General features: G+C 63.4%; 45 protein-coding genes, 1 tRNA gene and 1 pseudogene (1 of these 47 running past the window's edge). 24 read left to right on the top strand and 23 right to left on the bottom strand.

The window, feature by feature from the left end; genetic code table 11:
• The 3 genes in view from xseA to OHD58_RS20135 are tightly spaced (at most 50 nt apart) and all read left to right on the top strand, a layout consistent with a single transcriptional unit that may run on beyond the window.
• A protein-coding gene (xseA, locus tag OHD58_RS20145) for an exodeoxyribonuclease VII large subunit (RefSeq protein ID WP_263805165.1) crosses the window boundary here: on the top strand, positions 1-1,608 show its 3' portion. 27 nt of this gene lie to the left of the window's left edge; the window shows 1,608 of its 1,635 coding nt (coding positions 28-1,635); its start codon lies off the left edge, out of view; its stop codon occupies positions 1,606-1,608.
• Positions 1,609-1,618: 10 nt separating this feature from the next.
• Positions 1,619-2,746: a P1 family peptidase gene (locus tag OHD58_RS20140; RefSeq protein ID WP_263805164.1), complete on the top strand. Its 1,128-nt coding sequence runs from the start codon at positions 1,619-1,621 to the stop codon at positions 2,744-2,746.
• 50 nt (positions 2,747-2,796) lie between these two features.
• On the top strand, positions 2,797-3,816 hold the full coding sequence (locus OHD58_RS20135) for an alpha/beta hydrolase (protein WP_263805163.1): 1,020 nt from the start codon (positions 2,797-2,799) through the stop codon (positions 3,814-3,816).
• Positions 3,817-3,872: 56 nt separating this feature from the next.
• Here the strand turns inward: OHD58_RS20135 and OHD58_RS20130 are convergent.
• Positions 3,873-3,949: transfer RNA gene (locus OHD58_RS20130), tRNA-His, on the bottom strand.
• A gap of 258 nt (positions 3,950-4,207) precedes the next feature.
• A complete protein-coding gene (locus OHD58_RS20125) occupies positions 4,208-4,672 on the bottom strand; it encodes a phasin (protein WP_263805161.1) in 465 nt (154 codons plus the stop codon).
• A gap of 255 nt (positions 4,673-4,927) precedes the next feature.
• On the opposite strand from OHD58_RS20125, the gene OHD58_RS20120 reads away from it, so the two are divergent.
• The 3 genes from OHD58_RS20120 to OHD58_RS20110 all read left to right on the top strand — a co-directional run bounded on the left by OHD58_RS20120 (position 4,928) and on the right by OHD58_RS20110 (position 11,506).
• Entirely contained in the window at positions 4,928-8,419 is a 3,492-nt protein-coding gene (locus tag OHD58_RS20120; RefSeq protein WP_263805159.1) for a PAS domain S-box protein, read from the top strand.
• A 286-nt stretch (positions 8,420-8,705) separates the two neighbouring features.
• Positions 8,706-9,746, top strand: a complete 1,041-nt coding sequence (locus tag OHD58_RS20115) for a Fe(3+) ABC transporter substrate-binding protein (RefSeq protein WP_263805158.1) — start codon at positions 8,706-8,708, stop codon at positions 9,744-9,746.
• 68 nt (positions 9,747-9,814) lie between these two features.
• Positions 9,815-11,506 carry an ABC transporter permease gene (locus OHD58_RS20110; RefSeq protein WP_263805157.1) on the top strand — a complete coding sequence of 564 codons (1,692 nt, stop codon included), beginning with the start codon at positions 9,815-9,817 and terminating at the stop codon, positions 11,504-11,506.
• A gap of 248 nt (positions 11,507-11,754) precedes the next feature.
• Here OHD58_RS20110 and OHD58_RS20105 read toward each other — a convergent pair whose 3' ends face one another.
• The gene (locus tag OHD58_RS20105) at positions 11,755-13,713 is read right to left on the bottom strand and encodes an acetoacetate--CoA ligase (RefSeq protein WP_263805155.1); all 1,959 of its coding nucleotides are present in this window, start codon (positions 13,711-13,713) and stop codon (positions 11,755-11,757) included.
• Between the two features lie 206 nt (positions 13,714-13,919).
• On the opposite strand from OHD58_RS20105, the gene OHD58_RS20100 reads away from it, so the two are divergent.
• Positions 13,920-15,785: an AsmA family protein gene (locus OHD58_RS20100; protein WP_263805154.1), complete on the top strand. Its 1,866-nt coding sequence runs from the start codon at positions 13,920-13,922 to the stop codon at positions 15,783-15,785.
• A 98-nt stretch (positions 15,786-15,883) separates the two neighbouring features.
• Here the strand turns inward: OHD58_RS20100 and OHD58_RS20095 are convergent, their stop codons facing one another.
• The 4 genes from OHD58_RS20095 to OHD58_RS20080 all read right to left on the bottom strand — a co-directional run bounded on the left by OHD58_RS20095 (position 15,884) and on the right by OHD58_RS20080 (position 19,999).
• Entirely contained in the window at positions 15,884-16,702 is an 819-nt protein-coding gene (locus OHD58_RS20095; RefSeq protein ID WP_263805152.1) for an ABC transporter permease, read from the bottom strand.
• Entirely contained in the window at positions 16,699-17,568 is an 870-nt protein-coding gene (locus OHD58_RS20090; protein WP_412177259.1) for an ABC transporter permease subunit, read from the bottom strand. The genes OHD58_RS20095 and OHD58_RS20090 overlap by 4 nt, the downstream gene beginning before the upstream one ends.
• Before the next feature lie 111 nt (positions 17,569-17,679).
• Positions 17,680-18,819, bottom strand: a complete 1,140-nt coding sequence (locus tag OHD58_RS20085) for an ABC transporter ATP-binding protein (protein WP_263805150.1) — start codon at positions 18,817-18,819, stop codon at positions 17,680-17,682.
• Between the two features lie 82 nt (positions 18,820-18,901).
• Positions 18,902-19,999 carry a polyamine ABC transporter substrate-binding protein gene (locus OHD58_RS20080; RefSeq protein WP_412177255.1) on the bottom strand — a complete coding sequence of 366 codons (1,098 nt, stop codon included), beginning with the start codon at positions 19,997-19,999 and terminating at the stop codon, positions 18,902-18,904.
• Between the two features lie 292 nt (positions 20,000-20,291).
• Here OHD58_RS20080 and OHD58_RS20075 point away from each other — a divergent pair, with 292 nt between their 5' ends.
• Positions 20,292-20,723, top strand: a complete 432-nt coding sequence (locus OHD58_RS20075; RefSeq protein ID WP_263805148.1) for a nuclear transport factor 2 family protein — start codon at positions 20,292-20,294, stop codon at positions 20,721-20,723.
• A 7-nt stretch (positions 20,724-20,730) separates the two neighbouring features.
• Here the strand turns inward: OHD58_RS20075 and OHD58_RS20070 are convergent, their stop codons facing one another.
• Positions 20,731-21,693 (bottom strand): DMT family transporter, encoded by a 963-nt coding sequence (locus OHD58_RS20070; protein WP_263805147.1) that lies wholly within the window; start codon positions 21,691-21,693, stop codon positions 20,731-20,733.
• A 218-nt stretch (positions 21,694-21,911) separates the two neighbouring features.
• On the opposite strand from OHD58_RS20070, the gene OHD58_RS20065 reads away from it, so the two are divergent.
• Positions 21,912-22,892, top strand: coding sequence for an NADPH:quinone reductase (locus OHD58_RS20065; protein WP_263805146.1), 981 nt, complete (start codon positions 21,912-21,914; stop codon positions 22,890-22,892).
• Here the strand turns inward: OHD58_RS20065 and OHD58_RS20060 are convergent.
• Entirely contained in the window at positions 22,882-23,058 is a 177-nt protein-coding gene (locus OHD58_RS20060; protein ID WP_263805145.1) for a hypothetical protein, read from the bottom strand. The genes OHD58_RS20065 and OHD58_RS20060 overlap by 11 nt on opposite strands.
• Before the next feature lie 92 nt (positions 23,059-23,150).
• On the opposite strand from OHD58_RS20060, the gene OHD58_RS20055 reads away from it, so the two are divergent.
• Positions 23,151-24,026 carry a LysR family transcriptional regulator gene (locus OHD58_RS20055; protein WP_263805144.1) on the top strand — a complete coding sequence of 292 codons (876 nt, stop codon included), beginning with the start codon at positions 23,151-23,153 and terminating at the stop codon, positions 24,024-24,026.
• A gap of 279 nt (positions 24,027-24,305) precedes the next feature.
• Here OHD58_RS20055 and OHD58_RS20050 read toward each other — a convergent pair whose 3' ends face one another.
• Both OHD58_RS20050 and OHD58_RS20045 read right to left on the bottom strand, forming a co-directional pair.
• Positions 24,306-25,223: a hypothetical protein gene (locus OHD58_RS20050; protein ID WP_263805143.1), complete on the bottom strand. Its 918-nt coding sequence runs from the start codon at positions 25,221-25,223 to the stop codon at positions 24,306-24,308.
• Positions 25,224-25,447: 224 nt separating this feature from the next.
• Positions 25,448-26,890: a helix-turn-helix domain-containing protein gene (locus tag OHD58_RS20045; protein ID WP_263805141.1), complete on the bottom strand. Its 1,443-nt coding sequence runs from the start codon at positions 26,888-26,890 to the stop codon at positions 25,448-25,450.
• A 251-nt stretch (positions 26,891-27,141) separates the two neighbouring features.
• On the opposite strand from OHD58_RS20045, the gene aceA reads away from it, so the two are divergent.
• The 5 genes from aceA (at position 27,142) to OHD58_RS20020 (ending at position 32,470) form a co-directional block, all read left to right on the top strand.
• Positions 27,142-28,431: an isocitrate lyase gene (gene aceA, locus OHD58_RS20040; RefSeq protein WP_263805140.1), complete on the top strand. Its 1,290-nt coding sequence runs from the start codon at positions 27,142-27,144 to the stop codon at positions 28,429-28,431.
• A gap of 70 nt (positions 28,432-28,501) precedes the next feature.
• Positions 28,502-28,735: a hypothetical protein gene (locus OHD58_RS20035; RefSeq protein ID WP_263805139.1), complete on the top strand. Its 234-nt coding sequence runs from the start codon at positions 28,502-28,504 to the stop codon at positions 28,733-28,735.
• 299 nt (positions 28,736-29,034) lie between these two features.
• Positions 29,035-29,433 (top strand): response regulator, encoded by a 399-nt coding sequence (locus tag OHD58_RS20030; protein ID WP_263805138.1) that lies wholly within the window; start codon positions 29,035-29,037, stop codon positions 29,431-29,433.
• Positions 29,434-29,542: 109 nt separating this feature from the next.
• Entirely contained in the window at positions 29,543-30,973 is a 1,431-nt protein-coding gene (locus OHD58_RS20025; RefSeq protein ID WP_263805137.1) for a glutamine synthetase family protein, read from the top strand.
• Between the two features lie 210 nt (positions 30,974-31,183).
• Positions 31,184-32,470 (top strand): NAD(P)/FAD-dependent oxidoreductase, encoded by a 1,287-nt coding sequence (locus OHD58_RS20020; RefSeq protein ID WP_263805135.1) that lies wholly within the window; start codon positions 31,184-31,186, stop codon positions 32,468-32,470.
• On the opposite strand, the pseudogene OHD58_RS20015 reads toward OHD58_RS20020, so the two are convergent.
• The 4 genes and pseudogenes from OHD58_RS20015 to OHD58_RS20000 all read right to left on the bottom strand — a co-directional run bounded on the left by OHD58_RS20015 (position 32,467) and on the right by OHD58_RS20000 (position 36,567).
• Positions 32,467-33,038, bottom strand: a pseudogene (locus tag OHD58_RS20015) (sugar O-acetyltransferase). The gene OHD58_RS20020 and the pseudogene OHD58_RS20015 overlap by 4 nt on opposite strands.
• A gap of 139 nt (positions 33,039-33,177) precedes the next feature.
• A complete protein-coding gene (locus OHD58_RS20010) occupies positions 33,178-34,146 on the bottom strand; it encodes an omptin family outer membrane protease (RefSeq protein WP_263805133.1) in 969 nt (322 codons plus the stop codon).
• A gap of 190 nt (positions 34,147-34,336) precedes the next feature.
• Positions 34,337-35,086, bottom strand: a complete 750-nt coding sequence (locus tag OHD58_RS20005) for an SDR family oxidoreductase (RefSeq protein WP_263805132.1) — start codon at positions 35,084-35,086, stop codon at positions 34,337-34,339.
• Between the two features lie 5 nt (positions 35,087-35,091).
• On the bottom strand, positions 35,092-36,567 hold the full coding sequence (locus tag OHD58_RS20000; RefSeq protein ID WP_263805131.1) for an aldehyde dehydrogenase family protein: 1,476 nt from the start codon (positions 36,565-36,567) through the stop codon (positions 35,092-35,094).
• A 212-nt stretch (positions 36,568-36,779) separates the two neighbouring features.
• Between OHD58_RS20000 and zwf the strand changes: the two genes are divergently transcribed.
• The 3 genes from zwf (at position 36,780) to edd (ending at position 40,844) form a co-directional block, all read left to right on the top strand.
• Positions 36,780-38,249 carry a glucose-6-phosphate dehydrogenase gene (zwf, locus tag OHD58_RS19995; protein ID WP_263805130.1) on the top strand — a complete coding sequence of 490 codons (1,470 nt, stop codon included), beginning with the start codon at positions 36,780-36,782 and terminating at the stop codon, positions 38,247-38,249.
• Between the two features lie 3 nt (positions 38,250-38,252).
• Positions 38,253-38,951, top strand: coding sequence for a 6-phosphogluconolactonase (gene pgl / locus OHD58_RS19990; protein ID WP_263805129.1), 699 nt, complete (start codon positions 38,253-38,255; stop codon positions 38,949-38,951).
• A gap of 66 nt (positions 38,952-39,017) precedes the next feature.
• The gene (edd, locus tag OHD58_RS19985) at positions 39,018-40,844 is read left to right on the top strand and encodes a phosphogluconate dehydratase (protein WP_263805128.1); all 1,827 of its coding nucleotides are present in this window, start codon (positions 39,018-39,020) and stop codon (positions 40,842-40,844) included.
• Positions 40,845-40,924: 80 nt separating this feature from the next.
• On the opposite strand, the gene OHD58_RS19980 is transcribed toward edd, so the two are convergent.
• The 3 genes from OHD58_RS19980 to OHD58_RS19970 form a co-directional block, all read right to left on the bottom strand.
• Positions 40,925-41,887 carry a GlxA family transcriptional regulator gene (locus OHD58_RS19980; protein WP_263805127.1) on the bottom strand — a complete coding sequence of 321 codons (963 nt, stop codon included), beginning with the start codon at positions 41,885-41,887 and terminating at the stop codon, positions 40,925-40,927.
• Between the two features lie 69 nt (positions 41,888-41,956).
• Positions 41,957-42,856: a bifunctional methylenetetrahydrofolate dehydrogenase/methenyltetrahydrofolate cyclohydrolase FolD gene (folD, locus tag OHD58_RS19975; RefSeq protein ID WP_263805126.1), complete on the bottom strand. Its 900-nt coding sequence runs from the start codon at positions 42,854-42,856 to the stop codon at positions 41,957-41,959.
• A gap of 116 nt (positions 42,857-42,972) precedes the next feature.
• The gene (locus OHD58_RS19970; protein WP_263805124.1) at positions 42,973-45,591 is read right to left on the bottom strand and encodes a GumC family protein; all 2,619 of its coding nucleotides are present in this window, start codon (positions 45,589-45,591) and stop codon (positions 42,973-42,975) included.
• Between the two features lie 167 nt (positions 45,592-45,758).
• Between OHD58_RS19970 and OHD58_RS19965 the strand changes: the two genes are divergently transcribed.
• Positions 45,759-47,054: a lipopolysaccharide biosynthesis protein gene (locus tag OHD58_RS19965; RefSeq protein WP_412177254.1), complete on the top strand. Its 1,296-nt coding sequence runs from the start codon at positions 45,759-45,761 to the stop codon at positions 47,052-47,054.
• A gap of 14 nt (positions 47,055-47,068) precedes the next feature.
• Here the strand turns inward: OHD58_RS19965 and OHD58_RS19960 are convergent, their stop codons facing one another.
• Genes OHD58_RS19960 through OHD58_RS19950 form a run of 3 tightly spaced genes read right to left on the bottom strand, consistent with a single transcriptional unit; the run spans position 47,069 to position 49,946 of the window.
• Complete coding sequence (locus OHD58_RS19960; protein WP_263805123.1) at positions 47,069-47,998, bottom strand: DUF6492 family protein; 930 nt, start codon at positions 47,996-47,998, stop codon at positions 47,069-47,071.
• Positions 47,995-48,774 carry a WecB/TagA/CpsF family glycosyltransferase gene (locus tag OHD58_RS19955; protein WP_263805122.1) on the bottom strand — a complete coding sequence of 260 codons (780 nt, stop codon included), beginning with the start codon at positions 48,772-48,774 and terminating at the stop codon, positions 47,995-47,997. The genes OHD58_RS19960 and OHD58_RS19955 overlap by 4 nt, the downstream gene beginning before the upstream one ends.
• Entirely contained in the window at positions 48,771-49,946 is a 1,176-nt protein-coding gene (locus OHD58_RS19950) for a glycosyltransferase (RefSeq protein ID WP_263805121.1), read from the bottom strand. The genes OHD58_RS19955 and OHD58_RS19950 overlap by 4 nt, the downstream gene beginning before the upstream one ends.
• Before the next feature lie 179 nt (positions 49,947-50,125).
• Here OHD58_RS19950 and OHD58_RS19945 point away from each other — a divergent pair, with 179 nt between their 5' ends.
• The 3 genes from OHD58_RS19945 (at position 50,126) to proC (ending at position 53,298) form a co-directional block, all read left to right on the top strand.
• Positions 50,126-51,124: a glycosyltransferase family 2 protein gene (locus OHD58_RS19945; protein ID WP_263805120.1), complete on the top strand. Its 999-nt coding sequence runs from the start codon at positions 50,126-50,128 to the stop codon at positions 51,122-51,124.
• Positions 51,093-52,403: an O-antigen ligase family protein gene (locus tag OHD58_RS19940; protein WP_263805119.1), complete on the top strand. Its 1,311-nt coding sequence runs from the start codon at positions 51,093-51,095 to the stop codon at positions 52,401-52,403. Before OHD58_RS19945 ends, OHD58_RS19940 begins: the two co-directional genes overlap by 32 nt.
• An 82-nt stretch (positions 52,404-52,485) precedes the next feature.
• Positions 52,486-53,298, top strand: coding sequence for a pyrroline-5-carboxylate reductase (gene proC, locus OHD58_RS19935; RefSeq protein WP_263805118.1), 813 nt, complete (start codon positions 52,486-52,488; stop codon positions 53,296-53,298).
• A 3-nt stretch (positions 53,299-53,301) separates the two neighbouring features.
• On the opposite strand, the gene OHD58_RS19930 is transcribed toward proC, so the two are convergent.
• The gene (locus OHD58_RS19930) at positions 53,302-54,618 is read right to left on the bottom strand and encodes an NAD(P)H-dependent oxidoreductase (protein WP_263805117.1); all 1,317 of its coding nucleotides are present in this window, start codon (positions 54,616-54,618) and stop codon (positions 53,302-53,304) included.
• Between the two features lie 209 nt (positions 54,619-54,827).
• Entirely contained in the window at positions 54,828-56,957 is a 2,130-nt protein-coding gene (locus OHD58_RS19925) for a mechanosensitive ion channel family protein (RefSeq protein ID WP_263805116.1), read from the bottom strand.
• A gap of 13 nt (positions 56,958-56,970) precedes the next feature.
• Here OHD58_RS19925 and OHD58_RS30780 point away from each other — a divergent pair, with 13 nt between their 5' ends.
• The gene (locus tag OHD58_RS30780) at positions 56,971-57,249 is read left to right on the top strand and encodes a TOBE domain-containing protein (protein WP_412177253.1); all 279 of its coding nucleotides are present in this window, start codon (positions 56,971-56,973) and stop codon (positions 57,247-57,249) included.
• A gap of 114 nt (positions 57,250-57,363) precedes the next feature.
• Positions 57,364-57,671: SDR family NAD(P)-dependent oxidoreductase (locus OHD58_RS19920; RefSeq protein WP_263805115.1), on the top strand; the 308-nt coding region annotated here is incomplete at its 3' end.

Here is a 57,671-nt window from a genome sequence, read left to right as displayed (position 1 = left end):
AAGACCAACGCCACCGAATACACGGTGAGCGAGATTTCCGGCGCGCTGAAGCGCACCGTCGAGGACGCCTTCGGCAATGTGCGGGTGCGCGGCGAGATTTCCGGCTACCGCGGCCCGCATTCCTCCGGCCATGCCTATTTCGCGCTGAAGGACGATCGCGCGCGGCTGGAAGCGGTGGTCTGGCGCACGACGATGAGCCGGCTCAAATTCCGTCCCGAGGAAGGGATGGAGGTGATCGCCACCGGCAAGCTGACCACCTATCCCGGCAAGTCGAACTATCAGATCGTCATCGACAGCCTGGAGCCGGCGGGTGCGGGGGCGTTGATGGCGCTGCTCGAGGAACGCAAGCGGCGGCTCGCCGCCGAGGGCCTGTTCGAGAAGGATCGCAAGCGGCCCCTGCCCCACATGCCGATGACGATCGGCGTCATCACTTCGCCAACGGGCGCCGTCATCCGCGATATCCTGCACCGCATCGCGGACCGCTTTCCGCTGCATGTGCTGGTCTGGCCGGTGCGCGTCCAAGGCGAGACGGCGGGTGCCGAAGTGGCGGCAGCGGTCAACGGGTTCAACGCGCTGTCGTTCGGCGATGCCATCAAGCGTCCCGACGTGCTGATCGTGGCGCGCGGCGGCGGCAGCCTGGAAGACCTCTGGGGCTTTAACGACGAAGGGCTGGCGCGTGCGGTCGCTGCGTCCAGAATCCCGGTGATTTCGGCGGTCGGCCACGAAACAGACTGGACGCTGATCGACCTCGTCGCCGATGTGCGCGCACCGACGCCCACGGGTGCGGCCGAGATCGCAGTGCCGGTGAAGGCCGAACTGGAGGCGACGCTGGCGAGCCTCGCGGCGCGGCTCAGGGCCTGCGTGACGCGTTCGATCGACCGACGCAAGCAGACCCTGCGCGCCGCGTCGCGCGCGCTGCCCACGGCCGACCAATTGCTGGCATTGCCGCGGCGGCATTTCGACGAAGTGACCGGCCGGCTTGGCCGCGGGCTCATCGTCAACACCGAACGCAAGCGGGCGCGCCTCGGCGGCATCAAGCTGTCGCCAGCGACGTTGTCGCGGCGCATCGACGAATGGCGCAAGCTGACCGACCGCGATGTACTGAGGGCGCAGGCGGCACTGCGCGGCATCGCCCGCGAGAGGCGGGTGAAATTCCTGCGGGCTTCCGAGCAATTGCCAAAATGCGCGAGCGCTTCGCTGGCGCTCAAAAAACGCCGCTTCGAAGCCGCCCAGGCGAGGATCACCATCAACCCACTGCTGCGCGCGGTATATTCGGCGCGCGACCGGCTTGTTCTTGCGTCGCGGCGCCACGAGCAAGTCGTCTCGCTTCAGTTGGACGGCCTGCGGACCCGTCTCACCCAGGCCGACCGCCTGCTGTCGACGCTGAAGCTCTCGGAGCAATCGATCCTCGAACGCGGCTACGCGCTGGTGCTCGATTCGTCGGGCGAACTGATCAAGCGCGCGGCCGAGGTGAAGCCGGGCGATGCGCTGCGCCTGCGCTTCGCCGACGGCAAGGCGACCGCTATCGCCACCAGCGGCGAAGGCCGGGCAAAGCCGCGGCCCGTGACAAAGGCCAAGGAGCCCGGTAGCCAGGGCTCACTGTTTTGAGGCCCCTGGAATGACCGTCGATCCGCATCACGAGAAGACGCCGGCGGGCAAGCCGCGCGCCAGGAGTTTCGGCATCGCATTCGACGGCGAACCCGGCCGGTTCAACGCGATCACCGACGTCGCCGGCGTTTCCGTCGGCTATGCGACGCTGATTGCCGGCGATGGCCCGCTGGTCGTCGGCCAGGGACCGGTTCGCACCGGGGTCACCGCGATCCTGCCCAGGCCGAAAGCCGAACTGGAGATTCCGGTCTTCGCCGGCATGTTCAGCCAGAACGGCAATGGCGAACTGACCGGATCGCATCTGATCGAGGAAGTGGGCGCCTTCAATTTTCCCGTAACGATCACCAATACACACTCCTGCGGCGTCACCCGGGATGCGACGCTGCGCTGGATGCACCAGCTTATGCCCGGCTCACTGGACAGCAGTTGGGGCCTGCCGGTGGCGGCGGAGACCTATGACGGCTTCCTGAACGACATCAACGGCCACCATGTCACCACCGAGCATGTCGCCGCCGCACTCGACGGCGCGGTGTCCGGACCGGTCGAGGAGGGCAGCGTCGGCGGCGGCACCGGCATGATCTCGTTCGGCTTCAAGGCCGGCTCGGGAACCGCGTCGCGGCTGGTCAAGTGGGAGGATCGAAAATTCACCGTAGGAGCCTTCGTGCAGGCCAATTTCGGCAAGCGCTGGAACATCACGATAAGGGGCAACCGATGCGGAAACGACCTCGTCGAACCGGCGGTGCGGGAAGGCACGCCGCGCATGGAAAAGGGCTCGATCATCGCGGTCATCGCCACCGATGCGCCATTCCTGCCGCATCAGCTGAAGCGGCTGGCGCGGCGGGTGCCGCTCGGCATCGCCATGACCGGCGGTTACGGCTACCACAGCTCCGGCGACATCTTCCTCGCCTTTTCCACAGCCAATCCACAGGCGGCGCAGGCGCCGCAGGGCGTGATGGCACGGGCCGAATTCGTGCCCGATGTCGACATCGACCGCTTCTTCGACGCCGTCATCCAGTCGATCGAGGAAGCAATCCTCAACGCGATCATCGCCAACGACGACATGACGGGGCGGGATGGAAATTTCGTGCCGGCGCTGCCGAAAAAGTGGCTGCAGGACACGTTTCCGCGCGGCGGCTGAGGGAGCGGAAGCCGGCGATTTGAGCTGGGTGAATCATCGGAGAGCAAAATATGCGACGGAACAAAACCGTTGGGCGCGGGCAGGTGCACCGCCTGACACTGGCCAGCGAAATGCTCAAAGGAAACCTGCAAGGAGATCCGACCGAGCGCGAGCTGCACGTCTATACACCAGCTGGCTACAGCAAGGGTTCGAAACTGCCCCTGCTGGTCGATCTCGCCGGGTTCACCGGCTCAGGCCTGTCGCATACGAATTGGCGCGCCTTCACGGAAAATGTGCCGGAGCGTCTGGACCGACTGATCGGCGAAGGCAAAATGGGACCAGTGGTGGTGGCTTTTCCCGACTGCTATTCGCGCCTGGGCGGAAACCAGTACATCAATTCGGCCGCCATCGGCCGTTACGAGGACTATCTGGTCGACGAAGTGGTGCCGTTCGTCGAAGACCGCTTCAATTGTGGCGGGGCTGGCAATCGGGGAATATTCGGCAAATCGTCCGGCGGTTACGGCGCCATAATACATGGCATGCGGCGATCCGATGTATGGGCGGCCCTAGCTTGCCATTCGGGCGACATGGCCTTCGAACTTTGCTATCTGCACGACACTGCGAAGGTTTTGAACGAACTTTCCAAGCATGATCGTTCGATCGAGAAATTCATGATCCATTTCGAAGGGTCGCAAAAACCCAGCGAAGACGAACAAGCCGTCATCAATTTGGTCGCGATGGCCGCGTCTTACGATCCCGATCCTTCAGTCTATTTGGGCATCCGCTTGCCATTCGATCTTTATACCGGCGAACTCATCCACGAGCGCTGGAGCAATTGGCTGACCCACGATCCAGCGTTGCTGGCGGAAAAGTACGCTGCCAATTTGCGTCGGCTCAAAGGCATCTATATCGATTGCGGGGATCGGGACCAATTCGCGCTGCACTATGGGTCACGCCGCCTGCATCGCGAATTGGACAGGCTGAAAATCGCACACACTTACGAGGAATTCCCCGACGACCACACCGCTGTCGGTTACCGCATGGACAGGTCCCTGCCGTTTCTCGAAGAGGCTTTGCGCACGTCGAGCTAGAGCATGCGGCGGTTGCGGGCAGCGGCAATTTGAAGGGTTCGGGCGCTTGGGACAACTGGTACGGTTGGGTGGGCTCGAACCACCGACCTCCGGATCCACAATCCGGCGCTCTAACCAACTGAGCTACAACCGCGCATGCCAGCGTCTGGCGAAGCGTCCTTTACGGACAAACCATGCGCATTTCAAGACCGATGGCGTGGAGGCGCGACAATCTGTTTCGCCGATGCTCCACAGGGACGCTGCAATACCCACCATGCGAGTGTCAAAGAAAAAGGCCGGGGGAGGATCCGGCCTTTTTCCATGCATGGCCAGCGGGAGGAGGTGCTGGCCTGTCCGTCAGGCGAAGGGAGGAGGGTTTCGCCTTCCGGGCATCACTTGTCGCCAGAACGAATCAGGCGACCTTGAGTTCCTTGAACGCCTTCTCGAAAGCGTCCTTGACCGGCTTCGACACATCGGTCGCGGCCTTGGTGGTCAGGCTCTGCAGTTCCTTGGTCTGCTCGACGGTCATTTCGACGCGCTTGCGCAGGAAGGCGGTCTGCAACTCGACGAGTTCCGACAGCGACTTGACGCCGACGAGGGCCTCGAGATGCGAGAAATTGGCTTCGGCATTGGCACGCAGGGCCGAAATCGTCTTGAGCGACAACTCGCTGCCAGCCGACTTGGCGGTCTCGAAGGTCGACTCGAGGGTCTTCTGGGTCTCCTCGGCACCGGCCTTCAGCTTGGCATAGGCTTCCTTCGACTGCTCGACGCCCTTTTCGGCAAAGGTGCGGAGCTGGTCGGTGGCCTTGCCGGTATCAAACGTCGGGAATTCAATATTCTCAATGGTTTCTGCGGTTTTCACGGCTGTCTTGGTCATTTCCCTATCCTTCTGATTGGCGATGGTTGTTTGCCCGCGCCCATTTATTCTGTATCCCGATATAGAGCATATTTTTGTGCGTTGCAATATTTTTGCTGCGTCGCACCAAATTTTCAGACACCGATTAACCACGCCCACCGAATTTCCGTTGGGCAAACACGCTGTTTTCTGGACCTTACGGCCCGCAGCTTTTATTAACGAAGCATTAAGCAAAGGCGCCAGCCGCAACGCGCAAGGGCAAGTCCGGTCAGCTATATGCCGTCAGCGACATATTCCTTCATCGACATCGTCGTTCTTGACGACGTGCGCGAGCGTTTCGCCGCCGGGGATTCGCTCGCCATCCTGTCGACCGACCTCGAGGAGGTGATCTGGGCCAACGGACCGGGCGCCGCGGTTTTCGGGTATCCCGACATCGAAGCTATCATCGGCGCTTCGACACGGCTCGGTCTGGTCGCCCGCCGCCAGATCATGGCGACGGCCGGCTATCCCGACATCGGCCGCGACAAGGGCCTTGCCGTCAGGCTGGCGACCGGGATGACCAGCCAGGCGGTATCGTTCCTCGCCAGCGCGATCACCTTGCCGGACGGCGAACAGGCGATCCTGCTGGCGGTGCCGGCGGGGCGAACCGCTTCGCACAGCGAACAGCAGCGCGCCGAGAGGACGATCGGCGGCCTCAACGAGCCCGGCCATTTCGCGGCTTTGGTCGATAGCGGCGGAACAATCGTCGCGGCGCCGCCGGGATTCAGCGAACTCGGCATCGCCGCCGAGACGCTCACCGGCCTTGTCGCCGAGGTGAAGAACGACGCCGACCGGCTGGTGAAGCGGCTGATCCCGGCAAGAAGCGGACGCCTGCCCGCCGGCTTCGCGCGGCTGACCGATGCGCCGGCCCTGCATCTGCTGGTGGTCATCGACGAGATCCAGGACGCCGTTCAAGACGAGGCCGGCGTCCAAGCAACGGTTTCTGAAAATACAGGATCACAGATCCCGGCATCCGAAACCATCGAGCCCGGATCGCGGAACGGAACCCGCGACGCGGCAGGAAACGACGACCGGCGCCCCGGCAACACCAGCGCGCCGGCCACCGGCGGCAAGCCGGCATGCCAGGATGAACGCTGGTATTTCAACACCGACAGGACGCCGCCCGCCGAGATTTCGCAGCCGCCGGTCACCCAGGACAACGGCGCTGCTCCCGCAGCCATTGCGCAGATGCCGGCGTTCGAACGCGAAACCACGCCGGTGCGTTTTGCCTGGCGCACCGACGCCGACGGAAACTTCAACGCCATCTCACCGGAATTCGCCCGCGCGGTCGGCGGTCCGGCGGCGGACATTGTGGGGCGCAAGTTCCGCGACATCGCGACGATCTTCGGATTCGATTCGGCCGGCGAAATCTCCGGCCTGCTCGACCGCCGCGACACCTGGTCGGGCCGCTCCGTGCTGTGGCCGGTCAGCGGCACAGACCTGCGCATACCCGTCGATCTCGCCGCGCTGCCGGTCTATGGCCGCGAGCGAAATTTCGAGGGTTTTCGCGGCTTCGGCGTCGCGCGCGGCGGCGATGCCGTGCCCGACCCGGAAGCACTCGGCCTGGCGCTGATGCCAACCCCGGCGCCGGAGACCGCGTCCGCCCCCGGCGCGACGGAGCCTGCGGCCTCGATCGGCAACGAGGCCGTCACGGAGCCGGCGGACAGGAAGCAGGTCGACCCGTTCAAGGGCGAGGTTCCAGCGCTGACCATCGTGCCCAAGCAAGAACGCCGCTTCAGCGACAAGGTCATCCGGCTCGCCGAACACCGTGCGCCGGCCAACGACAAGGGGCTGACATCGGTCGAGCGCAATGCGTTCCGCGAAATCGGCGACCGGTTGAAGAAGGAGAGCGCTCCAGCCGAGGAAGCACCGGCCACGGTGGATGCGGAAGACTCGACGCCAGCCGTCACCGCTGACGCAACGTCGCAGCCCGTTTCCGTCGGTCCGGTTGCGGTGGCGCCGCTTGAAGCCGGGAAGCCTGCCGCGGACGAGGCAGCCGTCGAAACGCCGGCCGCACGGGCGCCCGCGGACGAGATCGTCACGGAAGCTGCAACTGACGACGCCCATACAGCGCATCAAGTTCCAACCGGCGAACGGCAACAAGCCGAGCCTGACGCGGAAATCCCGGTTGCGGAAGGCAGCGAGCCAGCGGAACCTGCCGCTCCGGAACTCCGCACCAGCGGGTTCATGCCATCGGCGTTTCCGGCGGGCGGTACCACGGCTGGCGAACATGCCGCCGCCGATACCTCGATCCTGGCAAAACTGCCGGTGCCGGTGCTGATCCATTCGGGCGACGATTTGCATTACGCGAATGGCGAATTTCTGCAACTGACCGGCTACGCATCCATCGAGGATCTCTCGGAAAGCGGCGGCCTCGACACGCTTTTCGGCGAACCCTACGCGGAAGACGCGGACGCCGGCGAGCGCAAGATGCGGCTTTTGACGCGCGGCGGCGACGAGTTCCCGGTCGAGGCGCATCTGCAATCGGTGCCGTGGCACGGCGGCAAGGCGCTGCTCTTGGCCTTGAGCCGCAGCGAACCCGTTATAGCGACGCCGGAGCCTGTCGAGGAGGCTGCTGCTGCACAACCCCGCCTCGTGGAAGAAGCCGATCTGGAAAACCGTATCGCCGAAATGCGGGCGATCGTCGATACCGCGACCGACGGCGTCGTGCTGATCGCCAATGACGGCTCCATCCGATCGATCAGCCGGGCGGCAGAAGCGCTGTTCGGCTTCGACAATGACGATGTGATCGGCAAGCAATTCGTCTCGCTCTTTGCCATAGAGAGCCAGCGTTCCGCGCGTGACTACCTTGCCGGCCTTTCCGAAAATGGCGTCGCCAGCGTCCTGAACGACGGGCGCGAGGTGATCGGACGCGAGGCGGAGGGCCGCTTCATTCCGCTGTTCATGACCATTGGGCGCCTGCCCAACGACAGCGGCTTCTGCGCCGTCGTGCGCGACATCACGCAATGGAAGCGGGCCGAGGAAGAACTGACGCAGGCGCGCGCTCAAGCGGAGCGCACGTCATCGCAGAAGACCGATTTCCTCGCCCGGGTCAGCCACGAGATCCGGACGCCGCTCAACGCCATCATCGGCTTTTCGGAACTGATGATCGACGAAAAGTTCGGACCGATCGGCAACGACCGCTACCGCGACTATCTGCGCGACATCAACCGCTCGGGCAACCACGTCCTCGATCTCGTCAACGACCTGCTCGACATCTCCAAGATCGAAGCGGGCGAACAGGAGATGGCTTACGAGGCGGTGTCGCTGAACGACACGCTGTCGGAGACAGTCGCGATGATGCAGCCGCAAGCCAATCGCGAACGCGTCATCATCCGATCGAGTTTCGCCTCGCGGCTGCCGGAAGTGGTCGCCGACCTGCGCAGCGTGCGGCAGATCGCGCTCAACCTCCTCTCTAACGCGGTGCGCTACACGCAGGCCGGCGGCCAGGTGATCGTGTCCACCGCTTACGAACCTTCCGGCGACATCGTCATGCGGGTGCGCGATACGGGTATCGGCATGAGCCAGGCCGAGATCGAGCAGGCTCTGAAGCCGTTCAAGCAGATCAACGCGCTGAAGCGGGGGCGCGGCGACGGCACGGGCCTGGGGCTGCCGCTCACCAAGGCGATGGTCGAGGCGAACCGGGCGAAATTCTCGATCGCATCGACACCCGGCGAAGGCACACTGGTCGAGATCACTTTTCCATCGACACGCGTTCTGGCGGACTGAATTCAACCTGCCCTGGCAGCATTCCGCCTGCTCGTTGCGAACGAATGGGCGGTCAACCTTCTTTAGTCGAACAATTCAGCGTGATCGTCGGCCGCAAGACATATCCGGCAAATCCCAAACCATTGAAAGTGCCATGAAAAGTTCAACTTTAGAACGTTTCTAAACTATTGAAATTGTTTCATTTTAATCTTGACCGTGTTAGTCAAATTGACGATAGGGAGGCGTTCCGCGAGGAACTAACTTTGTATGAACGCCAACACATTCAATCCCTTGGCAGGAGAGACCGATGAAGATTGGAAACGCCTTTAAGGCTGGCGCCGGCTTTGCATTCGCCGCGCTTTTCGCAACCTCGGCGCTCGCCGACGGCACCGTCAATGTCTACACCTATCGTCAGCCGGAGCTGATCCAGCCGGTGCTCGACGCCTTTACCGCCGAAACCGGTATCAAGACGGAAGTGCTGTTCCTCGACAAAGGTCTGGAAGAGCGTGTTGCGGCGGAAGGCGCAAACTCGCCGGCCGACGTCATCATGACGGTCGACATCGCCCGCCTCACGGCCGCCAAGGAAAAGGGCATCACCCAGCCGCTCGTCGACGACACCGTCAACAAGCTGCTGCCTGCGGAATATCGCGATCCGGAAGGCCATTGGTTCGGAGTCACCAAGCGCGCGCGCGTCGTCTACACTTCGAAGGACCGCGTGAAAGACACCGCGATCACCTATGCCGACCTCGCCGACCCGAAATGGAAGGGCAAGATCTGCATCCGCTCGGGCCAGCACGACTACAATCTGGCGCTGTTTTCGGCTGCGATCGAGCATTGGGGGGCGGAAAAGACCGAAGAGTGGCTGAAGGGCCTCAAGGCCAATCTCGCCAAGAAGCCCGATGGCGGCGACCGTCCGCAGGCCGGCGCCATCGCGGCGGGCGAGTGCGATGTCGCACTCGGCAACACCTATTATGTCGGCCTGATGCGCACCAACGAGAAAGAGCCGAAGGAGAAGGAGTGGGGCAACGCCATCAACGTGATCTTCCCGACCTTCGAGAACGGCCTCACCCATGTGAACATATCGGGCATCGCGCTGGCCAAGAATGCGCCGAACCGCGACAATGCGGTGAAGCTCGTGCAGTTCCTGGCGAGCCACGAGGCACAGCAGGTCTATGCAGAAAAGAACTTCGAATATCCCGTCGAACCCGGCCTCGCGCCGTCTGACGTGGTGAAGGCATTCGGAGAACTCAAGTCCGATACGCTGCCGCTTGCCGACATCGCCAAGAACCGCAAGGCCGCTTCCGAAATGGTCGACCGTGTCGGTCTCGACGATGGTCCTTCGAGCTAAAATGGCCGAATAGAAAAAGAAAGGGCCGGGCCGAACACGCCCGGCCTTTCCGCGTCGCAGGACAGTCGATGGCAGTCATCCAGCAGGTCGAAGGGGTTGGCGCGTTGCGTGTGAAACGCAACTGGCATCCCTACGTGCAGGGGCTCGCCGTAACCCTGTCGGCGTTGGTGCTGCTGCCGATCGTGTCGCTGGCCATCGTGGCGCTTGGCGGCACCGGCGAGGACTGGCCGCACCTGGTGACGAACGTGCTGCCCGGCGCCAGCCGGACAACGCTCCTGCTTCTGGCGCTGGTGGCGGCGGCGACATCGATCATCGGCGTCATCGGCGCCTGGCTGGTGGTTGCTTTCGAGTTCCCGCTGCGCCGCGTCTTTTCATGGGCTCTGGTGCTGCCGCTCGCGGTGCCTCCCTATCTCGCCGCCTATGCATTCGGCGAGTTCTTTCATTTTTCCGGCCCGGTACAGACCCTAATCCGGACGGTTTTCGATTTCCAGACCATCCATGATTACTGGTTCCCTGACATCCGCTCGACGCCCGGGGCAGCCTTCGTGCTCGCCTCGGTACTCTACCCTTACGTCTATCTCACCACGCGCATCGTGTTCCTGATGCAGGGCCGCAACATCGCCGATGTCGCACGCACGCTGGGGGCAAGGCCGGCGAAGGTGTTCTGGAAGGTGCTGCTGCCGGTGGCGCGGCCGGCGATCATTGCCGGCGTCGCACTGGTGCTGATGGAGACGATCAACGATATCGGCGCTTCGGAATATCTCGGTGTGCGCACGCTCACCTTCTCCGTCTACACGACGTGGCTGGCGCGCGGCAGCCTCGAAGGCGGAGCCCAGATCGCTCTCCTGATGCTGGTGCTGGTCTTCCTGATCCTGCTCGCCGAACACTGGGCCCGCCGCAACCAGAGATTTTACACCAGCCGGGCAACCCACATGCGAGCCTATCCACCGCGCACGCGGCTTTCCGGCCTCGCAGGGCTCGGCGCAGCGTTCGCCGTGGCACTTCCGGTGCTGACCGGCTTCGGCATTCCGCTGCTGGTGTTCGGGCAATACGCTTCGCGGCGCCTCGACCAGTTTTTCTCGCCGGCGCTTGCCGACGCCTTCATCAACAGTCTCGTCACGGCCACGGCGACCGCCTTGATCACCATCGTGCTGGCGCTATTCCTGATCAATGCGGTCAGGCTGTCGCGGTCACGATCAATCATGGTGGCGGTCAGACTTGCGGCGGTGGGCTATGCACTGCCGGGTGGTGTGCTCGGGCTCGGGCTGCTTTTCGTGCTGGCCCATTTCGACAACACGCTCGACGGCTTCATGCGGGCGAATTTCGGAGTGTCGACCGGCCTTTTGCTGACCGGTTCGGCGGGCGCGGTCGTGCTTGCCTGCACGATCCGCTTCCTGGCGCTCGCCGAAGGCGCGATCCATTCCGGCATGGAAAAGCTGCCGCCGCATCTCGACGAGGCGGCGCGCAGTCTCGGCCAGACGCCGGCGCGGAGCGCTGCCCGGGTGTTGCTGCCGCTGTTGAGGCCGGCCATCTTCACCGCCGCGGTGCTGGTCTTCGTCGACACGATCAAGGAGCTTTCGGCAACCATCCTGCTTCGGCCCTTCGGCTTCAACACGCTGGCCACATACGTTTACGAGAACGCGTCGCGCGGCGTTCCGGAAGAAGGCGCGGTCGCGGCGATCGTCATCATCCTCACCGCGCTGGTGCCGGTCATCCTGCTTTCCGGCGCATTGATGCGCGACCGCGAAGCCCTGCTCTGATACATTTTCCAAGAAAAAAGGCGCCCATGAAGGGCGCCTGAGGTCGAAGCTGTTTACACGGGGACTTGAACTCTTCGAATGGGATTTTCGAAGTGGGATTTCTCCCTCAAGTTACGCACGACTATCGGCACCAACCCTTAACAAAACCTTACCGTATCGCGCGGAAATTTACCGAAGTGTATCACCCGTGAATTCTCGGTAAATTTTACGGTCATCTTTCGTTAAGCATGTCCTGTCGCTTGCGTATGCTAATCCTGAAGTTCCTTCAGGTCGCGGAAAAGCTCGAGCGCCTCGGGATTGGCCAGCGCCTCCTTGTTCTTCACCGCACGGCCATGGACGACGTCGCGCACCGCAAGTTCGGTGATCTTGCCGGACTTGGTGCGGGGAATATCGGTGACCGCGACGATCTTGGCCGGCACATGGCGCGGCGTGGCACCGTTGCGGATCTTGGCCTTGATCCTGTTCGTCAAGTCTTCGTCCAGCGTGGCGCCCGCCGCCAGGCGGACGAACAGCACGACCCGGACGTCGCGATCCCAGTCCTGGCCGATGCAGATCGCCTCGGCGACCTCCGGCAACTGCTCGACCTGGTTGTAGATTTCGGCGGTGCCGATGCGAACGCCGCCCGGATTGAGCGTAGCGTCGGAGCGGCCATAGATGATCATGCCGCCGTGCTCCGTCCATTCGGCGAAATCGCCATGGCACCAGATATTGTCGAAGCGGTCGAAATAGGCGGCGTGGTATTTTTCGCCGGACGGATCGTTCCAGAACATCACCGGCATCGACGGGAAGGCGCGCGTGCAGACGAGTTCGCCCTTCTCCCCGCGCACCGGGTGGCCGTCGTCGTCCCAGACATCGACGGCCATGCCGAGCCCCGGTACCTGGATCTCGCCGCTCCACACCGGCTGGATCGGTACGCCAAGCACGAAGCAGGCCGCGATATCGGTGCCGCCGGAGATCGAGGCGAGATGCGCGTCCTTCTTGATCGCTTCGTAGACATAGTCGAAGCCTTCGGGCGACAGCGGCGAACCGGTGGAGGACAGCGTACGCACGCTGGAAAGATCATGCGTGTCGATCGGCCTCAGCCCGGCCTTGCGCACCGCATCGATGAACTTCGCCGAGGTGCCGAAATAGGTCATCTTCTCGGCATCGGCGAAATCGAAGATCGTATTGCCGTCGGGATAGAAGGGCGAGCCGTCGTAGAGCAACAGCGTGGCTCCCGAGGCGAGGCCTGAAACCAGCCAGTTCCACATCATCCAGCCGCAGGTGGTGAAGTAGAAGACCCGGTCGCCATCCTGGATGCCGCAATTCAGGCGCTGTTCCTTGACGTGCTGGATCAAGGTGCCGCCGGCCGAATGGACGATGCATTTGGGGATGCCGGTGGTGCCCGACGAGAACAGGATGTAGAGCGGATGCGCAAAAGGCAGCCGCTCGAAAGTCACCGGTTTTGCCGCGAACGGCTCGATTGCCGCTTCCAGCGACGCAGCGCCGTCGATCGTGTCGGCGATGTCGCCGGACATCCCCAGATAATCGACGATCAACGTCTTCCTGACGCTCGGCAGCTTGCCCACCACGGCGGCGACCTTGCCGGCCACCTCGATCGCCTTGCCGTTGTACCAATAACCATCAGGCGCGATGAAGACGACCGGCTCGATCTGGCCGAAGCGGTCGAGCACACCCTGCTCGCCGAAGTCGGGGGAGCAGGAGGACCAGATGGCGCCGAGCGACGTCGCCGCGAGCATTGCCGCCACCGTTTCCGGCATGTTGGGCATCATCGCCGCGATCCGGTCACCGGTCTTGACGCCGAGCGAACGGAAAAGCTGCTGCAGGCGCGACACCAGCGCGTGGAGTTCGTTCCACGACATGCGGCGCTCGACCTTGTCCTCGCCACGAAAAACCAGGGCGTCGCCGCCTCCGATCTTTCTCAGCAGGTTTTCCGCGAAACTGATCCGCGCATCCGGAAAGAAGGAAGCGCCCGGCATCCTGTCGCCATCGACAAGGGTGCGCTCACCACGGTCGCCGACAACACCGCAGAAATCCCAGACGAGTTCCCAGAATGCTTCGCGCGAGCCAACGGACCAGGCATGAAGTTCAGCATAGGTCGAAAAGTCCTGTCCGGCCTTTTTGGACGCGGCCGCCATGAATGCCGTCACCGGCGCATCCGCAATCTGTTCGGCGGTCGGTGTCCAAAGGGCGCTGGCTTCGCTCATTCTCTTCCTCCATCCAGGAAACCGCTTATGCATATTGCATCGCGGCAAAACAAGGTATGGTCCAAAAGCGTCGTCGGGCCCGCGTGGAAAAACCATTCACGGACGTGTTAAGGGTTGAAATGCGGCCGTGGTCGGTTAAACCCGACAGTCGAGAGCTCGGCGGTATCGCGAGCGGAGCGCGAGACCTTCGAGAACAACGAGGCGACATGCCATCACCGATGGTCAAAAAAGGCATATGGGCCTTGGGCGCGGCTATTGTAGCCATCGCCCTCGCCGTTGCTTTTTTCCCGCTGATTGCGTCAACCCAGATCGTGCGTGACCGAATCGCGCTCGAGATGAGCGCCTGGAGCGGTTACCGCGTGGAACTCGGCGCCGCGCCGGTGATCGACGTCTTTCCTTCCTTTCACGCGACGCTCAACAACGTGACATTGTCGGATTGGCGCGACGTCAGCCGGCGGCCGGTCGTCGAGGCCGAGCGTGTCGAGATCGAGCTTTCGGCACTGGCGGCACTCATCGGCAATGTCGTATTCTCCGATGTGCGCCTGATCCGGCCGACCTTGCGCGTCGTGCCGACGGGACCGTTCTATCTTCCTGTTTCCCCGGGGGGCGGGCGGATTGCACGTTCGGTCGACGCGGCCCGCACCGTGGTTGCCGCAAACCCGGCTAGCCCGGATCTGGGCGCACTGCCGTCTGACCCGTTCGGCGAAGTCGAGTTCAGCGACGGGCGCATCGTGATCGCGCGCAATGGCGAAGACGTCGAGATCGTCACCAGCCTCTCCGGCAACGTCGACTGGAGCAGCGTCAACCGCGCCGGCAAGCTCTCGGCGACAGGCATATGGCGAGGCGAGAGCGTTTCCATCGACCTTTCGTCTCCGAACCCGCTGGTTCTGTTCGCCGGCGGGGCGGCTCCGGTAAACTTCGCGCTCAAATCCAACCCGACGTCGGCAACCTTCGAGGGCACGGTCAACACCTCGGCGGATTCGTTCCTGGACGGCAAGGTCACCTTCAATTCACCGTCGCTGCGCCGCCTGCTCGAGTGGTCGAAGAGCGAGATGGCGCCGAAGGCGGTCATCGGCTCCATCGCGATCTCCAGCCATCTGACAGGCAACGCGCAGCGTGCGAAATTCGAAGACACGGAACTGACGCTGGATGGGAATCCCGGCACGGGCGTGCTCGACGTTTCGCTCACCGGCGCGGTACCGAGCATCACCGGAACCATGGCGTTTGAAACGCTCGACCTCAGGTCGTTCCTGTCGACCTTTACGCCGCTCACCTCCGACGCCAATGGCGACCCGGACCAAGTCGACACCAAGTTCGTGGACAAGGTCGTGTTGGATTTGCGCCTGTCGGCGGCGCGCGCTTCGGCGGGCTCCCTCGACATGACGGATGTTGCCGCCACCGCACAGGTGAAAAACGGGCTGGTGGTTTTCGACCTGTCGGACGCCACGGCATTGGGCGGCACCTTGCAGGCGGGCATGCGGCTCGATCGCACTGGCGACGTCGACGTTGCCGAATTGAGGATGCACGCAACCGACATCGATGGAGCGATTTTCGGCGCGGCAACCGGGATGACCGACCTGATGCCTACCGGCCGAGGCACGATTTCGGTGATGCTCAAGGGACCCGCCCAGTCCTGGGAAACGATGCTCGAAAACGCCGACGGATCGATCTCTGCCAGTTTCGGACCAGGCGAGTTGAAGGGCCTCGATCTCCCCGCCTTTCTCAAGCGGGCGTCACAGGGCGGTTTCTTCGCGCTGAAAGAGGTTGCCAATGGCACCTTCCCCATCACCGCCGCCGAATTGAAAGCCGGCATCGCCAACGGCGTCATAAGGATCGAGAAGGCCGAAGCAAAATCGGAGGGCAGAGATATCTGGCTATCCGGGCTGATGCCCTATGTCGGCAGCGGACTGGCGCTTTCCGGCAAGGTCTTTCCGGCCGGGGTGGATAGGACGACCACGCCGGCCGAAGCGACATTCTTCGTCGGCGGCTCGTGGAGCGTCCCGTTCATATCGCCGATCCCGCAGGTCGCGCCACCGCAGGTCGCACCGCCGCCGGCCAGCGTGCCCGACTAGAGCAGTTCCGTTTTCTTCGAATCAACGGAGCTGCTCCAGTCTCCCTTTTTGGCGCAATTCCGGACGCAAAACCGCTGCACACTTTTGCTGGAATTGCTTTAGCCGCGCTGGGCTGCCTGTTCGTCACGCAGGCGCTGCACTTCACGCCGCTTGTTGACCAGCGAGGCGGCAATCACGCCAAGTGCCACCACCGCGATCATCAGCGTGCAGGCGGCATTGATCTCCGGCGTCACGCCGAGCCGGACCTGGCTGTAGATCTTCATCGGCAGCGTGGTGGCGCCCGGGCCGGAGGTGAAGCTCGATATGACGAGATCGTCGATCGACAGGGTGAAGGCCAGCATCCAGCCCGACACCACGGCCGGCATGATCACCGGCAGGGTGATCTGGAAGAAGGTCTTCACCGGCGGCGCGCCGAGATCCATCGCCGCTTCTTCCAGCGAGCGGTCGAAGGTCATCAGGCGCGACTGCACCACCACGGCGACGAAGCACATGGAGAACGTGATGTGCGCCAGGATGACCGTCAGGAAGCCGCGGTCGAGGCCGATGGCGACAAACAGCAGCAGGAGCGACAGGCCGGTGATGACCTCCGGCATGACCAAGGGCGCGAACACCATGCCGGAGAACAGCACCCTGCCCCGGAACCGCGTGTAGCGGGTAAGCGCAAGCGCGGCCAGCGTGCCGAGCACCGTCGCGACAGTCGCCGAGATAAGCCCGACCCGAATCGTGACCCAGGCGGCGTCCATCAGGCCCTGATTGCGGAACAGTTCGCCATACCATCTGGTCGAGAAGCCACCCCAGACGGTGACCAGCTTGGACTCGTTGAACGAGAAGATCACCAGAAGCACGATCGGCAGGTAGAGGAAGGCAAAGCCCAGCACGATCGAGGTGATGTTGAAGCGGCTCCAGGTGGCGTTCATCGGCCCTGCTCCTGCGCACGGGCCTGCGCGCTCTGGAAGATCATGATCGGCACGACGAGCAGCAGAAGCAGGATGACCGCCACCGCCGAGGAGACAGGCCAGTCGCGGTTGGCGAAGAACTCATTCCACAAGGTCTTGCCGATCATCAGCGTCTGCGAGCCGCCAAGCAGGTCGGGAATGACGAACTCGCCGACGGCCGGAATGAACACCAGCATGCAGCCGGCGACGACGCCTGGCAACGCAAGCGGGAACGTCACCTTCCAGAAGGCCCCTGTCGGCGTGCAGCCGAGGTCCTGTGCGGCCTCGATCAGCGAGAAGTCCATCTTCTCGAGGGTCGAATAGAGCGGCAGGATCATGAAAGGCAGATAAGAGTACACGATGCCGATGAAGATCGCGGCATGGGTGTTCATGATCACCAGCGGCTGGTCGATGATGCCGGTTGCCAGAAGAACCTGGTTGAGCAGGCCTTCGGGCTTGAGAATGCCGATCCAGGCATAGACGCGGATCAGGAACGACGTCCAGAACGGCAGGATAACCAGCATCAGCAGCGTCGGTCTGATCGATGCCGGCGCCCGTGCCATGCCGTAGGCGACAGGAAAGCCGACCAGCAAGGCGAGGAAGGTCGAGATCGCGGCAATGACAACGCTCGAAACATAGGCGTTGAAATAGAGGGGATCCTCGGTCAGCCAGACGTAGTTGTCGATGCCGAGTTCCCGCAACTGGGCCAGGAACCCGGAAATTCCCTCGCCGACACCCAACACCGGCACATAGGGCGGCATGGCGATCGCCGTTTGCGACAGCGATATCTTGAAGACGATGATGAAGGGGATGAGGAAAAAGAACAGCAGCCAGAGATAAGGCACCATGATCACCAGCCGGCTGGTGATCGCATTCAGCAACGAGCCTGATGCCGAAGCGGGCTGGGCAGCCGCGACAGCGGACGGGGAAGAGACTGCGGTTTCCGCCATCACTCGCCCCTAGCGCGTCAACACGACGCCTGCATCCGGCCGGAAGGATATCCAGGCGCGGTCGTTCCAGGTCAGCGGATCTTCGGTCACCCGGGCGCTGTTCAACGCGCTCGCCTTTACCACCTGCCCGTCGGTGAGCTTCACGTGGTAGACCGTCATGTCGCCGAGATAGGCAAGGTCGAACACCTCGCCCTCCATCGCATTCGCAGCACCCTCGGGCTTTCGCGACGACACCTTGATCTTCTCCGGACGGATGGCGAAAGCGACGGCATTGCCGGCCGCCGCCTCGCCGGCGTTTTCGACGACGATCTCGGCCCCGCTGGCGCCGGTGATGCGGGCGGTGTTCGCCTCGCGCGCCGCCACGGTTCCCTCGAACATGTTCACGTTGCCGACGAAACCGGCGACGAAACGCGAGGCGGGCGCCTCGTAGACCTCGGCAGGTGTCGCGACCTGCATCACCTCGCCCCTGTCGAGGATGGCGATGCGGTCGGCCATGGTCATCGCTTCCTCCTGGTCGTGAGTGACGACCACGAAGGTGAGGCCGAGCGACTGCTGCAGGTCCATCAGTTCGAACTGGGTTTCCTCGCGCAGCTTCTTGTCGAGCGCGCCGAGCGGCTCGTCGAGCAGCAGCACCTTCGGCCGCTTGGCGACGGAGCGTGCGAGCGCGACGCGCTGGCGCTGGCCGCCGGAAAGCTGGTGCGGCTTGCGCTTGGTGAACTGCTCGAGCTTGACCAGCTTCAGCATTTCAGCGACGCGGGCATCGACCTCGGGTTTCGGCATGCCGTCCTGCTTGAGGCCGAAGGCGATGTTGGCTTCGACCGTCATGTGCGGGAACAGCGCATAGGACTGGAACATCATGTTGACCGGGCGCCGGTAGGGCGGAATGCCGCGCAGATCCTGTCCGTCGAGCAGGATGCGGCCCGCGGTCGGCTCCTCGAAGCCGGCCAGCATCCGAAGCAGCGTGGACTTGCCGCAGCCGGACGCACCGAGCAGCGCGAAAAACTCGCGCTCGTAGATGCTAAGCGAGAGATTGTTGACGGCGGTGAAGTCGCCGAAGCGCTTGGTGACGTTCTCGAAGGCGATGTAGGGCTTGGCGTCGGGGTCGTTCCAGGGTGCAAAATCCCTGCGGATGCTGCCAAGCGATTTCATGTCAGTCTCCGTGGTTGCCCTTTGACCCCAGCCTTGGAAAAATGAAACCCCGGATGAAGCCAGCCGGGGTTTCGATGCGCAACTATTGCCCGGTAACGATCTTGGTCCACATCCGGGTCACCAGGCGCTGTGTCTTGGGATCGTAGGGAGAGACGGTGAAGAGCTTCTGCAACGTGGCCTCATCCGGATAGATGGACGGATTGTCCATGATTTCCTTTTCGATGAACTCCTGCGATGCCTTGTTGCCGTTGGCGAAGTAGACGTAGTTGGTCGCCTTCGCCGCGACTTCCGGCTTCATCATGTAGTTCAGGAACTCGTGCGCCTCGGCGACGTGCTTGGCATCGGCCGGGATCGCCATCTGGTCGAACCACATCTCGGCGCCTTCCTTCGGCACCACGTAATCGATGACGACGCCCTGATCGGCCTCGGCGGCGCGATCGCGCGCCTGGAATACGTCACCCGACCAGCCGACAGCCAGGCAGATGTCGCCATTGGCCAGCGCGTTGATGTATTCGGACGAGTGGAACTTGCGGATCGACGGACGGATCGCCATCAGCGTTTCCTCGACCTTGGCGAAATCCTCGGCGGATTTGCTCTCGGGATCGAGGCCGAGGTATTTCAGCGTGGTGGGGATCAGGTCGGTTGGAGAATCCAGGACGTAGACGCCGCAGCCGGCGAGTTTGGCCAGGTTTTCCGGCTTGTAGAAGACATCCCAGCTGTCGATCTTGTCGATGCCGAGGGCTTCCTTCACTTTCTTCTGGTTGTAGCCGATGCCGACCGTGCCCCACATGTAGTTGATCGAATACTCGTTGCCCGGATCGTATTTGACGACGCGCGAGGTAACCACGTCCCACATATTGGAGATGTTTGGCAGTTTCGACTTGTCGAGCTTCTGGTAGACGCCTGCCTCGATCTGGCGGACCAGGAAGTTGCTGGTGGGCACGACGATGTCGTAGCCGCTGCCGCCGGCGAGCAGCTTGGTTTCAAGGATCTCGTTGGAATCGAACACGTCGTAGACGACCTTGATGCCGGTCTCCTTGGTGAAATCGGCGATGATGGAATCGTCGATGTAATCCGACCAGTTATAGACGTTGACGACACGCTCCTGCGCGTCGGCACCGACCGACAACGACAGGAAGAACACCGGCGCAACGGACAGCCGGAGCAAGGTACGGATCATGATTTTCTCCTCATTTGGAATACCCCTGATCTGGCCTGTTCCCCGAGGCGTCCAGCCAGTCTTTTTTCCAAGCCTATTGGCGTTTTTGCGGTGCGACAAGCGCCAAATTGGCGGCCGCCGGAAGAAGCCGTGGGGCGGGCGATGAGTCTTCGACATCGTCGCCGTTGAAACCGACTTGGGGCGACATCGTTGGAAGTGCATGAGAGCGGAGTTGCCAGCCGCAACTGCCCGTTGTCCGCTGCATCCGCAGCCGCCATGCTGATCTGAGACGCCAAATCAGGAGAAACGACCGATGGAGACAGCTGTAAGGGAGCTATTCGAGCGATACGAGAGCTTTTTCAGACGGTCGCTCGACGGGGATTCGGATATGGATGAGGTCGCGTCGCTGTATGCCTCGGATTTTATCGCGGCCTCGCCTGCCGGGGTCATGACCGGGAGGAACGACGACCAGCTAAAGCAGGTCATGGCAGCGGGATACGCACATTATCGCGCGATCGGGACCAAAGGGATGCGGATTCGCCATATCCGTCTCTCGCCGATAGACGAGCACCATTGCGTGGCCCATGTCTCCTGGACCGCGACCTATGCCCGCAAGGATCAACCGGACACATCCATCGATTTCGATGTTCACTACCTGGTCCAGAAACTGGACGGCGAAGCGAAGGTCTTCGGTTGGGTATCGGGCGATGAGCAGGCGCTGCTAAAGCAGCACGGCATCGTCTGACGGCAGCTCAATTGGGCGACGGCATGCCCGTTACACCCGGCTTTGCCGGTCTCGACTGGCGCTTGAACTCGAGGCCGATATGGATGAGCAAAGCCACGAAGACGACGCTACCACCCAAAACCGTGCGGGCCGACGGCACCTCGGAATGGATGAGCCATACCCAGACCGGGCCGAGCACGGTTTCGAGCGTGCCGAGCAGTGCCGCAAAGGCCGCCGGGATAAGCCGTGCCCCCGAAGCGAAACAGGCAAGGCCAAGGCCAAGGTTGACGGCGCCGAAGGCAAACAGAAAGGCCATGTCGCGCTGCGAGGTGGCAAAGGTCTCCGTCTGCGAGGCCGCGAAGAGTGCTGCAAATACCGTGCCGAGGCAGGTTGCCGGCGTCATCCGGACATGGGCGAAACGCCTCGTGATGACCGTGGCGATCGAGAATGCGATCGCGATCAGCAACGCCAACCCGTCGCCGACCGGCGAGACATCGCCGGTGAAGGATTCCGACACCATGATCGCCACGCCGGCGATGACGGCGGCGATTGCCGCCCAGGTCGGCAGCGCGACGGTTTCGCGAAACAACAGCCAGGCGATCAGCGCCGCGATCAAGGGAACGCCGGCCTGCATCAGCAGGATGTTGGCGACGGTCGTGTAGGCAAGCGCCACGACGAAAGAGGTCGAGGCCGTGGCAAAGCACAGCGCGACCGCGAGGCCGGGCAATCCCATGCCGCGGAAGAGGTTCAAGGTGCCGCGCAGCCCGTCTCGCCACAGCATGAAGCCAAGCAGGAACGCGGCCGCCCAGATCGATCGCCAGAAAACGACCGTCCAGCTGTCGTCGGCATCGATGAAGCGCGCTATGGCGCCGCCGAAGCTCCAGAACAGCGCCGAAAGGAAGACCAGCAGAAAGCCGATGCGTTCATCGCGCTGAGATACGGCGGAACCGGCATTGATGACCGCGGTTGCGGCAGTGGTCGGTTTGCCCATACGAGAGCCGCCGGTCGGAAAGAGGTGCCACGGCACGATGTCTTCGCCCTATCCAACTCCATGCCGGCTGGCGTGGTCCAGCGCCTGCTTCCCATTGTGGCACCGGCGTTTACTCGGCACCGCCGTTATCGATTCTCCGGTCCGGACCAAATTTGCGTGACGGGCAGACGTTGCGTGGTAGATAATCCGAGGCACCGTTGCCCGCCGGAGAGATCATCATGAAAGCTGCCTGGTACGAGAAGAACGGAACGGCGCGCGATGTGCTGATCGTCGGCGAGCTACCGAAACCACAGGCCGGACCGGGCGAAGTGCTGGTGCGGGTGCACGTCTCCGGCGTCAATCCGTCCGACGTGAAGAGCCGGCGCGGCCGTCCGCTCGCCGGCCCGAAGGTGGTGCCGCACAGCGATGGCGCGGGGATCATCGAAGCGGTCGGCCAAGGCGTTCCGGAAAGCCGCGTCGGCGAACGGGTATGGCTGTGGAACGGCCAATGGAAACGCGCCTTCGGCACCGCCGCCGAATATGTCGCCCTGCCCGCGAAGCAGGCCGTGCCCCTTGCGGATAGCGTGGACTTCGCGGCCGGCGCCTGCTTCGGCATTCCCGGCCTCACCGCGATGCAGGGGGTGAACCTGGCCGGACCGATGACGGGCAAAACGCTTCTGGTGACAGGCGCGGCTTCGGCGGTCGGCCACTATGTGACGCAGATCGCCAAGGCGCGCGGCGCGCGCGTGATCGGAACCGCGTCGGCGGAAAAGACCGTCCATGCGAAAAGCGCCGACGCGAGCGACGTCATCGACTACAAGAATGAGGACGTCGCGGCCCGCGTGCTGGAACTGACGGGTGGAAAGGGCGCCGACGCGATCATCGACATGGATTTTTCGACGACCGTGCGGCTGCTTCCCGGCGGCATCCTTGCCCCGCACGGCAGGTATGTCTGCTACGGCTCGAACATGCCCGGCGACAACATCGTGCCGTTCGGCGACCTGCTTTTCAAAAGCCTCACGCTGCAGTTCTTCCTTGTCTACGAACTGAGCGACGACGACCGCGCCAAGGCGATCGCCGGTCTCGACGCCATGCTGGAATCGCATAGCCTGGAGCATACGATCGGCGCACGGTTTGCGCTGCGGGAGATCGCCGCCGCGCATGAGATGGTCGAAGCCGGACAAGTTATCGGCAACGTGGTGATCGACCTCACGGATTGAACGAATCCTGGTCGCGTGGCCGCCGCCGTTCCAGTCCAGCCCACATCGTCCTCAGCACGCTCCATTCCGCGCCCCAGAATGGCTGGTCCAGTGACGGATTTTGACGCTTGCGGTTCATCCGGGCCATTTCATCGTGCAGCAAAGCCCAAATCAGCATCTGGTCCATTTGTAATTCCTTCGGTGCTATCATTCGATAATGAAACGTAGCCGAAGATTTTTCCTGTTTCTGCGGCCATGGATGCGATATGTTTTTCAATTATGAAAAACCTGAACTGGGATGACCTGCGGATTTTTGTGCGCGTGGCGCGCGGTGGCGGGCTTTCCGCCGCTGCTGCCGAGCTTGGCTCCAGCCCGGCAACGATCGGGCGCCGCATGCTGGCGCTCGAAAAGGTGGTCGCCAGGCCGCTCTTCGTGCGGCGGCAGACAGGCTACGAACTGACGGATGACGGCCGATTGCTGCTGGCCAAGGCGCTTGCGATGGAGGCCGGCGCGCGGCCGATCGAAGACTGGCTTTCGGCCAACGGAAACCGGCCGGTGGTGCGGATTTCGGCCGGCACCTGGATCGCCAATTTCCTGTCGGAGAACTTTGGCCGCATCTGGAGCCCCGACGACCAATTCAGGATCGCCTTCAAGACCGCCGAGGCGCGCCTCGACATCGCCCATCGGGAAGTCGAGATCGGCGTGCGGAACCAGCCGCCCGACGGCGCCAACCTCGCCGCCCGACCGATCACCGACGCGGCCTATGCGCCGTTCCGCGCCCGCAACCACACACCGCAATCGGCGGAAAACTGGGTGGCGATCGCGCCCGGGGATGCATCGACGGCATCGACCCGCTGGACGACCGCCCAGGCCGGGTTCGCGATCGCGGCATGGGCGAACGCGCCGCGCACCCTCTACGACCTGATCCGCTCGGGCACCGGCAAGGGCGTCGTGCCCTGCTTTGCCGGCGACCGCGACCCGCTGCTGGAGCGCGCCGGCGAGGAAATCGCCGAGCTCAGGCACCGGCAGTGGATCGTCATGCACAATGACGACCGCCACCGCCCGGAAGTGCGCACCGTCATCGAGCGGATGGCGGCGCTGATCAACGCGCACGCGCCGCTGTTTTCGGGCGAACGGCCCATGGGGAATGGGTGAACGTCGCGGCATTTCTCCGTCTGCACCTGCTTCCTTCAAGCGCCCCCTCTCCGTCTCGGCTTCGCCGATCCACCTCTCCCCCGCTTCGCAGGGGCGAGGAACCACTGCCGCGATGTCGGCGCTTTTCCAGCCTGGGTTCCTCGCCCCCGGGAGAGGTGGTTTGCGCAGCAAACCGGAGAGGGGGATTCAAGAACACAAGCATCTCCATTGCCACGCCCACTGCCCGGCAAGGCATCAGGCGAGGTCTGGCTCAACTTCATAATCGCCATCCGGTCACAATCAGGATGTGTCGCGGCGCTCCTCCAGGACGTCGAAGGCGAGGCCGTGCAGGTCTTTCAGGATTTCGTGGATCTCGTGCGTGGATTTTTTCCGGCCCCGCCTCGGGTGCTGGCCGGGCGGCCGGCCGGGACGCAGCGGCCAGATGCGGTGCGGCTTGCTGCGGCGCGGTTGTCCGGTTTGCTCGGCGGGGGCGCCGTTTCTGTCCTGTGCGATGATCGCATCGCGGCGCGCGCGCCAGCGGGCGAAGCGGTTTGCCTGGCGCGGCAGGTCGTCGAGGGCAGATGCCAGTGTGGCGAGCCTCTGGCCAAGGCGGGTGGCGTCGACCGGATCGTCGGGCGATGGCAGGCGGCGGGGTATGATGGGAGACGGCGTAGTGTAGCCGGGCACCGAGATGCGCGGCACGCTGGTGGGGACGGGACGCCGGGGGCGGCTTTCCCAGCGCGGCAGCCGGTCGAACAGCGGCAGGGCGAGCGGGCGGCCAGGGGTACGTTGCGCGATGCCCACTCCATCGCCTTCGGCGGTCCCCCTCCCCCGTCCCTTCGACAAGCTCAGGACAGAGGAGGATCCGAGGTGGCGAAGCTGGCGCGACCTGGATCCTCCCCCGTTCACGGGGGAGGGGGACCACGCGGAGCGTGGTGGAGGGGGCGGGACGATAACACTACGCGCCGCAACGATGATGAGCCGGCGAGTGGCGGCTTCGGCGGGACGCAGCAGGCGGAGCACGGCTGTGTGGATATGGCGGGGAAGGGTAGACGCCGGGGGCAGTTTACTTTTTTCCGCCAGAGCCGAAGCTTGAGGCAGCGCGCTTTTCCGCGGAAAGAAAGTAAACTGTCCCCCGAGTTCCGCCATGGCGACGAGCGCGGCCAGGATGCGCTTCAGCGCCTCCCGGTTACGCTCGATTGCCAGGTTCCAGTCCATCGCCCGTGTTTTCCTTTCCGCCCATGCAGCCGACGGGAGAATTATGCGGGCGGCTGGAGGGAGGTGGATAAAAAATCCTGACAGATGGTGACAAAGTGGGCGCAGCGACGCGCAGGCTGAGAAGATGCGCCCCCTCTCCGTCTCGCTGCGCTCGACACCTCTCCCCCACATTCGCGGGAGCGAGGAACCCAGGCTGGAGAAGCGCTGTACCAGGCGGAGAGCGTCTATTGAAAATCAAACGCGCTCAATCCCGTCGCCATCTCGTCCAGGCCGAGCGGGCGGGTGACCGGCGGTTCGGCGCGGGCGAGGCAGCCGACGCGCTCGCAGACCCTGCAGGCCGGACCGACCGGCGTGGAAGCGGCCTGCGCGAGCTTGCCGCCTGCCGGCGTGCCGGGAAGGCCTGCGCCGTAGACGATCTCGTCGCGGAAACCGATGTCGCAGCCGAGCAGGATAGCGGTTCGCCGCGGCCGCTCGTTGAAGGCACCTTGCGGGCCCTCGAGCGTGCGGGCAATGCAAAGGAACTCGGCGCCGTCCGGCATTTCCACCGCCTCGACCAATATCTGCCCGGGCTGCGTGAAGGCCGCATGCACCGGCAGCTTCGGGCAACCGCCGCCGAACCGGCCCTGCGGAAAGCCCTGCGCGCCGGCTTTGCGGAAGCGGTGACCGGCATTGTCGACTTCCAGCATGAAGAACGGAATGCCCGAACTGCCGCTGCGGTTGAGCATGGTGAGCCGGTTCGCCGCCTGTTCGAAGGAAACGCCGAAACGCGAACGCAACACGTCGATGTCATGGCGCGACCGCTGCGCGGCACTCTGGAACGCCTGGTAGGGCATCATCAACGCATGTGCCGCGTAACGTGCGAGCTCGAAGCGGCCGAGCCGCCGCGCCTCGTCGGATGAGAGCTTCAGCGCCTGCAGTTCGGCGGGGATCGCGACCCGCATCCTGACCAGGCAGGCCTCCATGGCGATTTCGCGCAGCTGGTCGAACGGCGACAGGCGCTCGGAGATGAACAGCCGCTGCGAATGGCGGTCGTAGCGGCGGCGCCAGTTGGGCATCGTCGCAACCGGCAGCACCTTCACGACAATGCCGAATTCCCGCTTCAGCCAGGCTTTCAGCGCGCCTGAGAGATCATCGCCAGGATCGAGCAGCGTGGTGAAGGCTTCGGCCTCCTCCTCTATCGAGGCGAAATAGTTGGGCCGCCGCTCGAATGTCTCGCGCACCTCGTCGATCGGCAGGCGCGCGCTCGACAGCGATGTGGCGCGCCCGTCCCGCGCCAGCATCTCGGAAAGATCCGAGAGCCGTTCCGCCTGCTCGCGATAGGCCCGGAACAGCTTCACCACCGCGGCTGCCGCGTTGGGCGCCGCCTCGGCGATCTCGACCAGCTCCTGGTCTCCGGGCAATTCGCCGGCGAGCAGGGGATCGGCAAAGACCTCGCGCAAGGCGGCGATCGAGCCTCCCGCCTCGCCGTGCAGTTCCTCCGGCTCGACCTTGTAGGCCGACACGAGCTTGAGGATCAGTTGGACGGTCAGCGGCCGCTGATTGCGCTCGATGAGATTGAGGTAGGAGGGAGAGATGCCGAGCCCCTCGGCCATCGCCGTCTGGGTGAGGCCCTTGGCGTTGCGGATGCGGCGGATGCGCGGTCCCGCGAAGATTTTCTGCTCAGCCATGCGCTGCCGCCCTTTACACGATCTTTACAAGCTTCACCGCCAAAAAGGCCGTTCGAGCTTTTACAATCTTGACAAATTTACATCTCCCGTCGGTCAAACTCAACACAGATTTTCTCTTATTTTTGCACTATCACGGCGTATTCTCTCGTCTCTGTCGCGGTGCAATGTAAATGAAGTCACAGGAAAGCGGTTGCCCTATCTCGATCTTCAGCCGCGCCACTGAAACACCCTGCGATGGATGGAGCATAGCAATGACCGATTTTTACAACCTCGTCCCTTCGGCGCCTGAAGGCCGCTTCGACGGCATCGAACGGCCTTATACGCCCGCCGACGTGAAGCGGCTGCGCGGTTCCGTCCAGATCAAGCACAGCCTCGCCGAACTGGGCGCAAACCGGCTGTGGAAGCTCATTCACGAGGAAGATTTCGTCAACTCGCTCGGCGCCATGACCGGCAACCAGGCCATGCAGCAGGTGCGCGCCGGACTGAAGGCGATCTACCTCTCCGGCTGGCAGGTCGCCGCCGATTCCAACACCGCCTCGTCGATGTATCCCGACCAGTCGCTCTATCCTGCCAACGCCGCGCCGGAACTCGCCAAGCGCATCAACAAGACCTTGCAGCGCGCGGACCAGATCGAAACGTCGGAAGGCAACGGTCTCTCGGTCGACACCTGGTTCGCGCCGATCGTCGCCGACGCGGAAGCCGGGTTCGGCGGGCCGCTGAATGCCTTCGAGATCATGAAGGCCTTCATCGAGGCGGGCGCGGCCGGCGTTCACTACGAGGACCAGCTGGCATCCGAAAAGAAGTGCGGCCATCTCGGCGGCAAGGTGCTGATCCCGACGGCGGCGCACATCCGCAACCTCAACGCCGCGCGGCTCGCCGCCGACGTGATGGGCACGCCGACGCTGGTCATCGCCCGCACCGACGCGGAGGCCGCGAAGCTGCTGACATCGGACATCGACGAGCGCGACCAGCCCTTCGTCGACAGGGACGCGGGCCGCACTGTCGAAGGTTTCTACCAGGTGAAGAACGGCATGGAACCCTGCATCGCGCGCGCCATCGCCTATGCGCCGCATTGCGACCTGATCTGGATGGAGACCGGCAAGCCGGACCTCGAGCAGGCGCGCACGTTTGCCGAGGCCGTACAGAAGGCGCATCCGGGCAAGAAGCTCGCCTACAACTGCTCGCCGTCGTTCAACTGGAAGAAGAACCTCGACGACGCGACCATCGCCAAGTTCCAGCGCGAACTCGGCGCGATGGGCTACAAGTTCCAGTTCATCACGCTGGCGGGTTTCCACCAGCTGAACCACGGCATGTTCGAACTCGCCCGTGGCTACAAGGATCGCCAGATGGCGGCCTACTCGGAACTGCAGGAGGCAGAGTTCGCGGCCGAGGCCGACGGCTACACCGCAACCAAGCACCAGCGCGAGGTCGGCACCGGCTATTTCGACGCGGTGTCGATGGCGATCAGCGGCGGCAAGTCGTCGACGACCGCCATGCACGAATCGACCGAACACGAACAGTTCCGCCCGGCGGCGGAATAGCACCAAGAACGGTCACGCCGGAGGCATCGATGCCTCCGGTTCCGCCGCAACACAGGATGAGGAGAGCAAAATGGCACCGAGAACACGCGTCAAGGAACGGGCGGAGGAACAGGCCTCTGCGATGAACGCCGACCAGCAGGCCGCCATCCGCATCGTCGCCAACGACCTGCACAGGCTCAACCAGGCGGTGATGAAAGCCGTCGAGGCGGGTGTCTCGGTGGAACTGGTTCGTTCGGCGCGTCACCATGGCGGCAACGGCAATTGGGGCGATCTCCTGATTCCGGTAATCGTTACCCAGGGTTGAGCGGTTATCCCTAACACCAGCAATATTCGATGGTTTCAACGCGCGCTTTTTTAGCGCGCGTTGTGCTTTTTACTTTCGACTTGGGCGCGTTTTTCCGCAACGCATGCAAGCGAATCTGCATCTTTGCCCAACATTGCTAAAAGTTTAGCTTTTATTCGACCTTCGATCCTTGACATCTTCGGCAATGACAACATTATCGGGCAGGCTCCACAACCGGACATTGAAAACTCTAGCCGTAGGTTGTCGTGAGCATGGGACCCTCGGTCCGGTGTTCGTTCCCGTCAGGACTCAATCGCGCAATGCATGCATCCCCTGAAAACCTGAACCAGGTCCTTGTCGTAGGAAAGTCGCCAGTCAACCGTGTCGTCATAGCCAAGATCGTCGAACGCTCCGGCCTGAAGCCGGTGTCGGAAACGCCCGAGCAGGCTATAAAATCCCTGTCCTCGCTGTGGCCCGGCATGGTGATCGTGGACGGCGGTGCCGGCAACGACGACTGCGACCAGATCCTCGCGGTGTTGCGGGACCGCCGTCGCGTTTCCGCGAAAAACCTGCCGGCCGTCATCCTCTTGTCGACGGCGGCAGCAGATACCGATGCCTTGACCTCCAATCCGGGCGTCGACGCCGTGGTGGCCAAGCCGATCACCACCGAAACGTTGCAGCCGACAATCGACCGGCTGCATGCGCGCGGCCGCAGCTAGTTCGTCACCCGCGGGCAACGCTGTCCACCGGGTACGGTCTCCGGCCCCCTTCCCTTCCGCCGCGAGGCACGGCTATACTCGGCGGTCTGCAATAGCCTCCTGGTGATTGATGCCTGCCGGAAAAAAGGAAGTCCGACCCGCGAGCCGTGGGCGCGCGCGTCTACCTGCTTTCGTGAAAAATCTCCGCGGTGTCAAAAACTGGAAAGAGGTGAGCGCCTGGCTGGAATGGCGCGGCATCGAAGACATCGAATGCATCACCCCGGACCAGGCCGGCGTGGCGCGCGGCAAGATGATGCCGTCGAAGAAATTCACCTCCAACACATCGCTGGCACTGCCTTCGGCGCCATTCATGATGACGATTTCCGGAGACTATCCGGAAGACGGCAACGGGTTTTCCTATCCGGAAGACGACGGCGACCTGAAACTGGTACCCGACCTGTCGACGCTCTCGGTGGTGCCCTGGGAGGAAGACCCGACAGCCCAGGTGATCTGCGATCTTGTCCACCAGGACGGCCGCAACGTCGAATTCACGCCGCGCAACGTCCTGCGCCGCGTGGTGGCGGCCTATGAGAAGCGCGGCCTGAAGCCGGTCGTGGCGCCCGAGATCGAGTTCTATCTCGTGCGCAAGAATCCCGACCCGGATTATCCGCTGGTGCCGCCGGTCGGACGTTCGGGCCGGCCGATCGGCGGCGGCGCCGGCTATTCGATCGCCGGCGTCAACGAGTTCGACGAGCTGATCGACGACATCTATCACTTCTCCGAAGCCCAGGGCCTGGAGATCGACACGCTGATCCATGAAGAAGGCGCCGGCCAGCTGGAGATCAACCTGCGCCATGGCGACCCGGTCGAACTCGCCGACCAGGTGTTCCTGTTCAAGCGCACCATTCGCGAAGCGGCGCTCAAGCACGAGACCTACGCGACCTTCATGGCCAAGCCCATCCAAGGCCAGCCGGGTTCGGCCATGCATATCCACCAGTCGGTGATCGACAAGAAGACCGGCCGCAACGTCTTTGCCGCCGAAGACGGCAGCGAAACCGAAGCGTTCTTCAACTTCATCGGCGGTATGCAGAAGCATGTGCCGAATGCACTGGTGATGTTTGCGCCCTACGTGAATTCGTACCGCCGACTGACGCAGGCCGCGTCGGCTCCGGTCAACACCAAATGGGGCTACGACAACCGCACGACGGCGTTCCGCGTGCCGCGTTCCGACCCGAGCGGCCGCCGCGTCGAGAACCGCATCCCCTCTTCCGACGCCAATCCCTACCTGGCGCTCGCGGCCTCGCTTGCTTGCGGGCTTGCCGGCATGATCCACAAGCTCAAGCCGGACGCACCTGCCGACACCACGGTGAACGAAGACAAGATCGATTTGCCGCGCGGCCTGCTCGAAGCTGTCGACCTGTTCGAGGGGGACGAGGTGCTGAAGGAACTGCTCGGCGCCGTTTTCGTCTCGACCTACGCGGCGATCAAGCGGGCGGAATTCGAGACCTTCATGGAGGTCATCAGCCCGTGGGAGCGGGAGTATCTGCTGTTGAATGTGTGAAGGTCGGCAGTCGGCAGTCGGCAGTCGGCAGTCGGCAGTCGGCAGTCGGCAGTCGGCAGTCGGCAGTCGGCAGTCGGCAGTCGGCAGTCGAAATACAATCAAAAATGCAGATAAAACATACTTCTCACGGATATTCAGACCCATGACCGTTCTTTTCTCCGACTGCCGACTGCCAACTGCCGCCCAAAACCGACCTGACGCCCAAGACGCATGACTTACCAATCCCCCATTTCCCCCGGTTACTCCTGGTACGAGGATACCGTCGGCGAGCGGCCTGAATACGCGCCGCTCGACGGCGACGTCAGCACCGACGTCGTCATCGTTGGCGGCGGGTTCACCGGCCTGTCGGCGGCCGTGCACCTCGCCAAGGCGGGCACAAACGTCGTGCTGATCGAGGCGCACCGCTTCGGCGACGGGGCGTCGGGCCGCAATGGCGGGCAGCTCGGTACCGGCCAGCGCGCCGGGGCGGAAGAACTGGAGGCCGAATACGGGTTCGAGCGCGCCAAGGCGCTGTTCGATCTTGCCGAGGAGGCCAAGGCGCACCTGCTCGAATTCGCCAGCGTGAACGGCATCGATATCGATTTTCGCCCCGGCCACCTCAACGTCTCGCACCGCAAGCGCGACCTGCCGGAATATCTCGAACATGCCGAGGCGATGCGGACGCGCTTCAACTATCCGCACATCACCTACATGGACGCCGCCGAAACCGCCGAGCGCATGGGCTCCACGCATTATTACGGAGGCGTCCGCGACACCGGCACGGGCCACATCCACCCGCTGAAGCTGGTCGTCGGCACGGCGCGGGTGGCGGCTGAGGCCGGGGCGCGGCTTTTCGAAAGGACGAAGGCAACGGGCATTGCCACCAATGGCGGCAAGGTGACCGTGACGACGGCGACCGGCACGATCACGGCGCAGAAATGCCTGCTGGCGATCGACGCCTATGCCGGCGATCTCGAACAGGAAACCGCTTCCCACATCATGCCGATCGGCTCGTTCATCGGCGCCACCGTGCCGCTCGGCGACGACAGCCCGGTGCTGCCCGGCGGCGAATCCGTGTCGGATTCGCGCTTTGTCGTGCGCTACTTCCGGCGGGTGAAAACCGGCGAGCTGCTGTTCGGCGGTCGCGAGATCTACGGGGTCAAGGACCCCAACGACATCCACATCCATATCCGCCGCCAGTTCAGCGAGATCTATCCCGAGCTGAAGGACATCCGCATCACCCATGGCTGGGGCGGCTATGTCGGCATCACCATGCCGCGCAAGCCGTTCGTGCGCGAGGTCATGCCGAACGTGATTTCGGCCGGCGGCTATTCGGGCCACGGCGTGATGCTGTCCAACTTCGTCGGCAAGCTCTACGCCGAGACGGTTGCAGGCAACCGCGACAGGCTGAAACTGTTCGAGGAACTGAAAATTCCAGCCTTCCCCGGCGGCACGCGCTTCCGGGCGCCGCTGCTGTTCCTGGCGCTCAACTGGTATGCCCTGAGGGACCGGATTTAGGCTCGCGCGGCTCCGGCTCGCGGCACCGGCCGTGCCGGGCTGCCGACGACGGTGACGCCGGGCGGCACATCCCTGGTCACGACGCTCCGGCGCCGACAATCGCTGCATCGCCGATGGCGACGCCCGGAAGGATGATGGCGCCGCCGCCGATCCACACCCTCTCGCCGATGGTCACCGGCCTGGCAATTTCCAGGCCGGCGGCGCGCAATTCCGGGTCCTTGTGATGTTCGGCGCAATAAATCTGGACGTGCGGGCCAAGCAAGGTGGAGCGGCCGATGCGCACCTTTGCGGTATCGAGGATGACGCAACCGACGTTCATGAAAACCCTGTCGCCGAGTTCGATGTTGACGGCGTAGGCGCAGTGGAACTGCGCCTCGATGCGCACGCCCTCGCCGACCGATGCAAACAGTGCTGCGAGCGATGGCCCCAGATTGCCACGCTGCCGGGGCGGCAAATTGTTGTGCTCGTGCACTGCGTCGTAGGCACGACCGCGCATCGCCTCGAGTTCGGGATCGATGCAGCAATACCACTCGCCAGCAGCCATTTTGGTGCGTTCGCTGGCGGTCATGGAGCGCTCCTTCGGCGTCGTGAAACGTCCGATCCCAACCACAGATCATCGCCGCATGCAAATAGCGCCGGCCGCCCGGGATGCACTCGCCGTCGGCCAGAAGCCCAGCCTTACATCCTGCCCACGGACCGCCTGGACCTCAGAACTTCCGGCCCACGCCGACCATCACCGCGAACGAATAATGGTCGAGGCCGGCCGAATTGCGGGTTTCTGAGACTTCGCCGGTTGACGTGTTGTATGTGCGCGTGTCGCCCTTGGCCTCGAAGTAGTTCTGATAGTCGGCCCTGCCGAAGAACGTCCAGGCCGCACCCAGATCGCGTTCCGCCGAGATGGACACACCGATCATCCCGGTCGTGTCGAACGATTCGGTGAAGATGAGATTGCGCAGGTAATGGTGGTCCCTGTCGCGCGACATGACGAAGGGGCTGCCAATGATTTCTCCGGTCAGGCGGAACCGCGGCGCTTCATAGGTGACGCCAAGCCCGATATAGGGCGTGTGCCACCACTGCTCGTAGCCGATCACCGGTCCGTGGAAGGTTTCGGTCTGGTCACGGAAGCCGACGATGTTGCCGTTGTCGTCCTCGCTGGAATAGATAAATGTGCCGTCGACGGCATCCCACTTCATGTTCTTGAACCGGTAGCCCAACAGCGCGCTGAACTGCAGATTGTTGTACTCGGCGAATCTGGCGGCGGCGGAAATGTCGATCTGGAATGCCTTCGACAGGTCGGTGTTCGGGTGATGGGACCAATGGGTCCAACTGTCGAAGCCGTTATAGCCGAGAAGCCAGTCGCGGTCGTCCATGGTGTTGCCGGACGCTAGCGTCGTCCAGCCACCGGCGCGCAACGACAGCCAGTCCGTCACACGGTAGGACAGATCGCCGCCGATGATCAGCGCGTTGTCGATCTTCCAGTTGAGCTGACTCACCTTCTGACCGGCATCGCCATAGACATATTCGCCGGATTCACCGTTCAGATAGCCAAGGTACCCTGTAGCGGCAAAGTCAGGCGTGATCGAGATTTCCGCACGTTCCTGCACTTCGACATCCGCGGCGATGGCTGCTGGAATCCCCGAAAGGAACAGGAAGCAAAGTGAAGCGCGGCCAAGCATCAAACGTCCCTCATTCAAATACTTGCCACAACCGCCGGTAGCAGCGGACCCATTCCGGTGGGAGCTGTCAACGTGCGACCGTAACCTTTCGAGGGTCGAGAGAAGCCGCCTGGCGCATTGTGTTGCGCTGGCGCCACACAGGCGCCTGCTACGGGCCGTGTCTTCCTGGGAATGCGGTGATGGGCCTGGCTCAGATGCAGCGGCCGCCGTCGACTTCCAATGCGACGCCGGTAATGAATTCGGCTTCGTCGGAGGCGAGCCAGAGAGCCGCATTAGCGATGTCGAGCGGCGTCGACAGCCGACCGAGCGGGATCGAGGCGCGGAATTTGGCCCTAAATTCCGGCGTGTCCTCGCCCATGAACTGGGCCAGCATGCCGGTCTCGCCCGCGACGGGACAGAGGCAATTGACGCGGATGTTCTTCGGCGCCAGTTCCACCGCCATCGACTTGGTCGCGGTGATCGCCCAGCCTTTCGACGCATTGTACCAGGTCAGGCCGGGCCGGGGCCGCAGCCCGGCGGTCGAGGCGGTGGTGATGATCGAGCCGCCACCCTGCTTTTCCATGATCGGAACGACAACGCGGGCAGAGTGGTAGATCGCCTTCATGTTGACAGCAGCGATCAGGTCGAAGGTCGCCTCGTCGACCTCGAGCATATCGCCGTTGCGGTGGGTATAGCCGGCGTTGTTGACCATGATGTCGATGCGGCCGAATGCCTTCATGGTCGCGTCGACCATCTCGTCGAATTCGGATTTTTGCGAGACGTCGGTCTGCGTCCAGATCGCGGCCTTGCCGATCTCGCCGGCGACGCGCTCGGCGCCCTTGACGTTCAGATCGGCGACGACGACCCTGGCGCCTTCTTCCGCGAAGCGCTTCGCCATGCCCTCGCCGAAGCCCGAGGCAGCTCCGGTGATGACCGCGACCTTGTCTTTCAGACGCTTCATGCTTTTTACCCGTGATTGAAAACGATGGTTTTGGTCGCCGACATGTCGTGGAGGGCTTCGAAACCCTTTTCGCGGCCGTGGCCGGATTTCTTGAAGCCGCCGAACGGCAATTCGATGCCGCCGCCGGCGCCGTAGCCGTTCACGAAGACCTGGCCCGAACGGACACGCTTGGCGACCCTGTGCTGGCGACCGCCGTCCCTGGTCCAGACGCCCGCGACCAGGCCGAACTCGGTGCCGTTGGCCAGCCGGATCGCCTCCTCCTCGCCATCGAACGGGAACAGCGTGAGAACCGGCCCAAACACTTCTTCCTGGGCGATCACGGCGTCCGGGTCGACCGATCCGAACAGCACCGGCGCCTGGTAATAACCGCCTTCCGGTGCGTCGGCATGGACCGATCCTTTGGCGAGCACGGAAATACCGGCTTCTTCCGCCGCGGCGATCATTCCGGCGACACGTTCCTTCTGGCGCGGGTTGATCAGCGCGCCGAGATCGAGGTCTGCATCGTGCGGCCCGGCGACGAGTTTCGAAAACCGCTCGGCGAGGCCCTTGGCGACCTTCTCGTAGACCGGCCGCTCGACCAGCACGCGGCTGCCGGCCGAACAGGTCTGGCCGCCGTTCTGGATGATCGCGTTGACCAGCACCGGCAAGGCCGCCTCAATATCGGCGTCGGCAAAGACGATCTGCGGGGACTTGCCGCCGAGCTCCATGGTGACGCCGCGGTTGTTGACCGCCGCCGCCTGCTGGATTGCCGTCCCGGTGAGCGGCGAGCCGGTGAAGGTGACATAGTCGACCAGCGGATGCGCCGACAACGCGGCGCCCGCTTCGCGCCCGTAACCGGTGACGACATTGAAAACGCCTGCCGGCATGCCGGCCTCGAGCGCCAGTTCGGCCATGCGGATCGCCGTCAGCGAGGCATCCTCGGCCGGCTTGACGACCAGCGTGTTGCCCATGGCAAGCGCGGCGCCCGCGACACGCGCCAGTATCTGCATGGGATAGTTCCAGGGAATGATGCCGGCGACGACGCCGTGCGGCTCGCGCAAGGTGAGCGCGGTGTAGCCGTCCAGGAACGGGATCGTGTCGCCGTGGATCTTGTCGCCGGCGCCGCCGTAGAACTCGAAATAACGCATGGTGGCAGTAACGTCGGCCTTGCCCTGCCGAACCGGCTTGCCGGTGTCGCGCGATTCGAGCGCCGCAAGTTCGTCACCGTTCTTTTCGACCAGCTGGAAAAGCCGGGTCAGGCAGCGGCCGCGCTCGACCGCCGGCATCCTCGCCCATGGGCCATCGTCGAAGGCGCGACGGGCAGCCTTTACGGCGCGGTCGACATCCGCCTCGCCCGAAGCCGGGATCGATGCGAACACCTTGCCGTCCGACGGCGAAGCGACATCGATGCGCAACCCGGACAGCGAATCGACCGGCTTGCCGTCGATGAACTGCATGAAGGCCAAACCTTCGGCGACAGTTCGCGAAAGATGCGTTCCCATGGCAGTTGCCTCCTTGGTATCGTCCCACAACGGCTCTATGTTGCAGGTGCGAAGGAAATGAATTCTTTTCGGCGCTGACAAACGCGCGGGTGCATGCCGGTGTCAAGTTCCAGAACGGAATTTCGAGTATGTGACACCATGGCACTGGCAAGTTTAAATCGATTAGATTATAGGCACCTCGCAAAGGCGAGTCCTGAGAACACGGACAGATAATGACCAGCCAGATCATTCCCGTCGACCCGTTCGACTTCATCATTTTCGGCGGTACCGGCGACCTCGCCGAACGCAAGCTTCTGCCGGCGCTCTATTACCGGCAGCGCGACCACCAGTTTTCCGAACCGACCCGCATCATCGGCGCCTCGCGCTCGAAGATGACGGACGAGGAATTCCAGGCATTCGCCAAGAAGGCGATTTCCGAGCACGTCAAGGCAGACGACATCGATGCCAAGGAACTGAAGACGTTCCTGGCGCGGCTCTCCTATGTCGCTGTCGATGCCATGTCGGGCGACGGCTTTGCCAAGCTGAAGAAGGCGATCGGCGACAGCGACTGCATCCGTGCCTATTATCTCGCGGTCGCACCGGCGCTGTTCGGCGAGATCTCGCACAAGCTCAAGGAACATGGGTTGGTGACGCCGAACTCGCGCATCGTCGTCGAAAAGCCGATCGGCCGCGATCTCGTCTCCGCCAAGGCACTCAACGACCAGATCGGCGAAGATTTCGGCGAGCACCAGATTTTCCGCATCGATCACTATCTCGGCAAGGAGACCGTGCAGAACCTGATGGCACTGCGCTTTGCCAACGCGCTCTACGAGCCGCTGTGGAACTCGGCGCATATCGACCATGTGCAGATCACCGTGGCCGAGACGGTCGGTCTCGAAGACCGCGTCACCTACTACGACAAGGCCGGCGCGCTGCGCGACATGGTTCAGAACCACATGCTGCAGCTTCTCTGCCTCGTCGCCATGGAAGCGCCGTCATCGATGGACGCCAACGCCGTGCGCGACGAGAAGCTGAAGGTGCTGCGCTCGCTGAAGCGGATCAACGGCAACGAGGCGCCCAAGCAGACGGTGCGCGGCCAGTACCGCGCCGGCGCCTCCGCCGGCGGACCGGTGAAAGGCTATGTCGATGAACTCGGCGCGGCCAGCAACATCGAGACCTTCGTCGCCATCAAGGCCGAGATCGCCAACTGGCGCTGGGCCGGCGTGCCCTTCTATCTCAGGACCGGCAAGCGGCTGGCGACGCGGGTTTCCGAGATCGTCATCGAGTTCAAGCAGATCCCGCATTCGATCTTCGAAGAAAGTGCCGGCAACATTACCGCCAACCAGCTGGTGATCCGGCTGCAGCCGGACGAAGGCGTCAAGCAGTTCATCATGATCAAGGATCCGGGTCCGGGCGGCATGCGGCTGCGCCAGATTCCGCTCGACATGAGCTTTGCGCAATCGTTCGACGGGCGCGCGCCCGACGCCTACGAGCGGCTGATCATGGATGTCGTGCGCGGCAACCAGACGCTGTTCATGCGCCGCGACGAAGTCGAAGCCGCGTGGGACTGGATCGACCCCATCCTCAATGCCTGGCAGGAAAACCGGCAGGAAGCGCAGGGCTATACGTCCGGCACCTGGGGTCCGTCGGCCTCCATCGCGCTGGTCGAGCGCGACGGGCGCACCTGGCACGAAAGCAACTGACCCATGACGGCGCAGAATTTCCGCCGGCATGATTTTGGTTCGCGCGAACTGCTGGCGGCGGATCTGGCGGAGACGATCGCAACTCGGTTGAGTGCGGCGGTCGCCGAACGCGACGCGGCGACCATCGCCGTGTCGGGCGGCACGACGCCGTCGCTGTTGTTCGAGATGCTTTCAAAGTCGGACATCGACTGGGGCAGCGTTAACGTCACGCTGATCGACGAGCGGTTCGTGCCCGAAAGCTCGCCGCGCTCGAATGCCAATCTGGTGAAGGCGAAACTGCTGCAGAACAGAGCGAAAAAAGCCAATTTCCTGCCGCTCTATGCAAGCGGCGATGTCGCCGCCGACATAAGCAACGCCGAGCACCATCTCGCCGTGTTCCACAACCCGCTGGATGCGGCGATCCTGGGCATGGGCAATGACGGTCATACCGCTTCTTTCTTCCCGGATGCCGAGGAACTGGAACGGCTGCTCGATCCCCAGTCCAGCGATTTCGTCGCCGCCGTTCATGCGCAAAGCGCCGGCGAGCTTCGCCTGACGTTGACGCTGCCGCTCATCTGCCGGGCACGCTTCCTGGCGCTTCATATCGAAGGCGCCGAAAAGATGAACACGCTGGAGCGGGCACTCACCCCCGGCTCGACCTTGCCGATCCGCCGCGTCATCGACGCGGCACATACGCCCGTGGAGATATTCTGGGCGCCTTGAATTGAATGCTGCATGGCCGCGGAGGCGCTCCCATCCTTCCCGGGCATGCCTTGAAAGGACGTTGCCATGACCGCCAGGAAAGACATCGAAGCCATCACCGGCCGCATCCGCGAGCGGTCGAAGCCGCGCCGCGAGATCTATCTCGAGCGGATCGAAGCGGCAGCGGGCAAGACGGCCAACCGGGGCGTACTCTCCTGCGGCAACCTCGCCCACGGCTTCGCTGCCTGCGGACCGTCGGACAAGGCGATCCTTGCCGGTGACCGCATCCCGAACCTCGGCATCATCACGTCGTACAACGACATGCTGTCCGCGCATCAGCCTTATGAAACCTATCCGCAACTCATCAAGGAAGCGGCGCGCGAGGCAGGCGGCGTGGCGCAGGTGGCAGGCGGCGTGCCGGCGATGTGCGACGGCGTCACCCAGGGGCAGCCGGGCATGGAGCTTTCGCTGTTCTCGCGTGACGTGATCGCCATGGCGACGGCCGTCGGCCTGTCGCACAACATGTTCGACGCGGCCGTCTATCTCGGTATCTGCGACAAGATCGTGCCAGGCCTCGTCATCGGCGCGCTGACCTTCGGCCACCTGCCGGCGGTATTCATCCCGGGTGGCCCGATGACTTCCGGCCTGCCCAACGACGAGAAGGCGAAAATCCGCCAGCTCTACGCCGAGGGCAAGGTGGGGCGGGCCGAACTGCTGGAGGCGGAGTCGAAATCCTACCACGGCCCCGGCACCTGCACCTTCTACGGCACCGCCAACTCCAACCAGATGCTGATGGAGATCATGGGGCTGCACACGCCGGGCGCCTCCTTCGTCAATCCCGGCACGCCGCTGCGCGATGCGCTGACGCGGGAAGCCGCCAAGCGCGCGCTGGCGATCACCGCGCTCGGCAATGAATACACACCAATGGGCCGCATGTTCGACGAGCGCACGGTGGTCAACGGTATCGTCGGACTGCATGCGACCGGCGGCTCGACCAACCACACCATCCATCTCGTCGCCATGGCGGCGGCAGCAGGCATCACGCTGACCTGGCAGGACATTTCGGACCTGTCGGAAGCGGTACCGCTGCTGGCGCGGGTCTATCCGAACGGGCTCTCCGATGTGAACCATTTCCACGCAGCCGGCGGCATGGGTTTCCTGATCCGCGAGCTGCTCGATGCCGGCCTGCTGCACGAGGACATCCAGACTATCTGGGGCAAAGGCCTGCGTCCTTATACGGTGGAGGCGAAACTCGCGGCGGACGGAACGGTCGCCCGCGAACCGGCGCCGGCAGTGAGCGGTGACGAAAAAGTGCTGGCACCCTTCCCCAAGGCTTTCCAGCCGACCGGAGGCCTCAAGGTGCTCACCGGAAATCTCGGCCACGCCATCATCAAGACATCGGCGGTGAAGCCGGAACGCCGGATCGTCGAGGCGCCGGCGCTCGTACTCGACAGCCAGCAGGCGCTGAACGATGCCTTCAAGGCCGGCGAGCTGGACCGCGACTTCATCGCCGTCATCCGCTTCCAGGGACCGAAGGCCAACGGGATGCCGGAACTGCACAAGCTGACGACGGTGCTCGGTATCCTGCAGGACCGCGGCCACAAGGTGGCGCTGGTCACGGACGGCCGCATGTCGGGCGCCAGCGGCAAGGTGCCGGCGGCGATCCATGTGACGCCCGAGGCGCTTGAGGGCGGCGTCATCGGCAAGGTGCGCAGCGGCGACATGGTGCGGCTCGACGCCGACGCCGGCACGCTGGAAGTGCTGGTCGAGGCATCCGAGCTGAAGACGCGCATGGTGCCGCGCATCGACCTGTCGGAAAACAGCCACGGCTTCGGCCGCGAACTGTTTGCCGGTTTCCGCGAACTGGCCCTGCGTGCCGACCATGGCGCCGCGGCCTTCGGCGCAGCGCATTAAGAAGGGCTATCTCCCTTCGTCGACTGTGACAGTCCAGGAGGCTGACGACGGAGCCAGGCTCAGATATGCCTCACCCACGGTCAGTAGGTGGTGCGGCGCTCCTCGGACGGCGGCCTGCCGAACTGAAGCCGGTAGCTCTGCGCGAAGTAGGAATGCGAGGTAAAGCCGGTGGCGATCGCCACGTCGAGGATGGGCATATTGGTCTGCCGCAGCAATTCGCGTGCCCGTTCGAGGCGAAGCCGCATGTAGTAACGGCCGGGAGTCACGGTGAGGTGCCGCAGGAACAGACGCTCGACCTGACGGACGGAGAGACCCGCCGATTTCGCCAGTTGAACCGCGGAAAACGGCTCGTCGAGATTGTCGGCCATCAACTCGACGATCTTGCGCAGCTTCTCCGACTTGCCAGTGAGGTCGCGCTCCGGGCCGACCCGCTGGCGGTCGCCGGCCGACCGGATGCGCTCGTGCTGGAACTGGTTGGCGACGCCGTTGGCGAGATTCGGGCCGAAATCGGTGCGCACGATTTCCAGCATCAGGTCGATCGAGGTCGTGCCGCCGGCACAGGTGTAGCGCTTGCGGTCGATCTCGAAGACGTTGCCGGTGCACTCGATCTCGGGGAACTTCTCGGTGAAGCCGGCGCGGTTTTCCCAATGGATAGTGCAGCGGTGGCCTTCCAACTGGCCGGCTTCGGCAAGCAGGTATGAGCCGACCGACAGCGCGCCCAGCGTGCCGCCGCGGCGACCCCAACTGCGCAACGCGCCGAGCACCTTGCTCTTGCCGGGAAATTCCGTCGTCAGTCCGACGCAGACGAACAGGATGTCGGCCGGCGGAATGTCGGCGACGCTGTAGTCGATCTTCAACGGCAGTCCGTTCGAGGCCATGACCGCCTCGCCGTCTGCCGAAACCGTCGTCCAGCCATAGAAGTCACGGCCCAGCAACCGGTTGGCCGACCGAACCGTGTCGATCGCGGCGGCGAGCGAAAACATCGAAAATTTGTCGACCAGCAGAAAAGCGAACTGCCGGTTGCCTTCCATGGGATCAGACATCAGCGGTTCTTCTACAGGAAGGAAAACTGGCCGCAAAGCGTCCCGCCCTGCGATCAGGGGTGTGGACCATCAGAATTCCGGCCGCGGACGGCCAGCCGCAAGAGAAGCCGAAGCCAAGGTGTTCGCCATCAGCATGGCGATGGTCATCGGGCCGACGCCGCCCGGCACGGGGGTGATCGCCCCGGCAACCTTTTCCGCGCCGGTAAACTCGACATCGCCCACCAGCCGCGTCTTGCCTTCGCCCTTTTCCGGCGCGGGGATGCGGTTGATGCCGACATCGACCACCGTGGCGCCCGGCTTCACCCAGTCGCCCTTGACCATTTCCGGTCGGCCGACCGCGGCAACCAGGATGTCGGCGGTACGGGCAAGCGCGGCAAGATCACGCGTACGGCTATGGGCGATCGTCACCGTGCAGTTGGCGGCCAGCAAAAGGTTGGCCATCGGCTTGCCGACGATATTGGAGCGGCCGACGACGACGGCGCTCAGGCCGGAAAGATCCTTGCCGCGGACACGTTCGATCAGGAGCATCGAGCCGGCCGGCGTGCACGGCACGAAGGCGGTATCGAGTTCGCCGGTACCCAGCTTGCCGACATTGATGAAATGGAAGCCGTCGACATCCTTTTCCGGAGAGATGGTCTGGATGATGCGGCCGGAATCGATGTGGGCCGGCAGCGGCAACTGCACCAGGATGCCGTTGATCTTCGGATCGGCATTGAGGTTGCCGATCAGCTCGACGAGATCACTCTCGCTGGTCTCGGCTGGCAATGTGTGCTGGACCGAGTGGAACCCGCATTCCTTGGCCTTCTTCGACTTGGATGCGACATAGACCTGGCTTGCCGGGTCTTCCCCGACGATGACGACGGCAAGGCCGGGCGCGGCGCTTCCCGAAGCGACCAGCTCGGCCGTCAATTTCCTGACCTTCGCGACAACCTCTTCGCCAACCGCTTTTCCGTCGATGATTTCAGCCATGATTCGTCCTGCGTGTTCGTCGTTACGCGGGCGCATTCTCACCAAAAAACAATCGAGCAATCCCGTCTAAGCGCCGTCTCGTGGCGTAGACTCGAAAGTCCGGCGGATTTTGAGTGTCAGGAACGGTGCCTGCGAGCCCGGCTCCGTGACATGTCCAGCACTGCATCGCGGAATTCGCGGAGGCTCTCGCGAACATCGTCGATCGGCGCCTTCGACGCATCGTGGCGAGCAGCGGCGGCCGGAAACACCTGTGGCGACTGTTGCTGCGGCGCGGGCGCGAAATGTTGCGGCTGGACCATGCCGGCGGGCGGCTGGACCGGAGCATAGGCAGCATAAGGCATTGGCTGTGCTGGCTGCGGCATCATGGGCATGTATCCATACGGTACGGACATCGGCGCCGGCGGCCACGGCTGATAGGCCTGAGGCTGCGCATGAGCGTGCATTTGCTGCGGCGGGAAGCCCGCCTGCATCACAGGCGGATAATAGGCCAGCGGCTGATGGAGCGGAGCGGCCGGCGGCTGGTAGGCCGGCGCGGCGGGCTGCTGATTGGCAACCTGCTGCAGGGCAGCAGCATAATCCGGCGCGACCGGCCGTTGCGGGTACGCCGGAGCGTTGCCGGCGGACGGCGCGGCGGGGGCTATCTCCTGCCGCATCCGGCTGACTGTCCGCTCAGGCTCCGCATCGGACAGGGGCATCCAGGTATTGCGCACCTTGCGGGAGGACGTCTCGGGCCGGCGCGGCGACGGATCGGTTTCCGGCGTGCGGCGCTGGGGCTCGCGCCGGCGGCCACCGCCGCCCGCAGGCCCGTTGCCCGAACCACCCGACGGGCGCGGCCTGGCCGGACCGTTCGAGCTGCCATTCTCGCGCAGGCTCTGGATGGCGCCGCGCGCGCCGCCAATGCCGACGCCGGCCATGAACCCAAGTATCGTACCCGTCAGCGCGATCATCGAGCGCGACGGACCGACCGGATGGAGCGGCGGATAGGCCGTGGAAATCACGCTCATGTTGGCGGTGTTGAGGTCGCGCTGCTCACCGGTCTCGCGAGCCCGGAGCAGGAACGATTCATAGACAGCGCGCTTGGCCGCCGCTTCGCGTTCGAGTTCGCGCAGCATGACAAGGTCTTCACTGACGCCGCCCTGCCGCACTTTCACCTGGGCAAGCCGCGAGGCAAGCTCCTGCTCGAGCTGGACCGCGCGCTTGAGCTCCACCTGGTTGGAAGAAATGATACGGCGCAGTTCGGTCTGGATCTGCTGCCGCGCGCCGGCAAGCTGGGCGTCGATGGCAAGGCGCTGCGGATGGCGAGGGCCGAGCCGCACGGCCAGCCGGTCGGCTTCCTGGCTGAGGCTGGCGTATTGGGAGCGCAGTTCGGTCATGACGTTCGAGCTAATCTGCTCGGGAAGCGTTCCGCCAAGCACCGCATCGACGTCGAGTTCCCGCGCCGAAGCAGCCTTTGCATTGAGCTCGAGGGTGCGGGCACGCGCGATGGAAAGCTGCTCGTTGAGCTTGACCATCTCGTCGTCGCTGATCAGCCGTCCCTGGGCGTCGATGATGTCGTTTTCGGTCTTGTAGGCCTCCACCTTACGCTCCGCGGCCTCGACATCGCTGCGCAACTGGTCGAGGCGGGAGGTCAGTTCGTCGGTGGCGCGGCCGGCCGTGTCGGACTGGATCTCCCCGTAGGTCTGCAGGAAGACATCCGTCAGCGTGTTGGCAATCAGCGCCGACTTCTCGGCATTCTGCGTCGTGGCCGAGATCATGACGACGAAGGTCTTGCCGCCGCGCTCGACCGTTAGGCTCTCGGCAAGATTGCCGACCGCCAGCGCCCGGCGATTGTCGGCTCCGGCGCCGCCGTCTCCGGAGAGCAGCGAGCGAATGAGAGAGAGCGGATTGCCGATGCCGCCGGAGGCTTCCCCGTTGAATTCCGGGTCGGCTGTCAGATTGAGCTTATCGACCACCCTGTTCAACACGGTTCCCGAGGTGAGCACACGCACCTGGTTCTCGACGATCGCCATCGTCGCGTCCGACGGAAGGCCGCTCTGCGTCAAGTCGCGATCCACGATCTTGAGGTCGCGCGGATCGATCAGCAGTTCCACGACGCTTTCATATTTCTTCGGTGTCGTCACCGCGATGGCGACGCCGAGCAGCGCACCGATAATCGTCGTCGTGACGATCAGCATCTTGGAGTTCACGATGCCCATCACCACCCGCATCGGATCGATCAAGGGACGCCAGTAGAGATCGGGATCGCCCACGGCGTTGGACGGAGCGTGCTCGTCTCGCCGCGGTCTCGCAATTTCCGGCCGCCTGCGGTGCTCGTCGCGGCGCATGTTTTCCGTCGCTTCGACCGCGGCGCGATCAAAGCCGGTCCACTCCTCGCGCGCCTCTTCCAGGCGCTTCTTCTCCGGATGGCCGGAGAGCCTGCCGGGAATCAGATCGGAAATGCTCCAGCGGACCTTTGGCGCAGGATCATCACCGGGCATGTGATCCTGCTCTTGCCGATCGGCCTGTGGGCGCTCTTTCGGCTCGGATTTTGCCGCAAGTGCCGCAAGCAGCGGGCTCGGAACTGCTTCACGCCGCGACCGCGCAAGACGGTGGCGCACAACCGGATCTGTATCGTCTTCCCGGCCGAAGTGCGAGGAAGAATCCGGCTCGGGCGCTACTTCGGCAGGCCGCGCGCGACCGAGCGAAAGCAAGGATCGCTCACGCCTTTCCCGGTCGTGGTTCTCTGCGTCGAACATGATCCGTATGGCCGCCTCTTGGCTCACCGAACTCGGGAGCTTCAATCGTTAAGCCACGCTAAACAGCCATGGAAAATAAAAGGTTAATTCTGCGTTGTTTCCGCACTGCAAATACAACCGGGCTGAACGGCGCGTTAAACATTCCCCGCTAGGGTCGCGCCCGAGCAATGACCGAGATCGGCGACACCACGCAAAACCCGAAAATGGCCAGGATACAAGGCTTCCTGACCAGCCGGCGCGGTGTGCTTCGCGACTACTTCACCGCCATCAGCGGTTCGGCAGGCAGGCTGGTATTTTCGCTCGCCTATTTCGTTGCACTGGCCAACACGCTTTCGATCGCCGATTTCGGGCTGTTCGCGACCGCCTCGGCAGCCGGCGTCATGTTGTCGCGCATCCTCGCCTTCGGCTTCATTTCCGCGCTCTATCGCGTCGCCACGGTCCGCCCCAAGCTGATCGGTGCCTTCACCGGTGGGTTCATACTCCTGGGGCTGCTCTCGTTGCCAGTGCTGTGGCTGGCCGGATGGCTGACATTCGCGCTGTTCTTCGCCGGCGACATGACGGCATGGATTTTCGCCGCCGTGGTGTTTGCCGAAGCGCTGTTGTGGCGGCCGGTCGAACTCGCCGTCATCGTCAACAACGGCATGGCCAAATTCGGCCGGGCGGCGATCCTGGTCATCATGGGAACCCTGCTGAGGGCATTGGCGGCGCTGGCCTTCATCTTCTGGCCCGTGCATGACCTGGCCGCCTGGTCGAACTTCTATATCGCCGCGAATGCAGTCTCGCTGATCATCGCATTCGCGTTCTTCTATCCGCGGCAAAGGCTGCGCTTCAGGCCCGAGCTTTACTGGAGGCGGCTGGCGGATTCGATCTATGTCGCCGGCGCGGAGGTGCTCTTCTACCTGCAGATGGAATTCGACAAGCTGCTGGTGCTGTCGATCGGCGGGCCGCATCTCGCCGGCATCTACGCGATCGTGATGCGGCTGGTCGACCTCACCGCAATACCGATCCGCACCTTCACGATGATGCTGGTCCAGAAAATGATGCGCACGCCCGAAATGCTGGCAAGGCTCGGGATAAGGGCGATGATCGAAAGCGGCGTGCTCGTTGTCTCGACGCTGGCGCTCGCAGCACTCGCCGTCGTGCTCTATTTCTTCCCCCGCGCGCTTGGCGGCAATGTCTCGGAGGCAGCACCGCTTGTCGGGCTGGCGCTGCTGGTGCCGGCGTTCCGCAACCTGGTCGAATACCACGCGGAACTGCTCTTCGCGCGCGGACAGACGCTGATCCGGGCCGTAAACCTGGCGCTACTGGCCGGCCTCAAGGGCATCCTCCTGTGGTGGGCGTTGACGCGGCTCACCGACACGGCCGGCATGGTCCTGTCGCTGAACCTCGTATTTGCGGCGCTCTATCTCGCCTCGGCATTGCTGACCTACAGCATGCTGAAAAAGCCGGCTAAAATGTTCTAAAACTTGCGAATTTTCTAATTTCGCGAAATCAGCCGGCGAATGCGCGCAAGATCGGTGCCTATGAACGACTGCATGCCGATCGCCACCTGCTCGGGTTCCATCCCCGCAACGAAATCCCGGAATTCATCGTCGCTCAAGGCTGGGCCGTTCCAGTAGACCCGGCAGAATTCGTGATAATCGTGGAAATGACCGGCGCTACCCAGCGTTTCATCGGCATAGCGCCCGTAGAACATGCATTCCGAAAATTTCCGTGCCCGGCCGATGGTTTCCACCCAGTGGCGGCCGTGCACCTGCTCAATCTGCTGGCACATACCCACCAGCGTATCGCGCCGCCAGGCGATGAGCGTCGCGATGTAGTCGTGCGGGGAGATCTCCGGCTCGGCAATGCCAAGTGCCAAGCCCGCGTTGCGCGACCAGATGCGATGATCTCCGTCGACCGGCTGCAGCAAGGCGTCGTCACGGCGGAAAAGACGGGCGGACCCGCCATGCCAGAAAGCACCGCAATCGAACGGTCTCAGGAAAGCCACGTCCGAATCGCAATAAACCAGCGTGTCTTCGCCGACATGAGCGCCGATCGCCATGCGCCGCAGTTGCTGCACATGCCAGCCACGCAACGGCTGGGTCTTCAGGCTCAACCAGATGCGGCGGCGGAACAGGCTGGACGGATCCCACCAGGCGTGAAGCCACGAGGGCAGGAGATCGCGCTCGTCGACAATCGTGCGGGACGGCGTCTCCAGTTGCCGGAACAGCGCGACGTCGCGGCCCTCGACCAGGATGTAGTGATGGGACGCGCCGCTGACGAATTCGTCCATGGTTTCGCACAGCAGCCGGCAGCGCTCGAAATCCGGCGCATAGCTGGCCGTCACCACCGCCGCGGTCGGTGCCGCGGTGCCACGCGCAGGCTTGGCCACGGGGGCGCTGTCCGGAACGAATCGCTTGTTCACCGGCTTGCCCTCGAAGCCAGCTTCTGGCGGAAAACGCGCAACAGAAACAGCGGATTGCCGACGATATAGCGACGCCACAGACGGCCCGGCTCTATCAGCAGGCGGAAGAGCCACTCCAGGCGAAGGCTGCGAACGATGCCCGGCGCGCGCGGAACGGCGCCGCTGAGGAAATCGAACAAGGCCCCAACCGCGATCGGCAGCGTACAATGGTCCTGGTCCAGATTGCCGGCGATCCAGAATTCCTGCCGCGGCACGCCCATGGCGACGAGCAGCACGTCCGGACGGAATTTCGCTATGCGATCGAGAATTTCCGGTTCGTCGCTGGCATTAAAGAAGCCGTCATGGATGACTTCGACCTTGTGCTGCGGCGCCAGTTCAGAAAGCCGCACAGCCGCCCTGTCGGCGTTTTCCCGGCTCGCGCCGAGCAACCCGACCTTCAGCGGTTGCCGGGCGGAACGCAGGAATGCCGGAATGAAATCGGTGCCGTTGAGATTGGCCGGAAACGGCGCGCCATAAAGAAGCTTCGCGGCAACATCGACGCCGACACCGTCCGGCAGGATGAGGAAATCGTCAAGAATGCGCGCGAATTCCGGATCGGCAGCCGCGACGTTGGCATTGTGAGCGTTGAGAAAACCGACCTTGGTGAAGCGCTTTTCCGCGATCAGGCGCAGGAACAGCCGGGAGGCTTGTTCCGCGGTGACGCTGGCCACCGCCACACCCAGGATTTCCCGCAGTTCGGGCGGGTCGTGGGGCACAAGGGCGGACTGCATGTTCATGCCGCCGCTCTTTGACCGGCCGCGCCAATCTTCGCAAGGCCGAGACGTATCTGGGCATCGAGGGCGTCGCGCTGGCGACGGTAGAAGTCGCCGCCATCGACATCGAAACCGCCGCCTTTTGCCAATCTCAGAAGCGCTTCCGCAAACTCCTGCTCATCATCGGCAACAACGCAGTTCTCGGGTATCCTGTCGATGCCGCGCAGCGAGCGCGTTGTCGCGACCGCGGGCAGACCAAGTTCGAAGGTCTCGATCGACTTCAACTGGACACCGGTGCCGGCGCGGCTGATCAGCGGAATGACGGCGGCGCCACGCACAAATTCGGTGGCGTCCGGGACGCGGCCGACAAAGCTGACGCCGGGATGCGGCGACGAGAGGCCCGCCGGAAGGTGGCCGGCGATATGGACGCGAAAATCATCCGGCAGATGCGGCACGACCGAATCCAGGAACCAGTCGAGGCCGATCCGGTTGGGTTGCCAGGTCCAGGTGCCGATAAGAGCGGCGTCGCAAACGATCTGCCGCTGCGATGGAACCGGAGGCGGCAAAGGGCGGGTAACGAGAGGCAGGGCGGCCGACCTTGATTTTCCATCGACGCCGAGAGCTGCCCGATCCTCGTCGGCCAGCGTGAACACGAAACTGGCGTTGGTGCAAAGCCTCGCCTCCATCCCCTTCAGCAGCCGCGCCTCGCGCCGGTACAGGAACTTCTGCAGCAAACCGCCGGCGGCCTCGGCATTTTCCTCGGCCGACCGAAACTCGACATTGTGCGCCACGAAGATCGACGGCTTGTCCTCGAAAAGGCCCTCGAAGGCACCGGCGAATTGCACCGCATTGACGATGTAGCCGTCGTACGGCTCGACCGTGGCGAGCGCGGCCTTCACGTCGGCGGGCGTCGCCGCACGCAGTTTGATTGACGAGAAGGTGATGCCGGCCGCCATCGCCTTACCCAGCCATTCGATCTTCTGCGGCAGCGAGGCATTTTCAGTGCGGACGTCGACCGCGCCGAGAACAACGGTGTTTTCCGGATCGGAAGGCTGTTTGCCAGGCCATGCATAGCCGAGGACAGTGACGCGCACGCCTGCCCGGCGCAACGCGTCGATGATCGCTGCATTGGCGATCTCGTAGCCGGTTGCCGGTGCCGCATGCGGCACGATCGAGGTAACGAATACCAGATGCATGAACCTGTCCTATGCCTTCCGGTAGCAAAGGGCGGTGAAGTGTTGATTAAGCGCGACTTGAAAATGCGCGACCGAAAGCGCTGCCGCGCCAATATCGGAGCCTGTCTCCCAAGGTGTTTAACGAAAAGTTAAACGAAACAGGATTTTATCGGGACGATCACCAAGATCCTGGCAGCCGCATGAATTCAAACCCGTCCGACGGTTCCATCTCGATTCTCGCGCGCTCGCCCGGTTTGCAACCGGAAACGTTCCGGGCAGTCGTCACGGTGCCGACATTCCGCCGGCCCGTGCAGTTGCTGGAAACACTTGCCTCGCTGCAAGCCCAGCAGACCAGCCGCCGCTTTGCCGTGATCGTCATGGAGAACGAAGCCGACGCTCGCGAGGGCGCCATGGCTGCATTGCCACTTTTCGAAAGCAGCGAGGTCCAGGGCATGCTGATCGTCGCGCATGAACGCGGCAATTGCAGCGCCTACAATGCCGGCTGGCAAACGGCGCTGCTGCATTTCCCGGATTTCGAGCACCTGCTCGTCATCGACGATGACGAACTTGCCGATCCGGAATGGCTGGAGCGCATGTGCGCAGCCAGCGAGACGCTGGGCGCCGACATTGTCGGTGGGCCGCAGGTGCCGGTGTTTGAAGATGCATCGCATGCCAGATGGGCCGCACATCCGGTGTTCGCGCCGCCTTACGCGAAGACCGGATTGGTCGAGGCGCTCTATTCGTCGGGAAACCTCCTGCTTGGCCGCAACGTGCTGATGCGGATGGGACCGCCTTTCCTCGATCTCCGATTCAACTTCATGGGCGGCGGCGATTCCGACTTCCTGAGCCGCTCCCGGCAAGCCGGGTTTCGGCTCGCCTGGTGCGCCGAAGCCAAGACCCTGGAGATGGTGCCGGCACGGCGCGTCGAGGCGGACTGGATACGCGCACGATCGCTGCGCAACGGGGTGATCTCCACCCTGGTCGAAAAGAAGAAACGCGCCGGCGAACCGCTGGCCGGCCTGAAGGTTTTTGCCAAAAGCCTGGCGCTGCTGGCTGCTTCTCCGTTCCGCGGGACGCTCAGGCTGGCCCGGACCGGGTCGGTTTCAACCGCACTTTACCCAATCTATGTGGCGCTCGGCCGCGTGCTTGCGGAATTCGGATATGCCAATGAGCAATACCGCCAGCCTGAGAAGAACTGAGCCAGGCGGGCTCCTCGCCGCCTTCACGACGCGGCGTATCACCACCGCCCTGTCGGCGCTGATGTTCGCCGTCATCATAATTTCCTTCCGACCGTTCCAGCTCAGCGGCGAAAACGTCATGGAAGGCGGCGACGTCGTCAACCAGCTTGGATTCAGCGCGATCGGCGGCCTCGCCATCTTTGGATTGACGGCATTCGTCGACCGCCGCGTTCTGGCAGCACTGTTCAGTCCGTGGTGGCTGTTGCTGCTCGGCTGCCTGGTTTTTTCGGTCCTGCATGCGACGGACCCGTCGGCGGCGGCGCGTGCCGCCTCCTTCACGGTGATCGGCATCCTGGCGATGGCGGCTATCCTGGCCCTGCCGCGCGACGCCGACGCATTTTCCACCGCGCTTGCCTTTGCGGGATTCGCTGTGGTGTCACTGAGCTATATCGGACTTGTCATCTATCCGGATATCGCCAAGCACACCGCCGACTCGCTCGAGCCGCAGCACGCCGGCTTCTGGCGCGGTGTTTTCCAGCACAAGAACCTTGCAGGACCGGTGATGGCCTGCTTCAGCTTCGGCGGTCTCTATCTCTACCGCCGCGGCTGGAAATGGATTGGCGCGCTGCTGTTCGCAACCGCCCTATTCTTTATGGCCAACACCGGCTCCAAGACCACTGTCGGACTGGTTCCGCTCGCAATCGGACTGGTTGCCATGCCCGGCATAATCGGCATGCGCCTGCTGACGCCAATCTTCTTCACCATTGCGATTGTGGGAACCGGATTGGCGACGATCGGCATCGTGTTCATCGGCCCGCTCGGCTACCTTGCCGACCAGCTCGCGCCCGGCCTTACCTATACCGGCCGCACCGAGCTGTGGAAGTACTCCGGCGAGATGATCCTGAAGCAACCCTGGATCGGTTACGGCTACGAGAGTTTCTGGGGGACGCCGGCCGTGATCGAAATGAAATCCTTCGACCAGGACTGGGACATCAGCGGCATCGTGCACGGGCATAACGGCTATCTCGACATCGCCGTGATCATGGGCCTGCCGGCACTGGGCGTGGCCGTCGTCACCTTGCTGATCGCGCCGCTGTTCGACTACATGCGCACGCCGCTGCTGAAGGAAAACATCTATCTCGCCGACTTCTTCATGATGGTGCTGCTGTTTACGACGCTCAATGCGTTCCTGGAATCGTTCTTCTTCCGTCGTGCCGATCCGGTGTGGCTGTTTCTCGTCCTGGCGGCGCTCGGCTTGCGGCTGGTGGCCCGCTTTCCGGTGAAGGCGGCGCGGCGCTGAGCAATCGGCCACAGCCGCCTCATTCCATCTTCCTCCCGCGCGTTTGTCGGGCTATGTCCCGCGTCAAGGGAGAATCCAGACGATGACATCGACAGTGGTTTTGGCCGGTTGCGGCAATATGGGCTATGCCATGCTTTCCGGCTGGGTGAAATCCGGCCGGCTTGCCGCGTCCGATGTGTGGGTGGTGGAACCGAACGATGCGTTGCGCCAGCGCGCCGCGGAACTCGGCAGCCACGCGGTGGCGAACAGCGATGCATTGCCAGGCGCGTTGAAACCGACGCTGGTCATGTTCGCGGTGAAGCCGCAGGTGATGCGCGACGTCGTCGCCGGCTACAGACGATTTGCCGAAGGCCAGACGACGTTTCTCAGCATCGCCGCCGGCACGCCGATCGCCACCTTCGAGGAAATCCTGGGCGCTGTCCCCGTCATCCGCTGCATGCCCAACACGCCGGCGGCGATCGGCAAAGGCATGATGGTGACCGTGGCGAACGGCCTGGTCACCGACAGCGCGAGCGATTTCGTCAACGGCTTGCTGTCGGCAAGCGGCGAGGTCGCGGCGATCGAGGACGAGGCGCTGATGGACGCGGTGACGGCAGTTTCCGGTTCGGGGCCGGCTTACGTGTTCCACTTCATCGAAGCATTGACCGAAGCGGCCGGCAAGGCCGGGTTGCCGCGGGACACGGCCAAGCTGCTCGCCATGCAGACGGTCTACGGAGCGGCGAGCCTAGCCGCCGAAAGCCGCGAAGAGCCGGGCGCGCTGCGCCAGCAGGTGACCAGCCCGAACGGCACCACCGCGGCGGCGCTGGCCGTGCTAATGGGAGAAGACCGGCTGACGAAGCTGGTCGGCGAAGCGGTCGAAGCGGCGCGGCTACGGTCGATCGAGCTTGGGAAATAACCGTCAGGCGGTTTCCAGAAACATCTGGTCCTGACGCTGGCGCAAGCGGAAAAGGTTTGTGCTGGTATCGGGTGCTGCGTTCGCGGTGGTCAGCAATTCACCCTTGCGGACCGGCCTAAGCACCTTGCCGCCTTCCAGGAGGCCTACAGGGACCGCGTGGCCTGCGCGTGCTTCGGCAACGGTCATCGTCCAGGAACGGTAGCAGGTCTCGCCGATGGCATCGAAGGTCTCGCCGGCGGCGAGATCGCGCTTGGCGACAGCACACACCTCGGCCACGGGGGTCGGCAGCGGCACCATGTCCGGCCTGCCGTAGAGCGCGATGCGCGCCGCCGTCAGCGGCACTTCCAGGGATGTCAGGTGGTATGGGCGGAAGAAGCTGTAATATGGCCCCTTGCCGATGTGAAGGTCGTCCATGCGCTCGATGATGCGCGGGTGCGTTGCCTCGACGATGACGAAGACGCCAGGCGCCACACCCTTGCCGACCGTGTAGTCGACGACGCCCTTCTTGTGCAGGATGCCGCCATCCTCGCGCGGGATCAGCACCTTGACCATATCGTCGCGGTCGGCCCGGGGACCATGCATGCCGGGAACGTCCGGCACCAGGCCGGTGGCGTTGGCGATCGCCGCCATCTCCACCATGGTCTTGGACCCGTCGACGAACTCGACAAGCATGCGCGGGTTCATATTGCGGCGTGTCGCCTCCTCGCGATAATCGTCCGGGACGGCATCGTGATTCAACGGATTATTCTTGCCCTTGCCGGCGGAGACGATGGTGTAGCCGAGCGCAGTGGCGAACTCGATCAGTTCCATGCAACTCGACGGCTCGTCGCCTGCGCCGACCGAATAAACGACGCCCAGCCGGTCAGCCTCCTTCTTCAAAAAGGCACCGATGGTGACGTCAGCTTCGACATTCATCATCACAAGGTGCTTGCCGTGCTCCATCGCCATCAGGTCGAAATCGGCGGCGACGCCAGGCTTGCCCGTGGCATCGACAACCACGTCGATCATCGGATTGGTGACCAATAGTTCATTCGACGTGATGGCGATCCTGCCGCTCTCGATAGCCTGGGTGACCGCGGACGCGGTTTGCGCCTCGCGCGCCATCGCCTCGTCGCCATAGGCGATCCTGATCGCGTCGCGGGCGGTGTGCGGGCGCCGCGTCGAGATCGCGCAAACCTCTATGCCCTTCATCAGCATGCCCTGCGTCACCAGGTCGGTGCCCATTTCGCCCGAGCCGATGACGCCGATGCGCACCGGACGACCTTCGTCGGCGCGTCTTGCGAGATCGCGGGCAAGCCCGGTGAGGGCAACATTGGTCATGCGATTATCCGATGCTGGCAATTCGGCGCCGGAATAACAGAAAACCGGGGCGGATTGTCAAATGAAACGGCGAACGGCCCGGCAGGCGCCTCGAGCCCGCGCAATCCTGCCGGCAAGTCCAGCCCCAGATTGGTCGCCGAAAATGAAACAGCGACCATGCCATCCCAGAAATCCGCAGGCGCTGTCGAACCGGTGGATAGCCTAGCCGGCTAGGCACCACCGGCAGCTGCTGCCAACGCGGCTTCCTTGCGCATACGCTCAGCGGCGGAAGCCGCGGCCGCGGAGGCAGGCTTGTCATCGCCTCCCACCTGGACAGTAGGCTGGGCGAATTCGATGCCGTTGGCCGCGAACGCCTGCTGGATCATGGTATAAGCGCGTCGCCGGACGACGGACTGATGGCCCGGCTTGGCCATGAAGGCAAAGCTCAGTTCCATGCCGAAATCACCGAACTGCTCCACGCCCTTCATTTTCACCGTTTCGATGATCTGAGGCGCCAGCTCGGGATCGGCGAGCATTTCGGCTCCGATCCCCTTGAGCAGCTTCTTCACCTTCTTGACGTCGGTGTCGAACGGAACGCGGATCATGAACTTGTCGATCACCCAGTCGCGGCTCATGTTCTGCACCGCGCCGAGGTCGCCGAACGGAACCGTGAACACCGGGCCGCGGTGGTGGCGGAGCCTTACCGAGCGCAGGCTGAACGATTCCACGGTTCCCTTGTAGCTGCCGCTCTGGATGTACTCTCCGACCCTGAACGCGTCATCCAGCATGAAGAAGACGCCGCTCAGCACGTCCTTGACCAGGGTCTGCGAACCGAAGCCGATGGCGACGCCGAATATGCCGGCGCCGGCGATCAGCGGTGCGATCTGGACGCCGAGCCCCGCCAGCACCATGAGAACGGCTACGCAGGCGAGCACCACGGCCAGCATGTTCCGGAAAATCGGCAGCAAAGTACGCAGACGGCCGCGGCGCGCGGCTTCCGCGGGAGTAACCGTATCATCTATCGACGACAGCTCCAGTTTGCGGTCGATGTAGGCCTTCGACAATTGCCAGAGCAGATCCGCGACTAGCAGGATGATGACACCCTGCAGGAGCGCACGCATGATCCGTGCGATAGTCGCGTTGTTTTCGGCGAAATCACTCGGATGCACCCGCAAGGACAGCATCATCCATAAAACAGCAAGCAGGATCACCAGCGCCCGCGTACCGCGGACGATCATCACCCGCCAGAACGGATTCGCGGATGAAACGGTCTCCTTGCGTGCCGTGACCGATTCCGCCGCCTGGCCGGCGATAGCCACCGCCTTCGGCAGAAGCAGAGCATAGATGCCGAGCCAGAGGAGGCCGTTGGAACCGGTAACCCAAAGCACCCAAAGCAAGGCCAGGTAGAAGGTGAGGAACCAGTTGGTTATGCTTGTCCGATAGGTTTCCACGCTACGCGGCCGGCGCCAGACGATCTCGATCGCCATCGCCAGAAGGCCGATCCCGAGCAGGTAGGCGACCGTCTCCTGGACCGCCGGAGTAAAGCCCAGATGCGGGAACAGACTGATTGTCGCCCAGCCGGCCAGCAAATAGCTGGTGAAAACAACCACGCGGCGATACCAGAAACCCGCCTCGGTCTCGCCCATCGGCAGCAGAGCCGGCACCCTTTCCGCGTTTGCCCGTTCCGCACCGGGGAAAAGCAGTATTCTCGCAATCGCCGCAACCAGGCGGGCGGCGACAAAAGCGACGAGATATGTCATCACGATAACGCGCACCAATGCCGGCCATTCGAACGCCAAGAAAACGCCCGCGCAGACAATGAAGAACACAACGAGCGGCACCAGTTCGGCGAGAGCGCGGCTGGCGGTGCTTTCCGGAGCGGCCACGATGGCGTCTGCCCTGCCCGGGGCGCTCCGCGACCCTGAAGAAACCACCCGCTTGAACAGCCATTCCGCGCCGAAGCCGAGCGCCAGCAGGGCGCCGAAGAGAATGACGATCGTGCCTCTTTTGATTTCACTCCGCACGACCTGCACGGCATTCGCCACTTCTTCCGGAATACGCGGAATTGCATCGCGCGTCGCCCGGAGATGATTGCGGACGGTAGCTTCCCATCCCAGCATCTGCGACGACGCGGACGGTGCATCCGCTTCCGCCGGCGCCACCTTGCTTTCCAGCCGCGCGCGGATGTCGGGATCGTCAAGCATCTTGAGGAGCTGCTGCACCTTTTCATCGGCAAGCGCTTCCGCCGTTGGCGAGTTTGTCTGAGCAAGCGCAGGACTGTCGATCACAGCCAGCCACACGCCCGACAACAGGACGACGGCGCATAGCGCGCCGGACGGGATTAGGAACCGCCAAAGCATCGTAATTGCCCTCATGCCACCCTCGCGCGAGTTATGGTTCTCGCTGGCTTGCGTCTGTCGCACACAATCACCCGGCAGTTGGCCTGCGTCAATCGACCATCGCCGAAGCGGAGCGGGCAATTTTGTTGCCCGCTCTGTGATGATACGGCCCGAAGATCTGGTACATGACGACACCGACACAGCCATGTTGCGCGGAACGGTGCGGACGATAGAATATCTTGGCTCCCGCAACCTAGTGCGCGTGGATGTGGGGGATTTTCCTGGTTTCCGCCTTTCTCACCCCTTCGGTTGAACTGACAGCCGGATCAGCGATCGGACTTTCACCCGTCGAACCGTCGAAAGTGCGGTTCTTCGATACGCGCAATGGCCTTGCCCTTCGTGGCCGGGCGACTTCAAAGGCAAGAACATGAACAAGATCGATCTCGACAATCAGGTCGCCGTCGTGACCGGCGGCGCACAAGGCCTGGGCTTTGCAATGGCGCATCGCCTGCTCCAATCGGGTGCCAAAGTCAGCCTCTGGGACCGCGACGGCGATATGTTGAAGAAAGCGGTGGCCGCCCTCGGAAACGGTGCGTCATCCCGGATCGTCGACATCACCGATCTCGACGGATTGACCCGTGCACATGCCGAGGTCGAAACCGAAGTCGGCCCGGTTTCGATCCTGATCAATTCCGCCGGCATCGCGGGCAGCAATGCCAGCCTCGACACCTATGA

The sequence above is a fragment of the Mesorhizobium sp. ZC-5 genome, assembly GCF_025753855.1.
Taxonomy (GTDB): domain Bacteria; phylum Pseudomonadota; class Alphaproteobacteria; order Rhizobiales; family Rhizobiaceae; genus Neomesorhizobium.
The sequence above is the reverse complement of the archived record's forward strand: the minus strand, read 5'-3'. Positions and strand labels throughout refer to the sequence as shown.

Coding starts and splice junctions, on each gene's coding strand:
- OHD58_RS20140 (WP_263805164.1), top strand. CDS start 1,619: ATGACCGTCGATCCGCATCACGAGAAGACGCCGGCGGGCAAGCCGCGC.
- OHD58_RS20135 (WP_263805163.1), top strand. CDS start 2,797: ATGCGACGGAACAAAACCGTTGGGCGCGGGCAGGTGCACCGCCTGACA.
- OHD58_RS20125 (WP_263805161.1), bottom strand. CDS start 4,672: ATGACCAAGACAGCCGTGAAAACCGCAGAAACCATTGAGAATATTGAA.
- OHD58_RS20120 (WP_263805159.1), top strand. CDS start 4,928: ATGCCGTCAGCGACATATTCCTTCATCGACATCGTCGTTCTTGACGAC.
- OHD58_RS20115 (WP_263805158.1), top strand. CDS start 8,706: ATGAAGATTGGAAACGCCTTTAAGGCTGGCGCCGGCTTTGCATTCGCC.
- OHD58_RS20110 (WP_263805157.1), top strand. CDS start 9,815: ATGGCAGTCATCCAGCAGGTCGAAGGGGTTGGCGCGTTGCGTGTGAAA.
- OHD58_RS20105 (WP_263805155.1), bottom strand. CDS start 13,713: ATGAGCGAAGCCAGCGCCCTTTGGACACCGACCGCCGAACAGATTGCG.
- OHD58_RS20100 (WP_263805154.1), top strand. CDS start 13,920: ATGCCATCACCGATGGTCAAAAAAGGCATATGGGCCTTGGGCGCGGCT.
- OHD58_RS20095 (WP_263805152.1), bottom strand. CDS start 16,702: ATGAACGCCACCTGGAGCCGCTTCAACATCACCTCGATCGTGCTGGGC.
- OHD58_RS20090 (WP_412177259.1), bottom strand. CDS start 17,568: ATGGTGCCTTATCTCTGGCTGCTGTTCTTTTTCCTCATCCCCTTCATC.
- OHD58_RS20085 (WP_263805150.1), bottom strand. CDS start 18,819: ATGAAATCGCTTGGCAGCATCCGCAGGGATTTTGCACCCTGGAACGAC.
- OHD58_RS20080 (WP_412177255.1), bottom strand. CDS start 19,999: ATGATCCGTACCTTGCTCCGGCTGTCCGTTGCGCCGGTGTTCTTCCTG.
- OHD58_RS20075 (WP_263805148.1), top strand. CDS start 20,292: ATGGAGACAGCTGTAAGGGAGCTATTCGAGCGATACGAGAGCTTTTTC.
- OHD58_RS20070 (WP_263805147.1), bottom strand. CDS start 21,693: ATGGGCAAACCGACCACTGCCGCAACCGCGGTCATCAATGCCGGTTCC.
- OHD58_RS20065 (WP_263805146.1), top strand. CDS start 21,912: ATGAAAGCTGCCTGGTACGAGAAGAACGGAACGGCGCGCGATGTGCTG.
- OHD58_RS20060 (WP_263805145.1), bottom strand. CDS start 23,058: ATGGACCAGATGCTGATTTGGGCTTTGCTGCACGATGAAATGGCCCGG.
- OHD58_RS20055 (WP_263805144.1), top strand. CDS start 23,151: ATGAAAAACCTGAACTGGGATGACCTGCGGATTTTTGTGCGCGTGGCG.
- OHD58_RS20050 (WP_263805143.1), bottom strand. CDS start 25,223: ATGGACTGGAACCTGGCAATCGAGCGTAACCGGGAGGCGCTGAAGCGC.
- OHD58_RS20045 (WP_263805141.1), bottom strand. CDS start 26,890: ATGGCTGAGCAGAAAATCTTCGCGGGACCGCGCATCCGCCGCATCCGC.
- aceA (WP_263805140.1), top strand. CDS start 27,142: ATGACCGATTTTTACAACCTCGTCCCTTCGGCGCCTGAAGGCCGCTTC.
- OHD58_RS20035 (WP_263805139.1), top strand. CDS start 28,502: ATGGCACCGAGAACACGCGTCAAGGAACGGGCGGAGGAACAGGCCTCT.
- OHD58_RS20030 (WP_263805138.1), top strand. CDS start 29,035: ATGCATGCATCCCCTGAAAACCTGAACCAGGTCCTTGTCGTAGGAAAG.
- OHD58_RS20025 (WP_263805137.1), top strand. CDS start 29,543: ATGCCTGCCGGAAAAAAGGAAGTCCGACCCGCGAGCCGTGGGCGCGCG.
- OHD58_RS20020 (WP_263805135.1), top strand. CDS start 31,184: ATGACTTACCAATCCCCCATTTCCCCCGGTTACTCCTGGTACGAGGAT.
- OHD58_RS20010 (WP_263805133.1), bottom strand. CDS start 34,146: ATGCTTGGCCGCGCTTCACTTTGCTTCCTGTTCCTTTCGGGGATTCCA.
- OHD58_RS20005 (WP_263805132.1), bottom strand. CDS start 35,086: ATGAAGCGTCTGAAAGACAAGGTCGCGGTCATCACCGGAGCTGCCTCG.
- OHD58_RS20000 (WP_263805131.1), bottom strand. CDS start 36,567: ATGGGAACGCATCTTTCGCGAACTGTCGCCGAAGGTTTGGCCTTCATG.
- zwf (WP_263805130.1), top strand. CDS start 36,780: ATGACCAGCCAGATCATTCCCGTCGACCCGTTCGACTTCATCATTTTC.
- pgl (WP_263805129.1), top strand. CDS start 38,253: ATGACGGCGCAGAATTTCCGCCGGCATGATTTTGGTTCGCGCGAACTG.
- edd (WP_263805128.1), top strand. CDS start 39,018: ATGACCGCCAGGAAAGACATCGAAGCCATCACCGGCCGCATCCGCGAG.
- OHD58_RS19980 (WP_263805127.1), bottom strand. CDS start 41,887: ATGTCTGATCCCATGGAAGGCAACCGGCAGTTCGCTTTTCTGCTGGTC.
- folD (WP_263805126.1), bottom strand. CDS start 42,856: ATGGCTGAAATCATCGACGGAAAAGCGGTTGGCGAAGAGGTTGTCGCG.
- OHD58_RS19970 (WP_263805124.1), bottom strand. CDS start 45,591: ATGTTCGACGCAGAGAACCACGACCGGGAAAGGCGTGAGCGATCCTTG.
- OHD58_RS19965 (WP_412177254.1), top strand. CDS start 45,759: ATGACCGAGATCGGCGACACCACGCAAAACCCGAAAATGGCCAGGATA.
- OHD58_RS19955 (WP_263805122.1), bottom strand. CDS start 48,774: ATGAACATGCAGTCCGCCCTTGTGCCCCACGACCCGCCCGAACTGCGG.
- OHD58_RS19950 (WP_263805121.1), bottom strand. CDS start 49,946: ATGCATCTGGTATTCGTTACCTCGATCGTGCCGCATGCGGCACCGGCA.
- OHD58_RS19945 (WP_263805120.1), top strand. CDS start 50,126: ATGAATTCAAACCCGTCCGACGGTTCCATCTCGATTCTCGCGCGCTCG.
- OHD58_RS19940 (WP_263805119.1), top strand. CDS start 51,093: ATGAGCAATACCGCCAGCCTGAGAAGAACTGAGCCAGGCGGGCTCCTC.
- proC (WP_263805118.1), top strand. CDS start 52,486: ATGACATCGACAGTGGTTTTGGCCGGTTGCGGCAATATGGGCTATGCC.
- OHD58_RS19930 (WP_263805117.1), bottom strand. CDS start 54,618: ATGACCAATGTTGCCCTCACCGGGCTTGCCCGCGATCTCGCAAGACGC.
- OHD58_RS19925 (WP_263805116.1), bottom strand. CDS start 56,957: ATGCTTTGGCGGTTCCTAATCCCGTCCGGCGCGCTATGCGCCGTCGTC.
- OHD58_RS30780 (WP_412177253.1), top strand. CDS start 56,971: ATGCCACCCTCGCGCGAGTTATGGTTCTCGCTGGCTTGCGTCTGTCGC.